Annotated in this window: 30 protein-coding genes, 1 tRNA gene and 1 riboswitch (1 of these 32 running past the window's edge); of the genes, 16 read left to right on the top strand and 15 right to left on the bottom strand. The window is 50.4% G+C overall.

Annotated features, from left to right (window positions below; genetic code table 11):
• Window positions 1–428 precede the first annotated feature (428 nt).
• Window positions 429–8,219: a S8 family serine peptidase gene (locus HPS57_RS10070; RefSeq protein WP_172182715.1), complete on the top strand. Its 7,791-nt coding sequence runs from the start codon at window positions 429–431 to the stop codon at window positions 8,217–8,219.
• Window positions 8,220–8,559: 340 nt separating this feature from the next.
• Here the strand turns inward: HPS57_RS10070 and HPS57_RS10065 are convergent, their stop codons facing one another.
• From HPS57_RS10065 to aroQ, 5 genes are all read right to left on the bottom strand, one after another.
• On the bottom strand, window positions 8,560–9,063 hold the full coding sequence (locus HPS57_RS10065) for a DUF4833 domain-containing protein (protein ID WP_172182713.1): 504 nt from the start codon (window positions 9,061–9,063) through the stop codon (window positions 8,560–8,562).
• 28 nt (window positions 9,064–9,091) lie between these two features.
• Window positions 9,092–10,135, bottom strand: a complete 1,044-nt coding sequence (locus HPS57_RS10060) for a YeiH family protein (RefSeq protein ID WP_172182711.1) — start codon at window positions 10,133–10,135, stop codon at window positions 9,092–9,094.
• A gap of 58 nt (window positions 10,136–10,193) precedes the next feature.
• A complete protein-coding gene (locus tag HPS57_RS10055; protein ID WP_172182710.1) occupies window positions 10,194–11,393 on the bottom strand; it encodes a BaiN/RdsA family NAD(P)/FAD-dependent oxidoreductase in 1,200 nt (399 codons plus the stop codon).
• A 78-nt stretch (window positions 11,394–11,471) separates the two neighbouring features.
• Window positions 11,472–12,152: an O-methyltransferase gene (locus tag HPS57_RS10050; protein ID WP_172182709.1), complete on the bottom strand. Its 681-nt coding sequence runs from the start codon at window positions 12,150–12,152 to the stop codon at window positions 11,472–11,474.
• Window positions 12,145–12,564 (bottom strand): type II 3-dehydroquinate dehydratase, encoded by a 420-nt coding sequence (aroQ, locus tag HPS57_RS10045; protein ID WP_172182708.1) that lies wholly within the window; start codon window positions 12,562–12,564, stop codon window positions 12,145–12,147. The genes HPS57_RS10050 and aroQ overlap by 8 nt, the downstream gene beginning before the upstream one ends.
• 142 nt (window positions 12,565–12,706) lie before the next feature.
• Between aroQ and HPS57_RS10040 the strand changes: the two genes are divergently transcribed.
• Window positions 12,707–13,660, top strand: coding sequence for a site-specific tyrosine recombinase (locus tag HPS57_RS10040; protein WP_172182707.1), 954 nt, complete (start codon window positions 12,707–12,709; stop codon window positions 13,658–13,660).
• 81 nt (window positions 13,661–13,741) lie between these two features.
• Here the strand turns inward: HPS57_RS10040 and HPS57_RS10035 are convergent, their stop codons facing one another.
• From HPS57_RS10035 to HPS57_RS10005, 7 genes are all read right to left on the bottom strand, one after another.
• Entirely contained in the window at window positions 13,742–14,047 is a 306-nt protein-coding gene (locus HPS57_RS10035; protein WP_172182706.1) for a nucleotidyltransferase domain-containing protein, read from the bottom strand.
• A 15-nt stretch (window positions 14,048–14,062) separates the two neighbouring features.
• Window positions 14,063–14,488, bottom strand: coding sequence for a nucleotidyltransferase substrate binding protein (locus HPS57_RS10030; RefSeq protein ID WP_172182705.1), 426 nt, complete (start codon window positions 14,486–14,488; stop codon window positions 14,063–14,065).
• A 174-nt stretch (window positions 14,489–14,662) separates the two neighbouring features.
• Entirely contained in the window at window positions 14,663–15,904 is a 1,242-nt protein-coding gene (locus HPS57_RS10025) for a four-carbon acid sugar kinase family protein (protein WP_172182704.1), read from the bottom strand.
• The gene (locus HPS57_RS10020) at window positions 15,897–17,249 is read right to left on the bottom strand and encodes an MFS transporter (RefSeq protein ID WP_172182703.1); all 1,353 of its coding nucleotides are present in this window, start codon (window positions 17,247–17,249) and stop codon (window positions 15,897–15,899) included. Before HPS57_RS10020 ends, HPS57_RS10025 begins: the two co-directional genes overlap by 8 nt.
• A gap of 273 nt (window positions 17,250–17,522) precedes the next feature.
• Window positions 17,523–18,368: a beta-keto acid cleavage family enzyme gene (locus tag HPS57_RS10015; protein WP_172182701.1), complete on the bottom strand. Its 846-nt coding sequence runs from the start codon at window positions 18,366–18,368 to the stop codon at window positions 17,523–17,525.
• Between the two features lie 169 nt (window positions 18,369–18,537).
• Entirely contained in the window at window positions 18,538–19,293 is a 756-nt protein-coding gene (locus HPS57_RS10010; protein ID WP_172182699.1) for a LytR/AlgR family response regulator transcription factor, read from the bottom strand.
• The gene (locus tag HPS57_RS10005) at window positions 19,274–20,350 is read right to left on the bottom strand and encodes a sensor histidine kinase (RefSeq protein WP_216653400.1); all 1,077 of its coding nucleotides are present in this window, start codon (window positions 20,348–20,350) and stop codon (window positions 19,274–19,276) included. Before HPS57_RS10005 ends, HPS57_RS10010 begins: the two co-directional genes overlap by 20 nt.
• Window positions 20,351–20,783: 433 nt before the next feature.
• On the opposite strand from HPS57_RS10005, the gene HPS57_RS10000 reads away from it, so the two are divergent.
• Both HPS57_RS10000 and HPS57_RS09995 read left to right on the top strand, forming a co-directional pair.
• Window positions 20,784–21,899, top strand: coding sequence for an efflux RND transporter periplasmic adaptor subunit (locus HPS57_RS10000; RefSeq protein WP_172182697.1), 1,116 nt, complete (start codon window positions 20,784–20,786; stop codon window positions 21,897–21,899).
• A complete protein-coding gene (locus HPS57_RS09995; RefSeq protein WP_172182695.1) occupies window positions 21,896–25,009 on the top strand; it encodes an efflux RND transporter permease subunit in 3,114 nt (1,037 codons plus the stop codon). The genes HPS57_RS10000 and HPS57_RS09995 overlap by 4 nt, the downstream gene beginning before the upstream one ends.
• Window positions 25,010–25,115: 106 nt before the next feature.
• Here HPS57_RS09995 and HPS57_RS09990 read toward each other — a convergent pair whose 3' ends face one another.
• Complete coding sequence (locus HPS57_RS09990; RefSeq protein ID WP_172182693.1) at window positions 25,116–25,385, bottom strand: HU family DNA-binding protein; 270 nt, start codon at window positions 25,383–25,385, stop codon at window positions 25,116–25,118.
• A 357-nt stretch (window positions 25,386–25,742) separates the two neighbouring features.
• On the opposite strand from HPS57_RS09990, the gene HPS57_RS09985 reads away from it, so the two are divergent.
• The 9 genes from HPS57_RS09985 to rnc all read left to right on the top strand — a co-directional run bounded on the left by HPS57_RS09985 (window position 25,743) and on the right by rnc (window position 37,425).
• Window positions 25,743–26,648 carry a rhomboid family intramembrane serine protease gene (locus HPS57_RS09985; protein ID WP_172182691.1) on the top strand — a complete coding sequence of 302 codons (906 nt, stop codon included), beginning with the start codon at window positions 25,743–25,745 and terminating at the stop codon, window positions 26,646–26,648.
• Between the two features lie 49 nt (window positions 26,649–26,697).
• Window positions 26,698–27,774: an endonuclease/exonuclease/phosphatase family protein gene (locus HPS57_RS09980; protein ID WP_172182689.1), complete on the top strand. Its 1,077-nt coding sequence runs from the start codon at window positions 26,698–26,700 to the stop codon at window positions 27,772–27,774.
• Between the two features lie 296 nt (window positions 27,775–28,070).
• Window positions 28,071–31,085, top strand: coding sequence for a protein translocase subunit SecDF (gene secDF, locus HPS57_RS09975; RefSeq protein WP_172182687.1), 3,015 nt, complete (start codon window positions 28,071–28,073; stop codon window positions 31,083–31,085).
• A gap of 165 nt (window positions 31,086–31,250) precedes the next feature.
• Complete coding sequence (locus tag HPS57_RS09970; protein WP_172182685.1) at window positions 31,251–32,528, top strand: O-acetylhomoserine aminocarboxypropyltransferase/cysteine synthase family protein; 1,278 nt, start codon at window positions 31,251–31,253, stop codon at window positions 32,526–32,528.
• 528 nt (window positions 32,529–33,056) lie between these two features.
• A complete protein-coding gene (locus HPS57_RS09965; protein ID WP_135939023.1) occupies window positions 33,057–33,857 on the top strand; it encodes a gluconate 5-dehydrogenase in 801 nt (266 codons plus the stop codon).
• 71 nt (window positions 33,858–33,928) lie between these two features.
• Window positions 33,929–34,477, top strand: a complete 549-nt coding sequence (locus tag HPS57_RS09960; protein WP_172182683.1) for a GNAT family N-acetyltransferase — start codon at window positions 33,929–33,931, stop codon at window positions 34,475–34,477.
• Between the two features lie 219 nt (window positions 34,478–34,696).
• Window positions 34,697–34,933, top strand: a complete 237-nt coding sequence (locus tag HPS57_RS09955; RefSeq protein WP_135939021.1) for an acyl carrier protein — start codon at window positions 34,697–34,699, stop codon at window positions 34,931–34,933.
• A 176-nt stretch (window positions 34,934–35,109) separates the two neighbouring features.
• The gene (gene fabF, locus HPS57_RS09950) at window positions 35,110–36,375 is read left to right on the top strand and encodes a beta-ketoacyl-ACP synthase II (RefSeq protein ID WP_172182681.1); all 1,266 of its coding nucleotides are present in this window, start codon (window positions 35,110–35,112) and stop codon (window positions 36,373–36,375) included.
• Between the two features lie 9 nt (window positions 36,376–36,384).
• On the top strand, window positions 36,385–37,425 hold the full coding sequence (gene rnc / locus HPS57_RS09945) for a ribonuclease III (RefSeq protein ID WP_172182679.1): 1,041 nt from the start codon (window positions 36,385–36,387) through the stop codon (window positions 37,423–37,425).
• 81 nt (window positions 37,426–37,506) lie between these two features.
• On the opposite strand, the gene HPS57_RS09940 is transcribed toward rnc, so the two are convergent.
• A tRNA-Arg gene (locus HPS57_RS09940) sits at window positions 37,507–37,578 on the bottom strand.
• Between the two features lie 414 nt (window positions 37,579–37,992).
• Between HPS57_RS09940 and HPS57_RS09935 the strand changes: the two genes are divergently transcribed.
• The gene (locus HPS57_RS09935; protein WP_172182677.1) at window positions 37,993–40,323 is read left to right on the top strand and encodes a pectate lyase family protein; all 2,331 of its coding nucleotides are present in this window, start codon (window positions 37,993–37,995) and stop codon (window positions 40,321–40,323) included.
• Window positions 40,324–40,436: 113 nt separating this feature from the next.
• Here HPS57_RS09935 and HPS57_RS09930 read toward each other — a convergent pair whose 3' ends face one another.
• Window positions 40,437–42,803: a TonB-dependent receptor gene (locus HPS57_RS09930; protein ID WP_172182675.1), complete on the bottom strand. Its 2,367-nt coding sequence runs from the start codon at window positions 42,801–42,803 to the stop codon at window positions 40,437–40,439.
• Window positions 42,804–42,986, bottom strand: a riboswitch (FMN riboswitch). It abuts the gene before it with no gap.
• Window positions 42,987–43,828: 842 nt separating this feature from the next.
• Here HPS57_RS09930 and HPS57_RS09925 point away from each other — a divergent pair.
• Both HPS57_RS09925 and HPS57_RS09920 read left to right on the top strand, forming a co-directional pair.
• Window positions 43,829–46,912 carry a SusC/RagA family TonB-linked outer membrane protein gene (locus tag HPS57_RS09925; RefSeq protein ID WP_172182673.1) on the top strand — a complete coding sequence of 1,028 codons (3,084 nt, stop codon included), beginning with the start codon at window positions 43,829–43,831 and terminating at the stop codon, window positions 46,910–46,912.
• A 12-nt stretch (window positions 46,913–46,924) separates the two neighbouring features.
• On the top strand, window positions 46,925–47,366 hold the 5' end (the start) of the coding sequence (locus tag HPS57_RS09920; protein WP_172182671.1) for a RagB/SusD family nutrient uptake outer membrane protein. Its footprint extends 1,391 nt past the window's final position; the window shows 442 of its 1,833 coding nt (coding positions 1–442); its start codon is at window positions 46,925–46,927; its stop codon lies off the right edge, out of view.

Raw genomic sequence — 47,366 nt, 5'->3', positions numbered from 1 at the left:
TTGCATTGCAGGTTAATCTTTAATGGGAAGGTTCCTCCTTCTGTGTATAAGAGAACCCTGTCGCTACGCTCCGGAACCTCTTATACACAGAAGGAGGGGACTCATATACAGTCAAGAAATTGCACTTCTATCTTGAATGTATATATGCTGCTGCAAAAGGCAATGGGTGTTGAAATAATAAAGTGATATTTTGCTCATGGGCAGAGATGAGGTTTTGTTTTCTTATTGTTTGTCATTTTTTATGATGATTTGTATGTTTTTTCTTGAAATTCCTTGCGAATTTTCTTCGGAATGCAAGTAAATGCGTTATTTTTTTGTAATTTTGCACATTAGTAATATGTTTTTGGTGTAGGATGTTTGTCTTTCATCATCAGTCAGGCATATTTTTCATACATAAATATCATTCATTAATTTAACAACAAAAGCTTATGCAGAAATTTTTCCTTCGGACCATGTTCGTCCTCACATTCCTTGTGGGCGGAATGGTCATGGAAGCACAAGCGGAAAGCACAACCCCGAAGAAGGGTGTCATCCGTGTGAAGCTGCAGCCGGAAGTGGCGTTGCAAGTGGGCACTGCCCCTCGCATGCGCACCAACGGCGTGGTGACCACCGGCATCCGTCCTCTTGACAGGGCTGCCCGCAATGTGAAAGCTATCAGCATCCGTCCGATGCTCCCTTATTCCGCGAAGTTCGCGAAGCAGAGAGCGGAGTACGGACTTGACCGCTGGTATGTGGTTACTTTCGATGAGTCGGTTTCATCGGCTGAGGCTCGCAAGGTGTTTGCGACGACGGCAGGTGTGGAACTCTCGGAAGTCGTTACTCCCATGTCCCTGAAAGAGGGCAACAAAGGGTTCCGGAAACTTGACCGTAGCAAGGTGCTCACCGCTCCTGCGGCGACCATGCCTTTCAACGACCCTTTCCTTCCGCAGCAGTGGCACTATCAGAATTTCGGCACAATCCCTTACAGTGTCGTTGGTGCCGACATCAACCTGTTCAACGCATGGAAGGTTTCGACCGGTTCTGACGATGTCCTTGTGGCAATCATCGACGGTGGTGTGGACTACACTCATGAGGACCTTAACCAGAACATGTATGTCAACACTGCCGAGCTCAACGGCAAGGAGGGTGTCGATGACGATGGCAACGGCTATGTCGACGACATCTACGGCTGGAACTTCTGTACCAACGAACCTAAGATTTACCCTCACAGCCATGGCACACACGTGGCAGGCACTGTGGCAGCCGTCAACAACAACGGCATCGGTGTCGGCGGTGTGGCAGGCGGCAACGGCACTCCGGGCTCAGGTGTGAAAATGATTTCATGCCAAGTGTTCGACTCCCGTTCCGGCACTGCTGACGGTGATTTCGCCGCAGCCATAATCTATGCGGCGGAGAAGGGTGCCACCATCGCCCAGTGCTCATGGGGATGGAGTGCCCCGGAGTACAAGGAGCAGGCTGTCCTCGACGCCATCGACTATTTCACTAAAGAGGCGCGCTCCGAGAAAATGAACGGCGGTCTCTGCATCTTCGCCACCGGCAATGACGGAAAGACCGGCAACTACTATCCTGCCGCTTACGACAAGTGTGTGGCGGTGACATCAATGACCTCCGAGCTGACCCCTGCCAGCTACTCCAACTACGGCGAGTGGGCTGACATCATCGCACCGGGCGGTCTGCTTGACTACGGCCAGGCACAGGGGGTCCTCTCCACTCTTCCCGGCAATGAGTATGGTTTCAATGAAGGAACATCCATGGCCACGCCTCATGTGTCGGGCATTGCTGCGCTTGTGCTCTCACGCTACGGTTCGCCGACATTCCTCAACGAGACTCTGCGCACGCAGCTCCTTACCTCTGTCAATGACTTCTACGGCTACGGAAACAACAAGCAGTATGAGGGACTCTACGGCTCCGGATATATCGATGCGGCAAAGGCTCTGCAGATGGACGAGACCGGCAAGCCGGAAAGCGTGAAGGACTTCGAGCTTTTTGCAGCACAGGATTATATCACTCTCTCATGGATAATCCCTGCATCTTCCGACAATAATGTCAACAACCATATCATCTACTACTCAAAGACTCCGTTCACAGCCTCCGACGACCTGACAAAGCTCCCTCGCGTGGCTGTCGACACAAAGTTCTATAATTCAGGTGACCCTTATACAACGGAAATCAAGAACCTTGACAACCTCACCACCTACTATGTGGCCATACAGGCAGTCAACCGTTGGGGCAAGGCTTCTGAACTCTCACCTGTCAAGAGTGTGACAACAAACGCAGGACCTAAGCTTACTGTGGATGAGGCAGAACTCTCCATGGCATCAGACGAGGCGAACCCTGTGGCAACCTCCCGCCTGACCATCAACAACGAGGCGGAAGGCATCCTCAAATGGGAGGCAACCCACCGCACTGTCTCTGCACAGATGCAGGCAGCACGCCCTATGCCGGGCAAAGTGGTTCCTTTCACAGGAAAGCTTTCCATACAGAAGGCTGCATACCGTGCTGCAACAGCGGCTGCGGAATATGACGCTGACGAATATCCGAAGAACATGACATGGTCAGAGCAGCTGTTTGCCATGATTGGCGATACAGACAAGTCGCTCCCGAACTCCATGGCACAGTGGTTCAAGGTCGACCCTGAGAAATATCCTGACGGATTCAACCTCACCTCTCTGTGGTTTGAAGCTCCGACAGAAGGCGTCTTCGGCGCGAATCCTAAGCTCGCTATCTACAAGGGTGATGTCGGAATCTCCAGTGCCTCACTCATTCAGGAGGTGGACTATATGTTCTTCACATATAACTACGACATTCCTCTCAAGGAACAGATATGGTTCGCTCCGGGAGAGTCCTTCTGGATTGTGGCACATTTCGACGCCAACCAGGAAGGTTTCCCTCTCAGCATGGGCCATACAACGCAGCCTAATGTCTCCAACAACAGCTACATGAGCAACGACCTCGGAAAGACATGGATGCAGCTCTCCACCGCACTGAAGGGCAGCAGCTACGAGTCCATGGCATCTGAGTTCGTATGGGCCATTCGCGCACGCTCTCTCAATCCGGACTGGAGTGAGGTTCTCGAGCTCAATCCTGCATCAGGTCAGGTGAAGAAGGGTGAGAAGCAGACTGTAGATGTTAAGGCTGACGGGCGAAAGATTGTCAACGGAAATTATTCTTTCAACCTCAACCTCACATCCAACGAGTCAGGCAACAAAGTGACAAAAGTCCCTGTACAGTTCTCTGTCAGCGGCAACAAGCCTTCCGTTGAGGTGCCTAAAGTCGTGAACTTCGGCAACATCCTTACCGGAGAGACAAAGACAATGACCGTGGAGGTTTATAACAAGGGCTACGGCTCTTTCCGTGGTTCGGAGTGGGGAGCAGGTCTCTATGATGGACAGAACATTACTTCCAGCTCCGAACATTTCTCCGGTCCGGAAAGTGTGAACAGTGGTTTCCCTGCACGTGCGATGACCAAGTTCGAACTTAAGTACAATCCTAAGAGCGCAGGTTCCCACAGTGGAACAATCACGTTCAGCAACGATAAGGGCGAGACAGTGAGAATCATTGTCCAGGGTTCTGCAACCGACCCGGCACGCCTTACTGTCACTCCACAGGAGGTTGAGGCCGGAACACTCACTCTCGGAGAAGCTCCTAAGGAACTGTCCTTCACTATCACCAACGACGGAAAGTATCCTCTGGAATATGTGTTCCCTAAATTCTCCTCACAGACAGTGGAGGGAGCGGCAAATCTCCATAAGTTCGGATACACCGTAGGCTCTACTCTCGAAGGCTACAATGAGTTCGCTTATGAGCCGGCTCCTGAGCTTATCAACCCTACGGATGTTGCTGCAACCTTCAATGATGCAGTCGCTTTGACAAAGCCTGTGTCACTTGGCTTCAATTTCCCATTCTACGGAAAGAGCTATGACAAGGTCTACATCACATCATTCGGCGGCGTCCTCTTCGCACCTAACCAGGAGACACTCCGCAGCCCGCTGTCCGAGACATCGACATCACTCGCCGGCACAGGAGCAATCATGGCTTACGGACGCCAGCTTCAGATGGCTCCGGACTCAAAGGTAGAGTACGGAACGAAGGACGGTAAGTTCGTCATCAACTTCAAGGACGTTCTCGCTCTTGTCTATGATAAGGACTATACGCCTATATCATTCCACATGACACTCTCTCCGGACGGAAACGTGGAGATGTTCTATGACAATTACGACCCGTCAGGAATGTTCCAGCAGGGCAGCTCGCTCTATTGCGGCATCGCCGACCCTGACATGGCTGACTGCGTGACATTGACTTCCGCAGACATGGCGGACTGGTTCGGTGTCAGCGAGCCTACAGCCGACAACTCACGCTTCCGACTCTTCACATCAGGAACAGCAGTGAAATTTGAGGCTCCGCGTGCACAATTCGTACGCACTCTCGAGCCTGCTTACGGCATTGTCAGCCCCGGCGAGTCCGTGGAGGTGAAGGCTACAGTAAGCGTCAGCGATGACATGAATGCTGGAGAGACCTACAACAATCTCGCCATCGTCACCAACGACCCTGCTCCGGCAATCTCCGCAGTACGCTTCAATGCTGTCGTCAGTGAGGAAGGCATGGAGCCTCTCGCTGTCGTGGATAACAATAAGATTGATTTCGGAAAAGTGTTCCGCACGTCAAAACTTGTCCTGCCGGTGGCTCTGAAGAACAATGGCCATAAGGCTATGACTCTCACCGGTGCGACATTCGAGAAGAATGCTCTCACTGTCTCTAACGAGCTTCCTGTAGAAGTGAAGCCGGGCTCTTCCGTGGATATTCTTGTCAATGTTCCTACGGACAAGGAGGGCGCTGTGGCAGACAAACTCACTCTCACCACAGATGCCGGTGCGCTTGAAGTTTCCATCAAGGGTACTGTCATCGGATGTCCGGACTTGGGACTCTCACTGGAAAGCATCAAAGAGACTCTGGAGAGCGGCACGCCACTCACCAAGACTCTTGAAATCTCAAACAACGGCAACGAGCCTCTCGAGTACGCTTTCTCTTCCGATGAGAATGTGAAGGTTGTTGTACCTGAGAAGAAAGACTCTGAAGTGTCTTATGTCTACGGAGCTTCCGTTGACAACAAGGCAGAATACGACTGGGTGGACATCGTCGATAATGGTCTCGGAGAGCAGAATGCGTTCCGTTACTACAACAACCATGACTTCGTCGAGGTAGAGCTTCCGTTTGAATTCCCATACTACGGCAAGAAGTATTCCAAGATGTATGTCTACAACACCGGTTTTGTATCGTTTACAGAACGCCGCGATGACAAGATATGGCCTGAACCACCGGGAGAATTCCCAGAAGGAACAGTGTTCCATAACATCATCGCACCGTACTGGGGTCTCCACACCATGAACACCACAAAGACAGGCGGCACATACCATTATGTCACAAAGGACCGCGCCGTGGTTTCCTTCATGGAATACGGCAACTCTATGAACTACGGTGTCTGCTACCAGCTCATCATGGAGAAGGACGGCAGCTTCAAGTTCCAGTACAAGGGCTATGACGAGAATGCTAACATCATGTCGGCTTTCGGTCTTGCAGGAACATGTAACGAGGATGCTACGGACGCTATCCGTCTGCCTGAACGCTACATCGCCTTCGGCAATGCCGTGGCATTCACTCCTGTCATCAAGAACACTGTGGCACCGGGCAAGAAGGATGTCGTGACAGTCACTGTCAACACCGACCGCCTGGCAGGCGAGTACCCAAGCACAATCTCAATTGCAACAAACGTTCCGTCAAAGGAGACTGTGGAGATACCTGTGAACATTACAATCACAGGCGAGGCAAAACCTGTCATCACTGATGCCGTGAATGTTGAGAACGTACGCGGCTACCGCAACATGGATATGTCTGACCCTCTGGTACAGCAGGGATTCTGCTACGGAGCATACTTCTCTGCTGCAAACGAGGGAACGGCTGCATTCGAGGTTGTCGATGTCACCTACATTTCTCCGATGATTCAGGACCCATGGTTCGGTTTTGAAATGCCTGCATTCCAACTTCTTGCCAAGCTTCCAGGATTCGACTGGATGACAGGCGAACCGACAGGCACCGACACATGGCAGACTGTGGAACCGGGATTCTTCCAGCCTCAGACCGTAGGCAAGGCTCCTCTGGAGTTCGCTGTGGCTATGCAGGAGGGCGAATACTGGGAGACACCGGGCGTGTATGAGGTTCCTGTGACAATAACCTATGTGGCTAACGGTGAGACAAAACAGAAGACCGTGGATGTCAAGTTCACTGTCACACCGGCTCCGGCAATGGCGTTCGACAAGCCGGAACTGCGCATCTCCAACGCTGCTGACAACCATACTTCCGTAGAGACCCTCAAGATCACCAACACCGGCGAGTACAAGCTGAATTACTCATTCTACCTTGACCCGTCAGGCGTAGGGGAAGTACAGGAAGATCTCGGCGGAGGTATCGCTCCGACATCATTCACCAAGGCTCTCACTGCTGACGGTGAGGTGCCTGCAGACCTCTATGACGGTATGCTGCCGAAGGTTAAGGCTCATGGCAGCCAGAGAGACGTCAATCCGTTTGACCTCCCTACAAACTTTGAGTTCACCAACGCTCTCTACTATGATGCAATGCCGGGCAGCCAGGCTCTCTATAACTATGGTGCAGGCAATCTCTTTGATGTTTATAAAGAATCAATAGCGTTCAAGGCTCCGAATACAGGTATCAATGTATCACATATTTATATACCTGTGGTAACGGAGGGTGCTGAAAACGTCAACATCAAAGTAGAACTCCTCTCAGGTTCTAACCCTGAAGACGAGGGCGATGTCCTCGGACGCGGCACTCTCTTCATAGAGTCACAACCGGATCCAAGGCAGGGCAATTTCTATATCGTGCCTCTTGAGAAGCCTGTCTACATGAACCCTAACGAAGAGTTCAACGTAGTGGTCACTTACCCTGAGGGACTTCAGTACCCTGCTTACCTCTGCGTCAAGGAAGAGCCTGTCAAGGCAGGACGCTACCTCGGCTGGACAGAGGGGACAGGCTGGTATGACATAGGACAGCTCTTTGAGGATCAGGTCGGCTCTGTCGGCTATATCCTGACATGCCTTGAGACAACTCCGGGCGAGCCTTGGATAAGCCTTGTCACTGAGGAGACAGAAGGCGAGCTTGCCGTAGGTGGCGAGAAAGAGGTGAAGGTCAAGGTCAATGCTGCCGCTGCACGTCTTGAGAAGAACAACAAGGCGGTCATCGTCATCAAGAGCAATGACCCTGCACAGCCTGTCGTAAACTTCCCTGTATATCTTGACAAGAACGGCGCACCGGTTATAGACGCTCCTTCAGGAAAGGTTTATGCTAAGGAAGGTCAGACAACAAACGTTCTCTTCACCGTATTTGACGAGGATGGCGACGACATCACTCTGAAACTTGATGACAACGAGGGAATAGCTTCTGTTGGCGAGGTTTCCGCTTCCGAAGGTGACAACATCACTGTCGAGAAGGCTGAGAATGGCACAATGACCGTCAAGGGTGCTACAATGCCTGTTAATGTGAATGTTACTCTTGCTCCTGCATTCGGACAGGAAGGTGCACACATGTTCACACTCACAGCTGCTGACAATGCAGGCCATACCTCTGCCGTCACACAGGCTTACGAGGTGGAGAACGTCAACCGTGCTCCTGAGGCAGAAGGTGACTTGGACATCACTGTCAAGCTCGGTGAACTGTCAAAGGTGACTGAGTTTGCGACAATCTTCACTGACCCTGACGGCGATGAGATGACCTACAGCTTCAACTTCCCTGCAAATGCTGTTGCCGATGCGTTCACAACACCGACAGGTGTGGTGTTCCATGGTAGAAGTTTGGGTACTGCTTCCGGCACGATCACCGCTACTGACAGTGAGGGACTCTCCACTTCCGTGAAGGTGAATGTGACGGTAAGTGACAATGTAGGCATCGACGAACTGACAGCAGGCAATGGTCTGATAAGCCTTTCTGCTTCCGCATTCCACGAGTCACTCAACTTCAAGTCTCTCGTAAACGGCAGCCTCTCTGCCAAGATTTATGACGCGGCAGGCCAGTGCGTGCACGCTTCCGACCTTGGTGTCGCAGCAGGAAACACCTACAGTATCGCCCTCGGTGGCAATGCCGACGGTGTGTACATCCTCCATGTGACATCCGCAGGCAAGACAGAGACCTACCGCTTCATCAAGCGATAAGTTGGTTCTTTAAGTGACTGTTGGAGAATGATTTATACTAAAACATAGTTGTTTCTTAGTACAAATACAACTTAAATGTAAAGTAATTTGCAATAGTTACTGAGTAAATAAAATGAAGCCGTACCTGATATGGGTGCGGCTTCATTTCGTTTGTCGATGCCATGTTTCTTAGGGGGTATGACTTAAGGGAAAACAAAAGGTAACACTTTGCACCATAAAAGGTAACACTTTGCACCATAAAAGGTTACACTTTACAGCATAAAAGGTAACCTTTCGTCACACGAAAGATTACCTTTTTATATAATATTGAAAACCAATACTTTGCCAAACAGATACGATACTATTTGTTGTATATCTTCTCCGCCTGCCTGGAGCCGTCGTTTGCAGCGATGCCCGATAGTTGGAAATAGACGACACTGAGAGGATTCTTCGGTTTCAGCTGCACATAGATTTCCTTCAGGATGCACCGCCTGCCGTTGATTGTGCACAGCGCCACCCATTTGCCTTTGTGCTTGCATATCTGCAGGTTGCGCTTCTTGTAGGCGGTAAGGCGCACTTCCGCCTCCTGATTGCCGCGGTTCAGCACTTTCACTCCGTACGCCATCTTGCGCTGGAAATATGAAAGTTCGTTCTCATGTCCCGGGTTGTCGGAGTTGTTGTGCCAATAGACATGCACCGGGTCGTCCATGTTGAGCTTGCCGTTCTTCACCCTTGCGTCGTAGCAGACCCAGTTCGGATTAAGGCTTCGTGCGATGTGGAACAGGCGTTCATCGGCGCTTGCCGTGGTGGAAAGTGTCGAAAGGTGGAGTGTGAAGATGAGGATTAGTGAGAAAATTCTTTTCATCTGTCTGACGATTGACGTTTTTTTTTGCTTATGCAAGGCACTTCACGAGGAAGAAACCGCCGATGACAAGCCATACGTAAAGCACGCCGGCAAGGTAGAACGGTTTCGCTCCCGCCTGCTTGAACTTGTCGATGCATGTGTCGCTGCCGAGGGCTGTCATGGCGAGTGTGAGCATGAAGGTGGAGACAATCTCCACTATTTTCAGGCTGTCGGTGAGCCATTGCCGGTCGCCGAACATGGCGTGAAGACCGCTGTTGACACCTATCATAAGCAGGAAGACGAAGGCGAACCAAGGGATGTTTATCTTGTTTTTCTTCTTTTCGCAGCCGTTTGTGCCGCTTTTCCCGCTGTCCTTTTTCCTCAGAAGCCACGACATGGCGATGAGGACAGGTACAAGGAGCATGACGCGCACCATTTTCACGATGAGGGAGTCTGTCGCTATTTGGTCGCCCATGGCATTGCCGGCACCAACAACGTGTGCCACTTCGTGGAGCGTCGAACCTGTGTAGATGCCCATTTGCTGAGGGGTGAGGAGGTCGGCGAGGCCGCTGCGGTACATGATAGGATAGAGGAACATGGACAATGTGCCGAAGATGACCACCGTGCTGACTGCCACCGCTGTCTGGTGGGGCTTGCCTTTGACGATGGATTCCGCACCGAGGACTGCCGCCGCGCCACAGATGGCGGAGCCGGTGGACGTCATGAGGGTTGTCTCGCGGTCAATGCCGAGCCGCCGTCCGAGCCATACGCCGAGGAGGATGGTCATGATGACCACGATGCAGTCTATCAGGACGGCCTTCGGTCCGACGGCGATGACATCCTGGAATGTCAGGCGGAAGCCGTAGAGGATGATGCCCAGGCGCAGCATACGTTTGGAGCAGAACTTTATTCCGCCGTCCCACTCCTTCGGTTGCCTGTTCCTTAGTGTGTTGGCGTAGACCATACCGATGAGTATGCCTATAATCAAGGAACTGAAAGACAGTGCCTTTACTGCCGGAAGTGTGGCGATGTACCATGCCGCAACGGACATTGCGGCGATGACAAGGAATCCTTTTACTGAATTGCTGTTCATCTTTTTCTGTATAATGTTTGTTGTTTGTTATGATTATATTGCCGGCTTTGTGCTGTTGTCAGGCTTGTTTTTCTGTGTTTTCCCTGCCGATACTGTTGGCGACAATATAGCCCATTGTCCATGCAGCCTGAAGGTTGAAGCCTCCAGTGACAGCGTCCACATCAAGGACTTCCCCTGCAAAGTAGAGTCCGGGGTAGCGGCGTGATTCAAGAGTGCCGGGTTTTATGTTGCTCAGGGCTATGCCTCCGCAGGTGACAAACTCCTCCTTGAACGTGCCACGCCCTGCTATGTGGTGCGTGTCGCTTGTCAGTACGGTGGCGAGACGGTTAAGCTGCTTGTCGCCGATTTCCATCCATTTCTTTGTCGGGGAAAGCCCTGCACGCTGCAGAAGGTAGCACCACAGGCGTTGGTTCAATGCGGCCGGGTAGACGCTTGACAGCTGTTTTTGGCGGTTGTTGTCACGGTAGTTGTGCAGTTCTGCCACAGTCTCCTGCTCTTTCTGCTCGCCAAGCCAGCCGATGCAGACATCCGCCTCGTAGTCTTTCTCGGCAAGAAGTCGCGCACTGTAGGACGAAAGGCGCAGTATGGCAGGGCCGGAAAGTCCCCAATGGGTTATGAGCAAAGGACCTGAAGACTGGAGTTTTGTGCCGCAGAGTTTGCATGTGGCATGCTCGACGACCGTTCCCATGAGTTCGTGCAGTGCCTTGTCGTTGACGTTGAACGTGAACAATGCCGGCACGGGAGCTACCCTTTCGAGTTCGAGGGAGTCAAGAAAGGAGAGTCCGGAAGGCTTCGGAGCGCCGCCTGTCGTCACGACAACGTTGTCGTAGTCTGACATAATATCTTGCAAATCAGTGACTCTGTGGTTTAGAATCAGCTTCACTCCGAGGTTTTCCATAAGCCTTGTGAGCGTCAGGACAATCTCCATTGCGTCCTGAGAGGCAGGGAAAACGCAGTTGTCCTCCTGCACGACAAGGCGCACTCCCTCATCCTCGAACCATTGCATCGTGGCGTTGTGCGAGAATGTTTTCAAGGCTCTCTTCATGAGTCGTGCACCGCGAGGGTACACGCTCTCTATGCTCCGCACAGCGTTGAAAGAGTTTGTGAGGTTGCATCTGCCACCGCCCGTTATGGCAACCTTCGCCAATGGGCGTGTGCCGCTTTCGTAAACGCACACTTCAGAGTCGGGAAACCTTCGCTTGAGGGTTATCGCACAGAAGCAGCCGGCTGCACCGGCTCCGATGATTGCTGTTCGCATGGGTTGTTGGGTTATAAGGTTTTGGGGTCAGTATTGTCAGTACTGACAGAATTGACAATACTGACAATACTGTCGGAATTATAGGTTCTTGCGGATTATTGTAAGACCGTCGCGCAGAGGAAGGATGACGCGTGTTACCCTGTTGTCTGCCGCTATGTGGTCGTTGAAGGCGCGGATGCCCTGCGTCTGTCTGTCGCGTTGGTACTCCGGGTCTATGACATGGCCGTCCCAAAGAGTGTTGTCGGCAAGGATGAACGCACCCGGTGACATCAACGGAAGCAACGCTTCGTAGGTCTCGATGTATGTGCGTTTGTCGCCGTCTATGAATGCCATGTCGAACATCTCACCCACTTTCTGCGCCTCTGTGGCAGCATCGCCGATGATGAACGTCACCTTGTCCGCCCACGGCGACTGCTCTATCCACGGTCGGGTGAAATCCTCCTGCTCGTCGTTTATCTCGAATGTCCACAGATGTCCTTCCGCATCAAGCCCTTCAGCCATGCACAAGGCGGAGTAACCGGAGAATGTTCCCACCTCGATAACCCTCTTCGGTCGGACCATTTGCACAAGTATTTTCAACAGTCTGCCCTGCAGATGCCCACTTGCCATACGCCCATGGAGCATGTGGACATTAGTGGCGCGCCACAGCCGGTAGAGATATTCCGGTTCCGGGTCACTGTGTCCTATGACGTAACTGTCAAGAGCCGCCTCGCCGTCAAGTGTCGTATGGTTCGGGTCTTGTGTCTTTGACTTAGCCATTTGCGAGTGCTGAGATTGCGAGACGATAGGAATCGAGTCCGAAACCGCATATTACGCCCTTGCAGGCAGCGGAAATCATGGAGTGGTGGCGGAACTCTTCGCGAGTGTGGACATTAGAGATATGCACCTCGATGACGGGAGTTTTCACGGCGCGGATGCAGTCGTGGAGAGCTACGGAGGTATGGGTGTAGGCGCCGGCGTTGAGCACTATGCCGTCGTAGGAGAACCCTACCTCCTGGATTTTGTCAATCATCACGCCCTCGATGTTGCTCTGGAAATACTCCAACTCTATCTCCGGGAACATCGATTTGAGTTTGGGGACATACTCTTCGAAGGACATGCTGCCGTAGATTCCCGGCTCACGCACACCGAGAAGATTGAGGTTTGGACCGTTAAGAATAAGGATTTTCATCTTTTTTATTATCTGCGGAGTTTGTTTTATGACTTATTTTTTGTATTTTTGCATTATGTTTCGGCGCGTGCCATATCACGGTAATAAGGCAAATATGACAGCACTGGTGTAACATAATCTTTTTGCAAAGGTAATAAAATAAATGGAAAAAGCAAACAATAATAAAGAAATAACGAAACGTTTCCGCCGTTATCTTCGTCTTGAGCGTTCATATTCAGAGCATACGATGGATGCTTACATGAGGGATATCGACAAACTCCAGTCTTTCATTTCGTCAGAAAAAGGCGGTGAAGGAGCAGCGGAAAGCAAGTCGTTGCTGAAGGTCACGCTGCAGGACCTTCAGGCTTTCCTTGCCTCATTGTTTGACCTCGGCATCTCAGCGCGTTCACAATCAAGGATTCTCAGTGGCATACGGACATTTTATAAGTTCCTTTTGCTCGACGGATTCATAGTGCAGGACCCTACGGAACTTCTTGATTCGCCCACTCAGGGAGAGCATCTTCCTGAGGTGCTGAGCGTGGAAGAGATAGACATGCTTGAGGCTGCCATAGACCTTTCGCAACCTGAGGGGCAGCGCAACAAGGCGATTGTCGAGATGCTTTTCTCTTGCGGACTGCGCGTTTCGGAACTTGTAAACCTGCAGTTGTCCAATCTTTACCTTGACGAAGGCTTCATCCGTGTCATCGGAAAGGGCGACAAGGAACGCCTTGTGCCAATCTCGCCGCGTGCGATACAGGAACTAAGGTATTGGTTCATTGACCGTAACGCGATGAAGATAAAGCCCGGCGAGCAGAACTACGTGTTCCTGAACCGTCGCGGTGCTCACCTTACGCGCACCATGATTCTCATAATGATAAAGCGTCTCGGCGTGGAAGCCGGCATAAAGAAGACCATTTCCCCGCACACTCTGCGCCATTCCTTCGCCACATGCCTGTTGGAAGGTGGTGCCGACCTCCGTTCCATACAAGCTATGTTGGGACACGAAAAGATTGGCACCACCGAGATTTACACGCATCTTGATATGTCACGGCTGCGCGAGGACATAATAAACTGTCATCCGAGAAACATCAAATACTCTCAGGGCGAGGGGCTTTGAAAGGGCTTTTCTAAAGGCATTAAGGTTGTTAGGGACTTTAATGCCTTTAGAGTTTTTATAAAAAATGGGAGCAATATGTCGTCAGAATCCTTTGCGATATATGGTAACGCCGTCTTTGTTTATGTCGGCTATGAGTTCTTTGTTTGTTATTTCATTGAAGATACTGGTGTCAAAGAAAAAAGGAAGATAGGAGTAATGGAGCTTGTCGTCCAGCTCCAGCAAGTCCCGCCGTGTAAGGTTTTCGCCTTTCAGGGTTATGTCCACATCAGAGGCTTGACGGTTGTTGCCTTTTGCCCTCGAACCATACAGCACCACTTCCGCGATGTTCGGTATAGAAGAGAATATGTCGTTCATCTCCAGAATGTTACGCTCACTGAATCCATACATAGCCTTGTACTGTTTTTAGAGAAACATATCTGTTGGCGATGTCGTTGAGAGTTTTTCCATTCTTTTCAGGAAAGCGACCATCAATGGAAAGAAATCATTGACTATACGGCTTATCGCTTCTTGGGCTATCTCACCATTATAATTATGTGCAGTCTCATTTCTCCACTTTATCATGTCCATCCATGTCTCTGCATCAGTAATGAGTCCCATGTCAAAAGCATGTCTTGTGGCATCCCTTGAACCGCCTATGTCCTGCCGTCCTTGGTATTCTGCATAACATTTCATAAGTCGCCATGCGGTCTCATGTGTGAATTCAAATCGTTTCACTATACAGTCTTTCTCGAACTCGTTAAGAGTCCGTGACTTGCTTTCATTCACAATCTCCGCCAGCCTGCTTAGTGCTTTGCGGTAATTCCCTAATCGTTGCTCCCATCGTTCCATAACTGTATGATGTTAAGATAATCACAATAATCTTTTGCAAAGATAATAAAAATATAGATGATTCAAAGCATAAAACGAGAAAATAAAGCACATATCATCGTTTTTTCAGTACTATTGAATAAGGCAAATCCCCACCGGCTTCATTGTCGGTGGGGATTGTTTGTGCATAAACACTTATGCTTTGAGCTTCTCATGTATGTCAAGCAGGGACTGTTCTCCTCCCACATTGCCGGGGAAAATGATGTAGCCGAACTTCTCTGCCATGACACACGGGACACTGTTGATTGCTTGTCCCATGACCCTGCCGACTTTTATCGCAAGGCCTTTCGTGAGGATGTCATGGCTTGTTATGCCGCCTTTCGCCACAAGATAGGCAGGGGTGAAGGGCATGCGGCGCACGATTTCGACAAGGAAATCCGACACTGTCCGGCCGAGATGCTGGCGCTTCTCCGGGTCATCGATGCGCACTTCCTTCCTTGCCGTGAAGACAACAGGCGATTTGCCGTCATGGAACACGGCGGACATGGTGCTGATTGTCTCGTCCATAAGCCTTTCCTTGTCATCCAAGATGCGCTCTATCGGCAGCTCTATGCCACGGACTGTGCCGGCGGTGAGCAGATTCTCCAACTGTATGGTGGTCTTTTTCACATGTGAGCCTACTATGAACACTCCCGGAGTGTCACCCTTTATGCCGAGGTCCTCACGCGAAAGATAAGGCTTGTCACTGATTCCGGACATCGAACGTGGAAGAGACGACGAAGAGCGGATGACCACTGCACCGTCAAAGTCCTTTGTCTCCGCAAACAGTCTGTCACGGAAAGCGTCAAGCTCCGCATAACTTTCAGCATCGACAATCTCGTAATCGTCCGGATTTCCACCTTTTTCTATAATATAGTCTGTCAGCCTTGCGTTCTTGTAGCCAAAGACATTGTCACGCGCAAACTCCGTTTCCGACACAGGGACAAGCGTCTCTTCGCCCGCCATGCCTGAGGCTGACGGCACTTTCATGTAATGAACGCCCTCGATTGTCACCCTTCCGCTCTCGATGAACGCAGGGCAGAACGGTGTGCGCTGCCATACGTTTATGCCGTGCTTCTCCAATGTCCGTCGGATTATGTCTGTCTCCAACGGGAAGTGACCGCGAAGACAGGAGTCGCTGCGCGACACGCAAATCAGTCTGTAACCTGACTTTTCGTTCACTTTCAGCACAGCTTCCACGGCACTTTCAAGCACACTTTCCGCTTCGGAGGCTGTCAGTGCGCGAGTGTTTGTGAGCACATAGAAGAACGGCTGCTCATCGTTCATCGCCTTGATGATGTTCTCCTCGCTCCAGTCGGTGACGAGAAGGCAGCCGTGGACTGTCTGTATACCTGTCGGGTCGTCGTCGAAGACAACCATTTTCGTGTTCTTATTCATCTTCTGTGACTATTGGTTTTGAAGGGTTTATGAATGCGAAGAGTGTCGCACTGAGCAGAAGCATCGCGGCAATCATGTACAACGGCAGATTGTAGTTGCCTGTTGATTTCAGCAGATAGCCGAACATCAGCGAGCAGCAGAAGCCGCCGAGGTTGCCGAAGGTGTTCATCGCTCCGGAGACAAAGCCCGCATAATGCTTGCCGATGTCAATGCACAGTGCCCATGCCGACGGGAGCATGAGGTCGAAAATGCCGAAACAGAGCGACAGAAACACAAATACCGCCATCTTTCCCGGTATGAACGCCGCGAGTACCATGCACACGGCAGACACCGCAAGGCACACTGTGCCAAGGGCTTTCCTGCCCACCTTTATGCCGAAACGTGCCGTAAGCCTGTCCGTGAGGTAACCGCCGGCGATGTTGCCGAACATGCTCATAATGAAAGGTATAGCCACAGCATACTTCAATTCTTCGGCAGCGAAGCCGCGTCCCTGCTTCATGAACTCAGGGAACCATGTGAAAAAGAACCACGAACCGAAGGCGTAGAAGAAGTACATGCCGCAGATGATCCAGAACTGGCGGTGGGAAGCGATGTCGCGCCAAGGGATGTCCTTGCGCTTCTCCTTTATGATTTTCTTTGCCTGTTTAGCCTGTCTCGCACCGATATGCACCTTCTCGTTCGCCTGATGCAGACGCTCACGGACGGTGCGGTGGGGATGAGTCTTGTCACGGTAGGTGTAGACCCACACCAGCGCCCATATCGCTCCGATGCCTCCGAGCAGATAGAATGAGAAGCGCCAGCCGTGGTTTGCCACAAGAGGGATGACAAGGAACGGTGCGGCGGCTCCTCCGAGGCGTGTCGCAGCCCATACGAAGCCCTGCGCCTTGCCCACCTTCTCCTTCTCAAACCAGCGGCTTATGACACTCGTGGAGCATGGCGACGCACCCGCTTCGCCTATGCCGAAGCAGAAGCGTATGGCGAGCATGGACATCAGTCCGCCTGCCATGCCGGTGAAGCCTGTGAACAATGACCACCAGAGGACTATCAATGCCAGCACCCAACGGTGGCCTACCTTGTCGCCAAGTGCGCCCAAAGGTATCTGCATAAGGCCGTAGGAGAGGGTGAAGATGCTCATCACCCAGCCCCAGCCGCTTTGGTCTATGCCGAGGTCCTCCTTGATTTCCATGGAGGCGAAGGTGATGCATGTGCGGTCAAGGAATGTGATAACGCTCAGCACTACAAGGAGCACCAAGATAATGTTTTTCTTGCTCATGATGTCAGGTGTTTTTCTTTCCGGAGCTTTCCCTGTACGGACAGTGGTGGCATTTGCAGCCTTTTTTGCCATAAGACACGGAGCTTGTTGTGGTGGTGTATATGTCTGTTAATCAGGTGTGTATGCGTTATGTGTGACTTGCGCATACCATGCCCGTTGTGAAAGGTAACACTTTGTCATGCAAAAGGTAACACTTTACATGGTCAAAGGTAACACTTTATGGGGTGAAATGTTACCTTTCGCAAAGGCATATACCATGTCTCTGTTCACGCAGGCTTGTCAACTGCGGTGCACACCACTGCGGAACCACCCCGAACGGTGAGGGAATACGCTCCGGAAACAGCGTTATTTTTCCCAGTAAGTGCCAATCTCCAACATCTCGCGTGCCTCTGCCGGAGTAGCCGGCTCACAGCCCATAAGGCGGATTAGCTGCACAAGTTTTTCGACAAGTTCGGCGTTTGTGTGCGCACGCTGTCCCGGTGCGTAGTAGAAACTGTCCTCGAAGCCCACGCGTACGGCGTTTGCTCCCATGCCGATGGCACAGGCAAGCATAGAGAAATCCTTCATGGAGTCGTGGTTTATGCCCCACGATGAGCCGGGTTCTGCCAGCGCATTGAGTAGCGCAAGGTTGCGTCCTGTGGCGGAAAGGTTGCTGCTTGCACCCGGTCCGACACAGAAATTGTAGTGCAGAGGGCGGCGTATTACTCCCTCGTCGGCAAGGCGTGAGCAGCATTCCACGTGCGAAAGGTCGAACAGCTCCATTTCAGGAACCACGCCGGCCTCCTTCTGACGCTGTGCCCAATAGCGCAGGTCAGGGTTTGTGTTGACATAGACCGTCTCGCCGAAGTTCACTGAACCCATGTTCAGGGATGCTATTTCCACCTCCGGAACGTTGAGGCTCACGCAGCGCTGCTCAAGGGAAAGCGTTGAGAGTCCTCCCGTTGAGCCTTGGATGATGATGTCCGGAGCTTGCTCGCGAATCATGCCTATGGTCTTGGAGAACACGTCAAGCTCGAACGTAGGGTTGCCTTCGAGGTCGCGTGTGTGCAGATGCACTTGGCACGCCCCTGCCTTGTAGCAGTTGACGACGTCCTCCGTAATCTCTTCCGGTGTCAGCGGATTCTTGCACTCTGTCGGGATTTCCTTGCCCACATGGCATACAGGGGCAACGGTAACGATGATTTTTCTCATGTTTTTAGGTTAGTGGTTGTAGGTTATTGATTCAGGGATGCCATTGTCTTTTTCCCCTTGTAAGTTAGTGGTGGCAAAGGTAATTAAAATTTATGAATTATCCTGCAAAAAAGGAAAGAAAATCTCAAAAAAAAGTATTATGTGGCACGCAGTGTATCCTCAGACTCTGCTATCTGTCAATCCACTCCTTAATCCGCTGTGCCTTTTCCTTGCTCACTTTTATTTCCGTGTCGGGATAGCCTTTCAAACGGACAATAAGTTTTCCGCCGAAATAATTACCGAGGAACAAGATGTGCTCGACGTTGATGATATACTGGCGGTTTGCCCGGAAGAAATAGTCAGGATTCAGTTGGTGTTCAAGCTCATCCATTGATACATTGACCACTTCAGAAGTGCCGTTGTTGAGACGGAGATATACCGTCTTGTTTTCTGTTTCGATGTGGTTGATGTCCGAAACGCGCACGGTCTTATATCCGTCACGGTAAGGAAGCAAGAAACGCTCCCGATAACGGAACTTGTTCTTCTGTAAGGCATCAAAAAGCTGTTGCAGGTTTTCATCGGTAAAATTCTTACCGGCTTTGGCTGCCTTGTCAATGGCCGTTTCAAGTTCATCCGGGTCCAACGGTTTCAGAAGATAGTCGAAACTGTTGAACTTGAATGCCTGTACCGCATATTCATCGTATGCAGTGGTAAATATGATGGGTACGGTTGCCGGGGCATGTTTAAGAGCCTCGAAACTCAAACCGTCAGTCAGACGGATATCCGCAAGGATGAGGTCTGTGGTTTTGCCGGATTGAAAGAATTCGACTGTCTCTTTGATGCTGGCAAGCGGACCTTCGATAACAAACGTTCTGTCTATGTCGTTCAGCAGTCTTATGAGACGTTTGGCATTGCGCTGTTCGTCTTCAAGAATCAGTATTTTCATAAGGGTTGATGTTTTTTATGATGGGCAGACTTACCGAATAGAAGTTTTCGGCATTCTCTATCTTGACCTTTTTATCACAAAGCAACGCATATCGTTCTGTGATATTTTTAAGTCCTAAACCGGTTGATTCGATTGGGGACATCAAAGGTAGTTTCAGGTTGCAGACGGTTATGTAATCATCGGACAACTTTATGTCGATGACCAGCGGATGTTCAGATGAAAAGCTGTTGTGCTTTATTGCGTTTTCCACAAGAAGCTGCAATACAGCCGGAGGAAGAAAACCTTTGCATTGTCTGACTTCCGGACTTATTTTTGCAATGATTCCTTCGTCGTGGCGCACTTTCATCAAGTACAAATATGAATCGAGAAACCTGATTTCGTCCGCGACAGGTATCAGATTCCTGTCCAGATTGGTGATGATGTATCTATACACTTTCGACAGATGGCTCAGGAATTTTCCGGCAAGTCCGCTATCCTCCTCAATCAGCTCCAGCAGGTTGTTGAAGTTGTTGAACATGAAATGCGGATTGATTTGCAGTTTCAGGGAATTGAGCTGCGACTGCAAGGCTATCTCCTTTTCTTTCATCAGTGCCATTTCAAGTGTCTGTTTCTCGTCGCGTGCCTTGATGTAAGACTGAAGATAAAACGTGTTGGCATAGACACTCGACAAGAATGTGGAAATCATGGCAAAAGTATATGCGCCTTTCATATTGAGGAGTTCGTCAAGAAGCCCGTTCCCGTTTTCACCCCATAAGAAATTGAACAAAGAAATCATGCCGAATGCGACAACGTTGTTCAAGGTAAAAAGGCAGGATGCATAAACAATCACCCACACGTAGGATGTTTTGAATGGCAATATTCTAAAGACCAAAAAGGAAAATCCTAAAGAGATGTAGGTAAATAGCATACACAACAGATAATCGATGATATAATCGGCTATTGCCATCTCCGGCAATTGACCGGCGGTTTCATCATCGAGTATAAACCACAGAATGAGGTAGAGCATATAGGAAACGGTCGATAACAACAGACCGTTCTTCCAATTCATTATTTTCATGTTTTCTTTTGGTATATCGGTTGCAAAGTTACTTAATATTCCACAAAGATGATGCAGAGAGGTAGCAAAATGTTCAAATTAGCTTGAATGTCATGCAGCTTATCTTTTGCAAAGATACGGCTTTTCTTCTTTAATTGGCATGAATGGAGCGGCTAAAACGGACAAAATGGCAACCAAAGTGATGAAAATGAGCGTTGAAGCGAACGGTGCATGACTTTTTCCTCGTTTGAAAAAATGGCACTTTGTGGATAGGCTTGTTGTTTCATGAACTGCCGATTTGGACGGTTCGGGCACTGATTTTGCTGTTTCGGGACTTATAGGATTGCAAGGGTTTTTATATGGAGGTAACTTTGCATCCCGAAAGAAAACAAGCGTCTCTGTCGAAGAAAACGTGCAGAACCTACCATGAATTAATGCTAAACAAGAAGAAAATATGAGATTAGTTGTTACTAATTTTGCCGCTTTTGCTGTTCTGCTGCTTCTGCTTGCCGGATGCAAACAGACGGACGAGAAGCAGGATGAGGCACAGAATTATCGGGTCATGAAAGTGTCGTCAAGTCCGGTGGACATCTCCGAGTCCTATTCCGCCGCCATACGCGGACGGCAGGATGTGGACATCATGCCGCAAATATCCGGACGCATAATCCGATTGTGCGTGAAAGAGGGTGGGCAGGTGAAGACCGGACAAGTGCTGGCGGTGATTGACCAAGTGCCCTATAAGGCTGCATTGCGTACGGCTTCGGCAAATGTCCGTGCGGCACGGGCGAAGGTTGAAACGGCACGGGTAGAGCTGCGTGGCAAGCAGGCGTTGTTTGATGGGAACATAATATCCGATTATGACCTGCTGCTTGCCAAAAACACGCTTGCTGTGGCACTTGCCGAACTCGACCAGGCAAAGGCGCAGGAGACGGATGCACGCAACAACCTTTCCTATACAGAAATCAGGAGTCCGAGTGCCGGAGTGGTGGGCACATTGCCATACCGTATCGGTGCGCTTGTCAGTCCCGGTATGGACAAGCCTTTCACGGTGGTGTCCGACAATGCGGAGATGTATGCCTATTTCTCCATTTCGGAGAATATGCTGCGGCGTCTTTCGGCACATTATGGCTCAATCGAAAGGATGATTGCCGGAATGCCGGAAGTCAGCCTGCAACTTAACGATGGCAGCATGTACAAGAGGAAGGGGCATATTGAAACCGTAAGCGGAGTGGTGGACCATGTTACAGGAGCGGTGCAGATTAAGGCTTTGTTCCCTAATCCTGACCGTGAGTTGCTGAGCGGAACTATCGGTAATGTCATAATCCGGAATCCGAAAACGGAGGCCGTAACCATCCCTATGACCGCCACCGTGGAACTGCAAGACAAGATTATCGCTTACCGCCTGAAAAACGGACAGGCGGAAGCCGCCTATCTCACGGTGGACCGCCTGAATGACGGCAACCGGTTTATCGTAAGAGACGGACTCTCGGTCGGTGACACCATTATCGCCGAAGGTGTGGGACTGGTGAAAGAAGGTATGAGCATAACCCCTAAAAACGAAACGAAATGAACCTGCGATTTTTTATAGACCGCCCGGTGTTTTCGGGCGTTATCTCGGTGGTAATCGTACTGTTGGGCATGATTTCCATGTTTTCCCTGCCGGTGGAACAATACCCCGACATCGCACCTCCGACCATCAACGTATTTGCAACCTATCCGGGTGCAAACGCCGAAACCGTGCAAAAGGCAGTGATAACCCCTCTGGAAGAAGCCATCAACGGTGTGGAGGACATGACCTATATGACTTCTACGGCATCGAATACGGGGGATGCTTCCATAAACATATATTTCAAACAGGGAGCCAACGCGGACATGGCAGCGGTAAACGTACAGAACCGCGTGAACGGCGCACTGAGCCAGCTTCCGGCAGAAGCCACCAAAACCGGTGTCACCACCGAAAAGCAGCAGAACGCCGAACTGATGACTTTCGCGCTCTATTCGCCCGATGACCGCTTCGACCAGACTTTTTTGAACAATTACGTGAAAATCAATGTCGAGCCGAGGCTGAAACGTATCAGTGGCGTGGGAAAGGCGCAGTTGTTCGGTTCCAACTACAGCATGCGACTTTGGCTAAAACCCGACAAGATGGCGCAATACGGGCTTATTCCCGATGACATATCCGCCGTGCTCGCACGGCAGAACATCGAGGCCGCCACCGGTTCCTTCGGTGCCAATCATCCTACCGCCAATGAATACACGATGAAATACCGCGGGCGTTTGTCCGGTGCGGAAGAGTTCGGTGAGTTGGTCATCAAGTCACTTCCGGGCGGCAATGTGCTACGGTTGAAAGAGGTTGCCGATGTGGAACTGGGTGATGAATACTACAATTACTCCTCCGAGGTGAACGGGCATCCGGCAGCCATGATGCTCATCAACCAGAAAGCCGGTTCCAATGCTTCGAGCACCATCAAGGAGATTCATGAAGTGCTTGACGACCTTAGCCGGGACTTGCCCGAAGGGACGGAATTCGTGGTGCTTACCGATACCAACAAGTTCCTGTATGCCTCCATTCATTCGGTCCTCCGTACCTTGCTGGAAGCGATACTTTTGGTTATCGTAGTGGTGTATGTGTTCTTGCAGGATATCAAATCAACGCTTATCCCTACCATATCCATCTTCGTTTCCATCATCGGCACATTTGCCGTGATGTCCATGATAGGATTCTCCATCAACCTGCTCACCCTGTTCGCGCTTGTGCTTGCCATCGGAACCGTGGTCGATGATGCCATTGTAGTGGTGGAAGCGGTGCAGGCGAAGTTTGATGAGGGCTATCAATCAGCAGTTCTCGCGGCCGATGATGCCATGAAGGGGGTATCTTCGGCAATACTTACCTCTACCATCATCTTTATGGCAGTGTTTTTCCCCGTTGCCATGATGGGCGGGACTTCGGGAGCGTTCTACGCGCAGTTCGGTATCACGATGGCTGTTGCCGTGGGTATCTCGGCAATCAATGCCTTCACACTCTCACCGGCACTCTGCGCGCTGCTGCTGAAACCCTATATTGACGAGCACGGCAACACCAAGAACAATTTTGCAGCCCGTTTCCGAAAAGCGTTCAATGCTGTTTTTGACCGTCTGAGCCGACGCTATGTACGTGGGGTGATGTTCATTATCCACCGTCGGTGGCTGTTGTGGAGCATTATAGGCGTCTCTTTCGGGTTGCTGGTGCTGCTGGTCAATGTCACAAAGACGGGACTTATTCCTGAAGAGGATACCGGGACGGTCATGGTGAGCATGAACACGAAGCCCGGCACGTCAATGGCTCAGACAAGTAAGGTGATGGAGCGTATCAACAGCCGTCTCGACAGTATCAATGAGATTGAATACAGCGGTGCGGTCGCCGGTTTCTCTTTCAGCGGTTCCGGTCCCTCACAGGCGATGTATTTCGTAACGCTCAAAGACTGGGAGCTGCGCAAGGGAGAGGGGCAGTCGGTCAATGACGTTATCGGAAAGATTTATGCCGCCACCTCGGACATTCCCGATGCCACAGTGTTCGCCATGTCGCCCCCGATGATTGCCGGATATGGCATGGGAAACGGTTTCGAATTTTATTTGCAGGACAAGGCGGGCGGAAACATCACCGCTTTTAAGGAAGAGGCGGATAAGTTTGTCGAAGCCTTATCGCAACGACCCGAAATCGGCGAAGTCTATTCCTCCTTTGCCACGGACTATCCGCAATACTGGGTGGATATTGATGCCGCGAAATGCGAACAGTCGGGTGTGTCGCCCGCAGATGTGCTTTCCACCTTGTCGGGCTATTATACCGGACAATATGTTTCCGACTTCAACCGGTTCTCCAAGCTCTACCACGTCACCATGCAGGCTCCGGCGGAATACCGTGTGAATGCGGAATCCCTTCACCATATTTATGTATGTACCTCTGATGGCGGTATGTCGCCTTTGAGCCGGTTCGTGCGTCTGACCAAAACCAATGGACCGTCAGACCTCACCCGCTTCAACCTGTTCAATGCCATCTCGATTAGCGGTTCCCCGGCTCAGGGGTACAGTTCGGGGCAGGTGCTCGAAGCCATCGGTGAGACGGCACGTGAAGTTCTTCCGGCAAATTACACCTACGAGTTCGGCGGTATCTCGCGTGAGGAAAGCAAGACAACCAATAATGCCACGCTTATATTCCTGCTCTGCATGGTTCTGGTCTATCTGATTCTGTGCGCCTTGTATGAGAGCGTGTTTATTCCTTTCGCGGTTCTGTTGTCTGTGCCTTGCGGACTGATGGGCAGTTTCCTGTTTGCGTGGCTCTTCGGTCTGGAGAACAACATCTACATGCAGACCGGACTGATCATGATTATCGGCCTGCTTGCCAAGACCGCAATCCTGCTTACCGAATATGCCGGCAAGCGACGGTCGGAAGGCATGACGCTGGCACAGTCGGCGTACAGTGCGGCAAAAGTCCGTCTGCGCCCCATACTGATGACCGTGTTGTCTATGGTGTTCGGTCTTATACCGCTGATGGTGGCTCACGGCGTGGGTGCCAATGGCAGCCGTTCGCTTGCCACAGGTGTAATCGGTGGAATGATTGTCGGTACTTTGGCTCTGTTGTTCCTTGTTCCGTCATTATTTATCGTTTTCCAATATATTCGGGAACGTATCAGACGGGAATAAGTGGAAAAGCAGAGATATGTATGATTATCCTAAGACAAAAAGGCACTGCCCCGGGATATGGGACAGTGCCTTTGCATTTATCTCTTGTATTGATAAAATCCAAGGATTAGAGAGCTGCATTGAGCTCTGCGCCAGCCTTGAACTTTGCAACCTTCTTGGCAGCAATAGTGATTTTCTCCTTTGTTGCAGGGTTGATTCCCTCACGAGCAGGACGCTCGTTAACAGAGAAAGTTCCGAAACCTACGAGAGCAACCTTGTCATTTGCCGCGAGAGCCTCCTTGATAGCGTCGAGAGTAGCATCAAGTGCCTTCTTTGAATCTGCCTTTGTGAGACCTGCAACTGCTGCAACCTTCTCAACCAATTCTGTCTTGTTCATAATTTGCTATTTATTTAAATTAATACTGTCCTTTATCGCTTAAACACAAGTAAAATAGGGGTTTGCGACAAAAATATTCGGCAAATTTAGTATTTTAGTTTCAGAAAACAAACAAATTTGTCAAAAAAGTTATTAAAATCAACGAAAAAAAAAGCTTTTCGGGCTGTTTTTACGGCTTTTCGCTCTTTTTTTTGTACTTTTGCGCCCGAATAAGGAAAAAGACAGGAATGTTAATGCTCCGCTCTTGCGGAATGTTCTCAGACTGTGCCGATTGTGGCAGAAAAAACGCATTTTGAAGCAAAAACAGGCAGCAGGAAAATCAAGATAACAACATTACAAGCAAAAAAACAGAAAAACATGCGACAGATACCACCTATCACAAAGAATCTCCTCATCATCAATGTACTGGCATTCCTTGCCAACCTTGTCATGGGGTCAAGGGGCATAGACCTTAATGACATCTTCGGACTGCATTTCGTCATGGCGGAGGATTTCGCCATTTACCAGCTGTTCACATATATGTTCATGCACGCGAATGTTACTCACCTGTTCTTCAACATGTTCGCGTTGTGGATGTTCGGATGCACAGTGGAGAACGCATGGGGACAGAACCGTTTCCTTTTCTACACCCTTGCGTGCGGAATCGGTGCGGGATTGTTCCAGGAATGCGCACAGTTCATCTCGTATGCAGTGGAGGGTTTTGCCGCCTATGACAGTGTGAACATCGGCGGAATGATAATGCCTATGGGGGAATTCCTGAACAATTGGACCACAGTGGGCTTCTCAGGAGCTGTTTACGGCATACTCCTCGGATTCGGAATGACATACCCTGAAGAGCGGATCTTCATCTTCCCTCTGCCTGTCCCTATCAAGGGAAAATGGTTTGTCTGCATATACGCTGCGATAGAGCTGTTCTCTGCGCTTGGCACTTCCAACGACAATGTGGCTCATGTGGCACACCTCGGAGGCATGGTGATAGGTTATTTCATCATACTCTATTGGAAGAACCAGTACAACAGGCAATACCGGTTCCAGGGATGGGACGGATATGAAATAAGGGAAAATGACAGTTTCTTCGACAAAGTCAAGGGATTCTTCTCGAAAATGAAAGAGAACAACTCACGCAAGGATACTCCGAAGGACAAGAATGACGAGGAGCGCAGGCGCCAGGCTGAGATAGATCGCATCCTCGACAAAATCAAGCGTTCGGGCTATGACTCCCTTACGACGGAGGAGCGCAAGAAACTTTTCGACAGGAAATGACACTGCCGGAATACAGGAAAAACAGATTTTTCAGGATAGAGACATGAAAATGACAATAGTAAACATGCTTCTTGTCGCCAACATCATTGTCATTGCAATGCTGCTTGCGACAGGATTCTCAGGATACCTCAACCCGGAGAGGTTCACCCGTCTCCACCTTATCGGGTTCGCATTCCCAGCGTTCCTGCTTGCCAACGCCCTCTTTGTGGCGGTATGGCTGTCCGTTGACTGGCAGAAGGTGTATGTCCCTGCATTGGGATTCCTGCTTGCCTATTCGCCGGTGATGACGTATTTTCCTTTGAACATGTACAAGGAAGTGCCGGAGGACGCCATAAAAGTGCTGTCGTTCAACGTCTTCAATTTCAACAAGACAAACATTCCGGAGGATGAACCGAACCCTATACTCGAATACATAGCCCGGTCGGGAGCGGACATCGTGTGCATACAGGAATTCTCCGATGTCCCCGGACAGGATTCTTTGTGGCAGGAGATGCGTCGCGAATATCCGTACCATGATTCCATGAATAACGGTTCCAGTGGGAGCAGCACCATTGCCATGTACAGCAAATTCCCGATAAAGGCGAAGGAAATGCTGCCTATCGTGTCGGAAAACAACCTTGCCGGAGTTTTCACGGTTGAGATAGGCAATCAGGAAGTTAAAGTCATCAATGCGCATCTTGAGACAGTAGGCTTCTCCGTGGAGGACAAGAACAAGTTCAGCAAAATGGTTCACGGCGGCACAAACCGAAAGGGAATTAAAGAGGACTCAAAGGATTTGCTCTCCAAACTTGCCCATTCGGCAGCGAAAAGGGCAGCCCAGGCAAGGGTGATAGACAGCTATGTGCGGGAGAACCGTGACACACCGGTCATCTTCTGTGGCGACATCAATGACCATCCGCTGTCTTACGTGCACAACACCATAGCGAAGAACCTTAACGACTGTTACCGTGAGACGGGGCATTGGGCAGGTTTCTCCATGCATTACTACTCCATGCATGTGCGCATAGATAATATAATGTGCAATGACCATTGGGACATATATGACTGTGTGGTGGATAATTCCGTCAAGCATTCCGACCATTATCCTATCTTCAGCCACATAAAGCTGAAAGGCTCAGGCAAATAGGACAATGCCGTACATGAGGGGAAAATGAGGCTTGCCCCACATGTGCGGCATTGTTTTTCTTGCAGCCATGCCGGTAGACAAGTGCCTTTGAAATGCCATGAACCATGTAATTGTTGCCGACAAAACACAGGTTTTGCCACGTTTTTGAAAAAATAACCGACTTTTTTCTTTTATTTGGATAAAATTAATTAACTTTGCACGCGTATTGTGTATAGCCCCCATTGGCTCCATACCTTAACAGGGACGCATGCAGACATGGCAAGCACGAAAATAAATAACAAAAAATAAATAAAAAAATGCAAAACAAAGGAATTGTAATTGTTACAGCGGTCCTTCTGACTCTGGCAAGTATCTTCTACCTTTCCTTCTCGGTGGCTACAAGCTACTATGACAGCAAGGCAAGCGAGATAGAAGACCCTATCGCCCAGCAGGACTACAAGGACTCTGTGAAGTACCTTGGCGTCTACACCTACCAGAAGTGTCTCGAGACACAAATCGGTCTCGGTCTTGACCTTAAGGGTGGTATGAACGTGATTCTCGAAATCAGTGTTCCTGACGTTATCGACGTGCTCGCCGACCACAAGTCTGACGCAGCCTACAGAAAAGCTCTTGAAGAGGCAAAGAAAGAAGAGGAGACAAGCCAGTCTGACTTCATCACCCTCTTCATCAACGCTTACCACAAGGCAGCTCCTGGCCACCGCCTCGCAGAGGTGTTCGCCACACAGCAGCTGAAGGGAAAAGTCTCCACACAGTCTACTGACGCAGAGGTTGAGAACGCACTCCGTGCGGAAGTGCAGTCTGCCATTGACAACTCATTCAACGTTGTGCGCAACCGTATCGACAAGTTCGGTGTCGTACAGCCTAACATCCAGAAACTTGAAGGTCAGGACGGACGTATCATGGTCGAGATGCCGGGCGTTCGTGAGCCTGAGCGTGTCCGCAAACTCCTCCAGGGGTCTGCAAACCTTGAGTTCTGGGAGACATACAACGCTGCAGAAGTCCTTCCTTATCTCCAGCAGCTTGACCAGCGTATCGCCAATGGCGAGACTGCTGCTGACACAACAGCTACTCAGGAAGTTGTTGCCAAGGCAGAGGTTGCCGAGGACACAACAAAGGCTCCTGAAGCCCAGCCTAAGTTCCAGTTGAAGAAGAACGAGGCAAAGGCTGATGCGGGAGTGGCTGCCAACAGCGCAAAGAACACTGACAAACTCATCGCTGAGGCTAAGAAAAAGAATCCTCTCTTCGCTGTCTTCCAGCCGACAGGAGGCCAGAGCCTCTCCGTTGTAGGTTACGCAAACGCACGTGATACAGCATACATCGCACAGCTCCTCAACTCTCCTGAGGCAAAGCAGATTATCCCTTCCGACGTGAAACTTCTTTGGTCTGCAAAGCCTGCTGACGGCATTCAGGCTAAGAACATCTACGAGCTCCACGCCCTGAAGGTCACAACATCCAACGGACGCGCACCGCTTGAGGGTGATGTCATCGTTGACGCAAAGGACGATTTCGACCAGTACGGACGCCCATGTGTGTCAATGCAGATGAACTCCGAGGGCGCACGCCTGTGGGCACAGCTCACAAAGGCTAACGTAGGCAAGGCTGTCGCCATCGTGCTTGACGGCGTTGTGTACTCCGCTCCACGCGTAAACGGTGAGATTGCCGGCGGCAACTCACAGATTTCCGGCAGCTTCACCATCGAGGACACAAAGGACTTGGCAAACACACTCAAGTCAGGTCGTATGCCTGCTCCTGCACGTATCGTACAGGAAGAGGTCGTAGGTCCTACACTCGGTGCGCAGTCCATCCAGCAGGGTCTGACATCATTCGTCATCGCATTTGTGCTCCTCTGCCTCTACATGATTATGATGTACGGCTTCATCCCAGGCGCAATGGCTGACGGAGCTCTCATCATCAACCTCTTCTTCACAGGAGGTATCCTCGCATCCTTCCAGTCTGCATTGACAATGCCTGGTATTGCAGGTATCGTGCTGACACTCGGAACGGCGGTGGACGCTAACGTGCTCATCTACGAGCGTATCAAGGAAGAAATGAAGCGTGGTCTCGGAATCAAGGAAGCGCTCAAGGCCGGTTACAGCAACGCCTTCTCCGCTATCTTCGACTCTAACCTCACATCTATCATAACAGGTGTAATCCTCCTCACAATCGGTACAGGTCCTATCAAGGGCTTCGCCACAACATGGATCATAGGTATCGTCTGCTCATTCTTCACGGCAGTGTTCCTCACACGCCTGATTTATGAGAACCGTCTTGCAAAGAACAAGTGGCTCGGTCTGACCTTCTCAACAGGCATAAGCAAGAACATGCTTCAGAACACAAACATCCACTTCATCTCAATGTGCAAGAAGACATTCGTTGTCTACGGAGTGTTCGTTGCAGTGTTCATTGTTTCATTCTTCGTGCGCGGTCTGTCACAGTCTATCGATTTCACAGGCGGACGCAACTATGTGGTGGCATTCGAAAAGGCTGTAGAGCCTGAGAGTGTGCGCCCGATCCTTGCAGCGGAATTCGAGGGAGCAAACACCTCCGCCCTTGCCATCGGTACTGACGGAAAGACTCTCCGTGTTTCTACAAACTACAAGATTGAGTCCAACAATCCGGCTGTCGATGACGAGTGCGAGACAAAGCTCTACAACGCTCTGAAGAAGGCAGGCTTCGTGAACCAGGCTAATGTTGAGGCGTTTAAGAATCCGGACATACGTGAAGGCGGCTCTATAATCTCTTCTGCAAAGGTAGGACCTTCTGTTGCGAAGGACATCACCTATGGAGCCATCATCTCCGTGCTCGTTGCCCTCGTAGCAATCTTCATCTACATCCTTGTGCGTTTCCGCAACATGGCATTCTCTGTCGGCTCCATTGTGGCCCTTGCCATCGACACTGTCGTGGTTATCGGCTGCTACTCTGTGTTCTACGGCATACTGCCGTTCTCCCTCGAGATTGACCAGACGTTCATCGGCGCCATACTTACCGTGATTGGTTACTCCATCAACGACAAGGTGGTTGTGTTCGACCGTATCCGCGAAAACCTCGGATTGCACCCTAAGGCTGACCTGCAGAAGACATTCAACTCTTCTATCAACCAGACTCTCGCACGTACAATCAACACATCACTCTCCACACTCATCGTGCTGCTCTGTATCTTCATCCTCGGCGGTGACAGCATCCGCAGCTTCTCATTCGCGATGATTCTCGGCGTTGTGTTCGGTACATTGTCATCCATCTTCATTGCCGCACCGGTGGCTTACATCACTCTCGGCAAGAAGGTAAGGGACCTGCGCACGGAAGAGGAGTAAAGATATGCCCGCAAGTGAAGGATGAATCTTTACCCTGAAGCATACGTCCTTCCTTGCCATAACATACAGAAAAAGCCTGCTCCCTGCAAAGGTGGCAGCCTTTTTGCTTATAAGGCAACAAAGAGTAAAACAGATATTTTCAGTTTAACATCAACATTTTCCACAATGAAAAAGAACCTTGAGACACTCTGCATCCATGGAGGATGGAAAGCAAAGAAAGGAGAGCCGCAGCAGCTGCCTATCTACCAGTCAACGACATTCAAATACGAGACCAGCGAACAGATGGCACGCCTCTTTGACCTTGAGGACGAAGGCTATTTCTACACACGACTCGCAAACCCTACAAACGACGCTGTCGCAAAGAAAATCTGCGCCCTTGAAGGCGGAGTAGGGGCAATGCTGACATCCTCGGGACAAGCGGCCAACTTCTACGCTGTGTTCAACATCTGTCAGGCAGGAGACCATTTCATCACATGCAACAGCATCTATGGCGGCACATACAACCTCTTCGGAGTGACCATGAAGAAGCTCGGAATCGAATGCACCTTCATCGACCAGGACTGGACTGACGAGCAGATAGAGGCTTGCTTCAAGGAAAACACAAAGTGCTTCTTCGGCGAGACAATCTCCAATCCCGGTGGAAACGTGTTCGACATTGAACGCTTCGCCAACATAGCACACAAGCATGGTGTGCCACTCATCATCGACAACACCTTCGCGACACCGGTTAACTGCCGCCCGTTCGAGTGGGGATGCGACATCGTGACCCACTCCACGACAAAGTACATGGACGGCCATGCCACACAGGTGGGTGGATGCGTCGTGGATTCCGGCAATTTCGATTGGGACAAATACGCTGAGAAATTCCCGGGACTGACAACCCCTGACGAGTCGTACCACGGACTGACCTACACAAAAGCCTTCGGAAAGATGGCTTACATTACAAAACTCGTCGCACAACTCATGCGCGACCTCGGTTCCATACCTGCCCCTCAGAACTCTTTCCTCCTCAATCTCGGACTGGAAACTCTCGCCCTCCGCATGCGCCAACACTGCGAGAACGCGCAGAAAGTGGCAGAGTGGCTTGAGAAGAACCCGAAGGTCAGCTGGGTGAACTACTGCGGACTGCCGTCCAACAAGTATCACACTCTTGCGCAGAAATACTTGCCTAACGGCTCTTGCGGCGTGATTGCCTTCGGACTTGACGGTAGCCGTGAGGAGGCTATAAAGTTTATGGACAACCTCGACTTCATCTCTATTGTCACCCACGTTGCCGACACACGCACCTGTGTGCTGCATCCTGCGTCACACACCCACCGCCAGCTCTCCGACGAACAGCTCCGCGAGGCGGGTATCGCGCCTGACCTCATCCGCCTTTCCGTAGGCATCGAGAATGCGGAGGACATCATTGCCGATCTCGAGCAGGCAATGGCGAAGATGTAAGGCATCTGTACTCCGGCAGCGGAAAACATGCAATTCCTGCACCATAAGCGGACAACCCCGACAGGAAGCAGTAGGGATGTTCTTCGTTTTGCTAACATGTTGTAAACCAATAGGCTACAAAACGCTTTATAAAAGGTTACCTTTTGCAATGCGAAAGGTAACCTTTTTGCATGTCAACCGTTACCTTTTACACTGCAAACCATTACCTTTTGCAAAGCGATATGTTATACACCCCAAATCGGACGGCAATAGTGTTTGCAAAAATCGTTCGAATCGAAGTATATTTCGGTAAAATGCCGGTTTTGTCGAAATATACTTCGTGATTTCAGATTATTTTGTTGTCTTTGCACATACCTAACCCTCCGTCTTCTTCCCATTGGTTAATGTATTATAAAAACTGACGGAAATCAAGTCATATACAAAAACTTTTTATTAATTTTGTACCAAGGATGTTGCCGCCGGAAAACATGGAAAACGGCTGCCAACACAAAGAACAGACATAAACAACTATCATAAAAACAAACTACTATGGCAAATCCATTCTCACTCGAAGGTAAGAACGCCTGGATCACCGGCGCATCTTACGGTATCGGTTTCAACATCGCCAAGGCATTCGTTGAGGCAGGTGCAAAGACAATCATCTTCAACGACATCAACGAGGCAGCACTCGAGCGCGGTCTCGCCAACTATAAGGAAGCAGGCATAACAAACGTGAAAGGCTATGTTTGCGACGTGACTGACGAAGAGGGCGTTAAGGCTCTCGTGGAGAAGATACACGAGGAGGTTGGTCAGATAGACATTCTCGTGAACAATGCCGGCATCATCAAGCGCATCCCTATGCACGAGATGAAGCGCGCAGAGTTCCAGCAGGTCATCGACATCGACCTCGTTGCACCATACATCTGTGCCGCTGCAGTGCTTCCTGAGATGATGGAGCGCAAGGAAGGCAAGATCATCAACATCTGCTCAATGATGTCTGAGCTCGGCCGCGAGACAGTTTCCGCTTATGCGGCAGCAAAGGGCGGTCTGAAGATGCTCACACGCAACATCTGCTCAGAGTACGGCGAGTACAACATCCAGTGCAACGGCATCGGTCCGGGCTATATCGCCACTCCGCAGACAGCTCCTCTCCGCGAGCGTCAGGCAGACGGCTCACGCCATCCGTTCGACTCATTCATCTGCGCAAAGACTCCTGCAGGACGCTGGCTTGACCCGTCAGAACTCGGCGGTCCGGCTGTCTTCCTCGCATCAAAGGCTTCTGACGCAGTGAACGGTCATGTGCTCTACGTCGACGGCGGTATCCTTGCTTACATCGGCAAGCAGCCTTGATGACCATGCCGTGCGGGGCACCCCTGCACGATGACAAATACAATGTATAACACACTTGCTTACTTTTCTAAATGATAACATTCAGAAAAGCGACACAAGCGGACGCACTCTTCATAGCCAAAGGCTTCCATGCGGCAATGCTCATGGAGGACGCTCCTGAAGAGCGCATCCGCTTGTTTGCTGAAAAAATATGCAGCCGTGACGATGTGCTCTACAGCGCACGCAACACGACAATAGCGGAACTTGACGGCAAGCCCGTAGGCATGCTCACAGCCTATGACGGCAGCCGTTACGGCGCAATGCGCCAAGTGACCATGCAACTCGTCAAGGAACACCTCGGCACAGAGTTCCCCGGAATGGAGGATGAGACAGTCCCCGGCGAGTACTACCTCGACTCCCTCGCTGTCAGGCCCGGACTCCGTGGCAAAGGAATAGGGCGCAGACTGCTCGAAAACGGTATCGCTGAGGGCAAAAGCCGTAACCTCACTGTCACCCTCGCCGTAGACCCTGTGAACGAAAAAGCGCAGAAACTCTATCGCGCAATAGGCTTCCGGCCGATGGGCGAACTCTTCATTTTCGGGCATACCTACTGGAAATGGGGGATAAAGCCGGAGGAATAGGAAAACATTTTTTTCATTCAAAAATGACAATGAACACCGGAAAATATGCACAAAGCTATCAAGCGTGTGCACAAAAAGTGTCATTTCTTGTTAAAATGTTTGCCCAATTCAATAATTATTTGTTACTTTGCAAACGATTTCCGGTATATAAGGAGAAATCACGACATTAGCACCCCATAATTATAAAAGAATATTCAACAAACTTAAAAAATTACAACTATGTCAGAAATTGAAAGCAAAGTAGTGAATATCATCGTTGACAAGCTCGGCGTTGATGAGACAGAGGTAAAGCCAGAAGCATCTTTCACAAACGATCTCGGTGCTGACTCTCTTGACACAGTAGAGCTCATCATGGAGTTCGAGAAGGAGTTCTCTATCTCTATTCCAGACGACAAGGCTGAGAAAATCGCTACTGTAGGCGACGCAATCGCTTATATCGAGGAGAATGCAAAATAAGCATACCTCAAAGATATAAAACTTATCGGAAGTTGTGCCATGGCTTTGTCAGGGCGTGGCTTCCGATTATTTCGTTAAAATAAGCAGGCTGCTCCCCGGGGAAAGGGAAACTTTCGTCGCATAGCCACAAAGAGTGGTGAGAGCAACCGGAAAATAATAACTCCCCAAAAGATTATATGGAACTGAAAAGAGTTGTTGTGACAGGTCTCGGATGTATCACACCTTGTGGTAACACTGTCGAGGAAACCTGGAACAATATCGTTGCCGGCAAGAGCGGATGCGCACCAATCGAGGGATTCGATGTCGAGAAGTTCAAGACACATTTCGCTTGCCAAGTTAAGAATTTCAAGGCAACAGATTACATTGACCGTAAGGAAGCACGCAAGATGGACCCATACTGCCAGTTCTCATTGGCAGCAGCGATGCAGGCAATCGATGACGCTGCATTCGACATGGAGGCACTTGACAAGAACCGCGTAGGCGTGGTTATGGGTGTCGGCATTGGCGGCATGCGCACCTTCCAGGACGAGATTGAGAACTTTGCAATCAACGGACCGACACTCGGCCCTAAGTTCAATCCGTTCTTCATCCCTAAGATGATTGGCGACATCGCCTGCGGACACATCTCAATCAAGTACGGATTCCGCGGTCCTAACTACATCACTTCATCAGCATGTGCATCTTCTACCAACGCACTCGCTGACGCATTCAACCTCATCCGACTCGGAAAGGCCAACGTCATCGTCAGCGGTGGCGCAGAGGCTGCCGTGGTAGAGTGCGGTCTCGGCGGATTCAACGCTATGCACGCCCTCTCCACTCGCAATGACGACCCTGAGCGCGCAAGCCGTCCATTCTCAGCAAGCCGCGACGGATTCGTTATGGCTGAGGGTGCCACAGTCCTTGTTCTCGAGGAACTGGAGCATGCAAAGGCACGCGGAGCGAAGATTTATGCAGAGATGGCAGGTGCAGGAATGTCTGCCGACGCTTACCACATCACAGCGTCACATCCTGAAGGTCTCGGTGCGAAACTCGTCATGGAGAACGCTCTCGAGGATGCAGGAATGAATCCTGAGGACATCGACTACATCAATGTCCATGGCACATCGACCCCTGTCGGTGACATTTCTGAGGCAAAGGCTATCAAGGATGTCTTCGGTGATGCTGCCTACAAGCTGAACATTTCCTCAACAAAGTCAATGACAGGCCACATGCTTGGCGGTGCAGGTGCTGCAGAGGCAATGTTCTCTGTCCTTGCAGTCAAGAACGACATCGTGCCGCCTACAATCAACCATGAGGAGGGTGACGAGGATCCGGAGATAGACTACAACCTGAACTTCACATTCAACCAGGCACAGAAGCGTGAGGTGCGTGCAGCACTTTCCAACACATTCGGCTTCGGTGGACACAATGCCTGCGTCATCTTCAAGAAATACGCAGAGTAAGAAATACGTATGGTAAATACTATCATTGATAGGATAAAGCTCCCTTTCCGCAAGGACAAGGAGCTTTATCTTACTTTGTATCAGATACTGGGAGTCCTCCCTCACGACATTTCCTTGTACAAGCTTGCGCTGATGCACAAAAGCGTAGCTCACCGTAACCAGAAAGGCCGCCCCGTAAACAATGAGCGTCTTGAGTTCCTCGGTGACGCAATCCTTGACGCAACGGTGGGACACATCGTCTATGACCATTTCCCTGGCAAGAAAGAAGGCTTTCTTACCAACACACGTTCAAAGCTCGTGCAACGCGAGACTCTTGGCAAGCTCGCCAAGGAAATGGGTATAACACGCCTTGTCCTCTCCAGCGGACGCTCCTCCGCACATAACTCCTACATGGGCGGAAACGCTTTTGAAGCACTCGTAGGCGCGCTTTACCTTGACCACGGATATGACGCTTGCATGAGGTTTGTGCAGCGCCAGATTCTCTCAAAGCTTGTCAATATTGACAAGGTGGCTTATAAAGAGGTGAACTTCAAGTCCAAACTTATTGAGTGGACGCAGAAGAACAAGGTCTGCATGGAGTACCGCAGCATCTTTGAAGGAAAGGACGAGAACGGCTCGCCGGTCTTCGAATGTGTCTGTGTCATTGAGGGGATAGAATGCTGCAAAGGAAAGGGCTTCTCAAAGAAAGAGGCGCATCAGCATGCTTCAGAAGGCACATTGAAGAAACTGCGCAAGCAGCCTAAGTTCTGTGACAGCATCTTTGCTGCCAAGACAGCACGTACAAAAATGGAGGAAGAGCCTGTAATGGCTGCCCCGGACATAGAAAAGGAAATGGCAGAAGGGCAGCAGTTCATCATTGTCAGCACACAGGAGGCAACCGTCTCCGGCACCTCCAAGGCATCAAGCCTTAAAGGAACGGCTGCACAATCCGCGGCAACAGGTGCAAGTGATGCCCATTTCGACATCGACTTCTCTGACATACAGACAGAAGCAAAGGAACCTACACGCGAGGACATCATTGCCGCTGCAGAGGCTGCCGCATTCAAATAGTGATGCCGTCTTGCTGCAATGACAACGGAAAAAACAAGAAAGTGGCTGCCTGAAACAAGGAATTCAGGCAGCCACTTTTCGTAGCTCCGCTGAGAATCGAACTCAGATCTGCCCTTTAGGAGAGGGCTGTTCTATCCATTGAACTACAAAGCCGCGTTCTCGCCAATCAGGAGCAGTCTCGCCCACTGATTGGCTTTTGCTTTGCAAAGGTAATGCTTTTTCTCCAAACACACAAATAAATGGATGAAAAAGTGGTGTTCATGCCTTCAGCAACCTTATTTCTTGTTTTTCATGATTCCAACAGAATAAGATATATATTAATAAGAAATACAGTCCATTATGGTGTTTGCTGCACACCATAAACAATGCTTTCCATGTAAAAAAAGTTAATTTTTCCACAAAAAGTCTTATTTGAATATTTTACCGCCTATCTTTGCAAAAACTTTCGATTGTGTACGTTAACAGCGCATTTTGTATGTGCGTCCATGACTTTATGCTGATATCCGGAAAACAGTCAAACAACACACTATAATTTTACAATCACTAACTAAAAATTTACAAACAACAATGAGAAGATTTTTGCAGCACATTGCCATTATGGCTTTGACACTCATCGTGTCATTGTCTGCAAAGGCTGCTGTCATCACGCAAAGCGGATGGTTTGAGACAGCCTATGCAAAGTGGGAGCCGGTGAACGGGGCTTCCGACTACCAAGTGTTCATAAAACCGGTAGGAGGCACATACACACAGCTCGACAAGGAGCTTGTGCGCCAATATCCCGGCTACTACCGTGCCGATGCCGTAGGACTCAGTGCCGGCTCATACGTCATGAAGATTGTGCCTGTCATCAGTGGCACAGCCGACGAAAGCAAGGCAATGGAGACCGCAGCAATGAATGTCATGCCGCACGACCGCAACGGTTTCGCACACTACAACCGCAGCGAAGGTGTCGGCGCATACAACAATGACGGCACACTGAAGAGCAATGCACGCGTGATTTATGTCACAGGAAACAACGCTAAGACAATCACTCTTGGTGTGATGCAGGACAAAGAGGTGTCTTTCACAGGACTTCAGGCTATTATTGGCGCATTTGAGAAGGGTAAGGAGACACGCCCTCTCGCAATCCGCATCATAGGCACAATCAAGGGCGAGGACATGGACAAGTTCGGTTCGAGCGCGGAAGGACTGCAGATAAAAGGCAAAAGCGGTGCCTATAATGCAAACATCACTCTCGAAGGCATAGGCAATGACGCTGCCATCCATGGCTTCGGCATCCTCTGTCGCAGCATTTCCTCTGTGGAATTCCGCAATTTCGCCATAATGCTCTGCATGGATGACTGTTTGTCCCTTGACACTGACAACCATAACATCTGGATTCACAACATGGACTTCTTCTATGGCAGCACCGGTGGCGATTCCGACCAGGCAAAGGGCGACGGCACTGTCGACATCAAAGGAAAGTCAAGCCACGTTACAGTCTCATACAACCATTTCTTTGATTCCGGCAAATGCTCACTCGGAGGCATGAAGAGCGAGACAACAGACTGCTGGATGACATATCATCATAACTGGTTTGACCACTCCGATTCACGCCATCCACGCATCCGCACTGCGTTCTATCATGTCTACAACAACTACTTTGACGGCAATTCAAAGTATGGTGTAGGCGTGACAAGCGGCGGCTCTTCTTTCGTGGAAAGCAACTATTTCCGCAACTGCAAGTATCCTATGCTAATCTCCAAGCAGGGTACTGACGCAGAAGGCAGCGGCACATTCTCCGGCGAACCGGGAGGCGTGAACAAGGCTTACAACAACTTCATAAAGGGCGAACGCAAGGTTCAGTATTATGACGGCTCACAGACCGACGGCAAATGGGATGCGGTACTTGCGAAATCACGTGACGAGTCTGTCACCGCGACAGCACTTGCCGGAGGCTCATCCTACAACAATGCTGCCGACACGGAAGCACGCAAGGCAGTGCCGGCAAGTGCGATAGAGACACCGGAAGCTGCACGCACTACGACACAGGCATACGCCGGACGCTGCGAGCAAGGTGATTTCAAGTGGACTTTCAACAACTCCATAGAGGACGAGAACTACGGAGTCATCTCCGAACTCAAGAATGCTGTAGTAAACTATCAGTCTACTCTCATCGGTTTCGCTGACGGCACAGCAATCAAGAACGGAGGTGCACAGCCGGCAGGCGACGGACTCGCTGTCGACGGCGGTAACGGCAAGGGCATCGACCCTGACAAAAACGAGGAGTATGTCCCTTCATGGGCAGGTGGCGGCGGTACAATTACTTCCGGTGATTACGTCATAGGAACAGACAAAGAGTATTTCTGGACCATTGCCGACAATGCCACTGAGACCCGGAAACTCCTTGACAACGGCACAATCACCCTTAATGAAGGTTCGTCATTCCAAACCACAAGCAATGTTGCAGGAAGCGACGGAACCGTCTTCTCTGACAAAGTCGGCTCACTCCAGCTTGTAAAGAGTACAGGCACAGCGACCTTCTATTGGAAGGACGGCATTCAAAGCATAGCTTTCTATATTGCACGCACAGGTTCGATGAAGGGTGATATTCTCACGAGTGACGACGGAACGACTTTCACAAAGCATTCCGATTACACCGGAAATAAAGGCACAAAAGACATTGCCGTTACTCCGGCAGAGCCTTGCAAGTATGTCCGCATCACAAATACCGCTACAGGCAGCCTGCACATTCAAGGAATAAAGATTGCCACTGTGTCTGGTTCTACCGGCGTTGACGGTATCGAGACTGTTGTCTCCGACATCGAGCGCATGTACGACATCACAGGACGCAGGATTGCTTCTCCTGTAAAGGGACAGCTGTACATAAAGGGCGGAAAGAAACATATCGCACAATAATATCTAATATATTTCAGAAAACACATTAATGACAATGCCGTGGACTTGATAAGCCCACGGCATTTTTGGTTTTACCGTTTACCGATTTTTGTATATTTCTCCAAACAACAACTCTAAAATGCAAGGCGCATGCCGAAGCTGAACTGTCGCGGTGCGCCCCAATATCCGCGGAACGACTCAAGGTCGTGTGTCGTTCCGTCGATGCCGCGCTCAATGTAATGCGCATCAAACAGATTCCTGCAACAAGCGAAAAGGTTCAGGCGCAGACCTTTGCTTACGCTTCCTTCCCAGCCGACGGTGGCGTCCACAAGACTGTAGGACGGCAGACGGTAGGCGTCAGGAGCATCCTCGTCTGTGCGTGATGATGGCTCAAAATCAGCATACATCCGCGCATTCAGCTGCCAACCGGCATTGAAATACAATGCGCCCGCCTTGCTTCCCAAGGCTGCTGACAGAGGAATCCTGCCGTCAAGGGTAAGACCTGCCTGCGTCTGCGGTGCATCGCCGACATGCAGATTGTTGCAGTAAATCTTGTATTCCTTCAATGTTTCTCCACTGAAAGAGTCGTAAGTCACGCCCTTGCCGTCACTCTTCCAGCGCCATGAGGCTGTGGAGAAGAACGCTTTCGCACGCAGCCAAGGCAGCAGTCGCTGATGCACGGCAAGTTCAATGCCACGGTGCAGGGCGTTCAAGCCTGTTATGTTGTACTTCTCGGCAGCCTCGTCGGCACGCTTGGTGATGTTCACTGTCAGCGTCTTGTCACGCCATGAAGCAATGTATCCCGACAGTTCCGCACCACCGCCCTGCCATGAGGCGCGCACTCCAAGCTCGCCAAGGAGGTTCTTTTCATTGACAATGTCGTTGGTGATAGACAGGTCGCTTGATGCAAGATACACACCGGCATACGGCAGGCGTGAGTTGTAACCGCCGTTAAGATACACCGACAAATCACGGTTTCCGCCGGCATCCCCTTTCAGAATATGGTAGAGCACACCGCCCCTCACTCCTCCTCCGAAGCCGTGAGCCCAACGGCTGCGCTCGCCGGTGATGTCATTATGACGGCTGTATGTACCGCTGAACAGCGACGCACCGATGTTTGCGGTCAGGCGCTCCGTGGCATACTGCCCCTGAATGTACCCCGAAGCATGGTGCGTGGTCCTGCCGTAACGCGCTCCGGTGTAGTCACCCACACCGACATTTTGCTTGGAAGTGGTGTCATACCAATGGTTTCCGCCGAGAAGGTCAAGCACCTTCATCTTCGACCATGTGTCGTAATATTGGTACTGGACGCCACCAAGCACCTTCATTTCCTTAGTGACAAGATACTCCGCCGATGCTATCGCACCCGCCTGAGTGTGTCCCGAAAGATAGTCCAGCATGATGTTCTGCGAACCATCCGCCGACGCACGGTTCTCCGCCTGTACGGCATCAAAGTCGATATGCCCGTCAGTTGTCTGGTGGCTTATTATCGGAATGCTGCCTTTCTGTCCGTAGGTGGAGCGTCCGCCGCCGTTGGCTATGGCAACGTACACGGAGTTTTTCATGGAGAAACGCTCACCGTCAAGGATATGCTGAAGGGTGAAATACGGCTTGAAATAATGGTTTCTGCCTATGGAATACTTCTCCCCGTTGAGCCAACCCCAGTTCTTTGAGTAGCCGCGCCCATACTTTTCCACCTCCGCAGCGGAAAGCTCCGTGTTGCGCTGGTCGTGCGTCTCCGGCGAACCGAGTGCCGTGAAGATGAGTGTGTTGTGAGCACCGAGCAGTTTGCTGACACTCAGCATATAGGAGAAAGTGCTTACATCCGAGCACTCCACGAAGCCATGTCCGCGAGTGTACGACACCATCGCATCGATGTTCCACCCATGACGCAATGTCCCGGTAGAGTAGTTCAGCACACCTTTCGTAAGCCCCTCGTCAGTGACGGAGAGGGCAAACGAGCCGTTAGGCAGACCGTTACCGGTCTTTGTGATGATGTTCACCATACCGCCCATGGCACAATCGGCAAGCATCGAGCCACCCATGCCCTTCTGCACCTGCACGGAATAGGTCGCCTCCGCCAAGCCCATCCAGTTGCTCCAGTACATGCTGCCCGAGGTAAGTCCCTGGATAGGGATGCCGTTAAGCATTATGGAGATGTTGTCCTGCTTGAATCCGCGCATGTTAAGCGACGCATCGCCATAGCTGCCCGTGGAGGCTGTGGCATAGACTCCCGGCACACCGTTGAGCATCTCCACATAGTTGGGAGACGTAAAGTGCAGGCGTATGTCCTGCGGAGTGATTGTTGTAAGGTTAAGCGGCGTTTCCCTCTCGTTGCAGAAATTGCCACGGATGGAAACCTCCTGAAGTGTGATTGTCGTGTCGGAAAGTTCCGTCGGACTGACAGAGCCGGACTTGCCGGCATCCTTCTCGCTTACGCCACCGGCGTAGGCGAGGTGTGTGGACATGATAATGCCCAGCGATAAAACAGATTTTTTCATTCTTTTCTTCTTTCATCCAGACTTTACTGTCGGTACCGTAATGGCGACTTTCGCTTCAACGGTTCTGCCTTCCACGCCCTCCGCATTGCCATTTTCCGTTATGTCCTATGGCGTTGCGTGAAGCGTTTCAGGCTCGCGGACTTTACCGCCGATCGGGAATTACACCCTGCCCTGAAGATTTTTCTTTTATGTTGTGGCAAACTCAGTCTTGGCAGTCATGAGCATCCTCCTGTTGCCTTGTCTTCGTTTTTCCGGCTGCAAAGTTATAAAAAAAAATGTATTTTCCATTATCTATTGCAAAAAAATCGTGGTAAGGGCAATAAAAAAGACGATATTCGGGCATGCGGAGGTGCAACCGTACATTATTATATGATGCTATTTTCGGGGCAGTCCAAGGTTGTCCGCCTCAACATTGTTAGTCCTGTAATCCTCTTTTGGAAATGTGTAAGCAAAACTTGTGTTATTGCTTTCAAAATGATATGTGTATTTGTGTTTTGTGTAAGCTAAAAACTTAATGAATATTAAAATACGGTTAACATAACTAAAGGTAACACTTTGCATTGTGAATCGTTACCTTTTGCCAAGCCAATCGTTACCTTTCATCATGCAAAAGGTAGGCTTTCATTTTGTCACTCACGACCTTTCGCCGTATGTGTGGTTTTGCCGGTGTTTGCAAAATGATGTGACTCACAATTGCAAAGGCAGCACATCACCGCCGCAAACCTTGTGGCGGACTCCGGCGGCAATATAGGGCAATGCAGTAGAGAGTGAAGGATAATGCCTGTGGTTGTGTCCGGAACATGTAAAATGTAGATGATACAAGCATTCAATATAGCACAGCACTTTTTATATATTTTTTCTTTCTTTGTGTTTAATACTGTTAAAAATTATCGGGGGGGGTAAAATGTGTTAATTGGATAGTGTAGATACTACCATTATATATTTATTTTGCTAAATTTGCGCCACATAATCTTTAGTTACATGTGCATACAAGTCACATTTTTATTAGAACTAACTTAACATTTATGCAAAAGAAGAAAACTTTTGTCAACAAAGCTATGAAAGCTATGTTGGTAGCCGGTTTTGCAGCAACGATGTCACCTCTGTCGGCACTTGCCGGTGGCAGTGTGAACACTTTTGTGCAGGCGCGGCAGAATGCAATCAAGGGCACTGTTGTCGACGAGGCAGGCGAACCGATGATTGGAGTGACAATCAAGGTGAAGAACTCACAGGCTGCCGCCATCACAGACCTTGACGGCAACTTCTCAGTGAACGCTTCTGACGGTGCGACAATCGAAATCTCCTACGTGGGATACATCACGCAGACCGTGAAGGCGCACAACGGAATGAAGGTGCAGCTTGCTCCCGACTCGCAGGTGATGGACGAGGTGGTGGTCATCGGCTACGGCACGGTGAAGAAGCGCGATGTCACCGGTGCCGTGGCATCCATAAAGAACGAGGACATCGTCATCGCTCCTACAAGCAATGCCATGGAGGCTTTGCAGGGAAAGGTTGCCGGTATGGACATCGTGAAAGGTTCCGGACAGATTGGCGATGAGCCGGAAATCCTGCTCCGTGGCACACGCTCCATATACGGAAGCAACGAGCCGCTGTTCATCATCGACGGCATTCCGGGAAGCTATTCCGAGGTGAACCCTTCGGACATCGAGACTATTGACGTGCTGAAGGATGCCTCTTCAACGGCTATCTACGGTTCTGCCGGTGCCAACGGTGTGGTTATCATCACCACAAAGCGCGGACAGACAGGCAAGGTGCGTGTCAATTTTGATGCTTACTATGGTTGGAGCGGTGCCCCAAACTATGAGAACAGCATGACCGGCGATGAGTGGGTGAACTATCATCAGGAGGCTTACAAATATGAGCACGGCAACTATGCTGCCGACATGGCTACGCTGTTCGGCAATCAGGACTATCTTGACGCTTACAATGCAGGCAAGTGGATTGATTGGGTGGACCTTGTTTCTGGCAACAAGGCTACCACGCAGAAATACAGCTTGTCAGTAACAGGCGGCACAGACAAGACGAAAATCTATGCTTCCGCTATCTATTCCAAGGATAAGGGCCTGCTTTCCAACGAGCAGCGCGACAAGTATGCTCTGCGCCTGAATGTCGATCAGGAGATAAACAAGTGGGCAAAAGTTGGTTTCACATCCAACCTTACTTACTCTAACCATGACCGTGGCGTGAAGAACACATTCACCCGCGCGCTCACTGCGTTCCCTCTCGGCGATGCTTACGATGCTGAGGGAAACATCGTTTCAGAGTATATCAACGGACAATATTCTCCGCTTGGCGACTTCATCCCTAACCAGTATGCCAACGAGACCCACACTACTTACGTGAATGCCACCGGTTTCCTTGAGCTTACTCCGTTCAAGGGGATGAGCATACGAAGCCAGATTTCAGGCTCCACATCCCACGCTCGCCAGGGACTCTATTGGGGGGCGCTCTGTAATGCCAACCGCCCTACATACGCGGGAACGCCTCATGCCGAGAAGGTGTTCAACGACAGCTGGAGCTATACATGGGAGAATGTGTTCGCATACAACACGACCATAGCAAAGGACCATAGCATCGGTGGCACGTTCATCACATCATGGTCAGAGTCACAGAGCGAGCCGACAACTGCCGGCGGTTCCGGACAGACAATGGACCAATGGCTTTTCCACCGCCTGAACGCTGCAACATCACAGTACATCAAGTCTGAGTACACACAGACTCAGAAGATGTCTTATGCCGTACGCTTCAACTATTCTTACAAAGGACGCTATCTCTTCACAGCCTCCAACCGTTGGGACGGTGTCTCATGGCTTTCCGAAGGCAACAAATGGGAGAGTTTCCCGGCAGCTGCCGTGGCATGGCGCATCTCTGACGAGGCGTTCATGGGAGGCATGAGCAGTTGGCTTGACAACCTGAAGGTGCGCATCGGTTGGGGTATCACAGGCAACTCCGGCGGCATCGGCGCTTACGGCACACAGTCACAGCCTTACGCTTACAGCAGTTCCGGCGTGACAGTGGACGGCAAAATCGTGCCTTTCTACCAGTACACAGGCACTTACGCAAGTCCTGACCTCACATGGGAGAAGTCCTACAACTGGAACATCGGTCTGGATTTCTCTGTCCTTAACAGCCGCATCGACGGCTCTGTCGAGTGGTTCAGCACAAAGACTCGTGGCCTGCTCTTCGCACGACAGATGCCGAGCACTACAGGCATCACCGGCTGGGGCTCACCATTGAAGGTATGGCAGAACCTTGCCAAGACAAGCAACCACGGCGTTGAGTTTACTATCAACAGCCGTAACATAAGGACAAAGGACTTCTCTTGGAACACATCTCTCACCGGAACATGGCAGAAAGAAAGGATAGAGGAACTCCCTGACGGCGACCTCATCGCTGAGAACCTGTTCGTCGGCTCACCGATAAAGGCTGTCTATGGATACAAATATGCAGGAATCTGGGGCACTGACACTGACAAGGCTACGCTTGACGCTTATGGCGTGGAGCCGGGCTTCATAAAGGTTGAGACAAACGAGAAGTTTGATGCTAAAGGTGTTTCTGACAATGGTGTGCACAAGTATGGCGAGGACGATCGCCGCATTCTCGGTCACAGAAACCCTAACTGGATTCTCGGTCTGAACAACACCTTTACTTACAAGAACCTTGACCTGACAATCTATGCCATGGGACGTTTCGGCCAGACCATAGAGAGCAGCATGCTCGGCTACTATACGGCAGACAACAGTCTGACAAAGAACCAGCCGTCAGGCGTCGACTATTGGACAGAGGACAATCAGGGAGCGTTCTATCCACGCCCGGGTACAGGAGGCAAGCAGGCCACTGTCTACTCTTCACTCCGTGTCGTTGACGGCTCTTTCATCAAGATAAAGAACATCACTCTCGGCTACACATTGCCAAAGAGCTGGACACGCAAGGCATTGATAGAGAACTGCCGCGTCTACTTCACAACCTACAATCCGTTCATCTTCTCAATGGACTCACGCCTTAACGACACTGACCCTGAGACCGGCGGAGCTGACAGCTTCCCGACCTACAAGCAGTATGTCATCGGCATCAACCTAACCTTCTAACGAAACAGACTTATGAAAAGATACATAAAGCAGATAACAGGAGTCTTCGCATTATCATCATTGGCACTTCTCAGCTCTTGCTCCTTGGACGAGAAGAACCCGGGAGGCTTCACCTTCGACACTGTGACCATGACAGAGGACGGCTATCAGGCTATCCTTAACCAGATTTATTTCGGCGCGGAGCGTGTCCTCTACGGCACTGACGGCTACATGCAGTTGACAGAGGCTGACACAGACCTTTGGACAACAAAGGCCAATGACGGCAACAGCAACACACAGTATTTCTGGTTCTTTGGCGGTGCGAGTGCTAACACGACATACACAAACACTATCTGGAATGCTATTTATGACGGTATCGGAAGCTGCAACACTGCCATCGCTTATGCTGCCAATCCGCCTATTTCCGAGGCAAAGCGCAACAACAGCATAGCACAGGCTCGCTTCATGCGCGCTG

The sequence above is a fragment of the Palleniella intestinalis genome (assembly GCF_013166595.1).
Lineage (GTDB): Bacteria > Bacteroidota > Bacteroidia > Bacteroidales > Bacteroidaceae > Prevotella > Prevotella intestinalis.
Note: the sequence above shows the minus strand (reverse complement) of the source record. Positions and strands in the feature narration are given on the sequence as shown.

Coding starts and splice junctions, on each gene's coding strand:
- HPS57_RS10070 (WP_172182715.1), top strand. CDS start 429: ATGCAGAAATTTTTCCTTCGGACCATGTTCGTCCTCACATTCCTTGTG.
- HPS57_RS10065 (WP_172182713.1), bottom strand. CDS start 9,063: ATGAAAAGAATTTTCTCACTAATCCTCATCTTCACACTCCACCTTTCG.
- HPS57_RS10060 (WP_172182711.1), bottom strand. CDS start 10,135: ATGAACAGCAATTCAGTAAAAGGATTCCTTGTCATCGCCGCAATGTCC.
- HPS57_RS10055 (WP_172182710.1), bottom strand. CDS start 11,393: ATGCGAACAGCAATCATCGGAGCCGGTGCAGCCGGCTGCTTCTGTGCG.
- HPS57_RS10050 (WP_172182709.1), bottom strand. CDS start 12,152: ATGGCTAAGTCAAAGACACAAGACCCGAACCATACGACACTTGACGGC.
- aroQ (WP_172182708.1), bottom strand. CDS start 12,564: ATGAAAATCCTTATTCTTAACGGTCCAAACCTCAATCTTCTCGGTGTG.
- HPS57_RS10040 (WP_172182707.1), top strand. CDS start 12,707: ATGGAAAAAGCAAACAATAATAAAGAAATAACGAAACGTTTCCGCCGT.
- HPS57_RS10035 (WP_172182706.1), bottom strand. CDS start 14,047: ATGTATGGATTCAGTGAGCGTAACATTCTGGAGATGAACGACATATTC.
- HPS57_RS10030 (WP_172182705.1), bottom strand. CDS start 14,488: ATGGAACGATGGGAGCAACGATTAGGGAATTACCGCAAAGCACTAAGC.
- HPS57_RS10025 (WP_172182704.1), bottom strand. CDS start 15,904: ATGAATAAGAACACGAAAATGGTTGTCTTCGACGACGACCCGACAGGT.
- HPS57_RS10020 (WP_172182703.1), bottom strand. CDS start 17,249: ATGGCAAAAAAGGCTGCAAATGCCACCACTGTCCGTACAGGGAAAGCT.
- HPS57_RS10015 (WP_172182701.1), bottom strand. CDS start 18,368: ATGAGAAAAATCATCGTTACCGTTGCCCCTGTATGCCATGTGGGCAAG.
- HPS57_RS10010 (WP_172182699.1), bottom strand. CDS start 19,293: ATGAAAATACTGATTCTTGAAGACGAACAGCGCAATGCCAAACGTCTC.
- HPS57_RS10005 (WP_216653400.1), bottom strand. CDS start 20,350: ATGAAAATAATGAATTGGAAGAACGGTCTGTTGTTATCGACCGTTTCC.
- HPS57_RS10000 (WP_172182697.1), top strand. CDS start 20,784: ATGAGATTAGTTGTTACTAATTTTGCCGCTTTTGCTGTTCTGCTGCTT.
- HPS57_RS09995 (WP_172182695.1), top strand. CDS start 21,896: ATGAACCTGCGATTTTTTATAGACCGCCCGGTGTTTTCGGGCGTTATC.
- HPS57_RS09990 (WP_172182693.1), bottom strand. CDS start 25,385: ATGAACAAGACAGAATTGGTTGAGAAGGTTGCAGCAGTTGCAGGTCTC.
- HPS57_RS09985 (WP_172182691.1), top strand. CDS start 25,743: ATGCGACAGATACCACCTATCACAAAGAATCTCCTCATCATCAATGTA.
- HPS57_RS09980 (WP_172182689.1), top strand. CDS start 26,698: ATGACAATAGTAAACATGCTTCTTGTCGCCAACATCATTGTCATTGCA.
- secDF (WP_172182687.1), top strand. CDS start 28,071: ATGCAAAACAAAGGAATTGTAATTGTTACAGCGGTCCTTCTGACTCTG.
- HPS57_RS09970 (WP_172182685.1), top strand. CDS start 31,251: ATGAAAAAGAACCTTGAGACACTCTGCATCCATGGAGGATGGAAAGCA.
- HPS57_RS09965 (WP_135939023.1), top strand. CDS start 33,057: ATGGCAAATCCATTCTCACTCGAAGGTAAGAACGCCTGGATCACCGGC.
- HPS57_RS09960 (WP_172182683.1), top strand. CDS start 33,929: ATGATAACATTCAGAAAAGCGACACAAGCGGACGCACTCTTCATAGCC.
- HPS57_RS09955 (WP_135939021.1), top strand. CDS start 34,697: ATGTCAGAAATTGAAAGCAAAGTAGTGAATATCATCGTTGACAAGCTC.
- fabF (WP_172182681.1), top strand. CDS start 35,110: ATGGAACTGAAAAGAGTTGTTGTGACAGGTCTCGGATGTATCACACCT.
- rnc (WP_172182679.1), top strand. CDS start 36,385: ATGGTAAATACTATCATTGATAGGATAAAGCTCCCTTTCCGCAAGGAC.
- HPS57_RS09935 (WP_172182677.1), top strand. CDS start 37,993: ATGAGAAGATTTTTGCAGCACATTGCCATTATGGCTTTGACACTCATC.
- HPS57_RS09930 (WP_172182675.1), bottom strand. CDS start 42,803: ATGAAAAAATCTGTTTTATCGCTGGGCATTATCATGTCCACACACCTC.
- HPS57_RS09925 (WP_172182673.1), top strand. CDS start 43,829: ATGCAAAAGAAGAAAACTTTTGTCAACAAAGCTATGAAAGCTATGTTG.